General features: G+C 62.4%; 51 protein-coding genes and 1 pseudogene (2 of these 52 only partly in view). 32 read left to right on the top strand and 20 right to left on the bottom strand.

The features are described from left to right. The 3 genes from AC1D1B_RS24495 to AC1D1B_RS24485 all read right to left on the bottom strand — a co-directional run. Window positions 1-1201 carry the 5' portion of a glutamate--cysteine ligase gene (locus tag AC1D1B_RS24495; protein ID WP_477335156.1) on the bottom strand. The gene continues 173 nt to the left of window position 1, outside the view, so the window shows 1201 of its 1374 coding nt (coding positions 1-1201); the start codon lies at window positions 1199-1201; the stop codon falls past the left edge of the window. Window positions 1202-1344: 143 nt separating this feature from the next. Beyond that, entirely contained in the window at window positions 1345-2079 is a 735-nt protein-coding gene (locus tag AC1D1B_RS24490) for a 16S rRNA (uracil(1498)-N(3))-methyltransferase (RefSeq protein ID WP_477335155.1), read from the bottom strand. Window positions 2080-2110: 31 nt separating this feature from the next. Then, entirely contained in the window at window positions 2111-2758 is a 648-nt protein-coding gene (locus tag AC1D1B_RS24485; protein WP_477335153.1) for a hypothetical protein, read from the bottom strand. Between the two features lie 85 nt (window positions 2759-2843). On the opposite strand from AC1D1B_RS24485, the gene AC1D1B_RS24480 reads away from it, so the two are divergent. Next, entirely contained in the window at window positions 2844-3542 is a 699-nt protein-coding gene (locus tag AC1D1B_RS24480) for a type 1 glutamine amidotransferase (RefSeq protein ID WP_477335412.1), read from the top strand. Window positions 3543-3828: 286 nt separating this feature from the next. Then, window positions 3829-3969, top strand: coding sequence for a hypothetical protein (locus AC1D1B_RS24475; RefSeq protein WP_006206855.1), 141 nt, complete (start codon window positions 3829-3831; stop codon window positions 3967-3969). Here AC1D1B_RS24475 and AC1D1B_RS24470 read toward each other — a convergent pair. The 3 genes from AC1D1B_RS24470 to AC1D1B_RS24460 are packed head-to-tail and all read right to left on the bottom strand — an operon-like array spanning window position 3966 to window position 6735. Beyond that, window positions 3966-4733, bottom strand: a complete 768-nt coding sequence (locus AC1D1B_RS24470; protein WP_477335151.1) for a metallophosphoesterase family protein — start codon at window positions 4731-4733, stop codon at window positions 3966-3968. The genes AC1D1B_RS24475 and AC1D1B_RS24470 overlap by 4 nt on opposite strands. A gap of 56 nt (window positions 4734-4789) precedes the next feature. Then, a complete protein-coding gene (locus AC1D1B_RS24465; RefSeq protein WP_477335149.1) occupies window positions 4790-5926 on the bottom strand; it encodes an alpha-hydroxy acid oxidase in 1137 nt (378 codons plus the stop codon). 11 nt (window positions 5927-5937) lie between these two features. Then, window positions 5938-6735 (bottom strand): FCD domain-containing protein, encoded by a 798-nt coding sequence (locus AC1D1B_RS24460; protein WP_477335147.1) that lies wholly within the window; start codon window positions 6733-6735, stop codon window positions 5938-5940. Window positions 6736-6942: 207 nt separating this feature from the next. Between AC1D1B_RS24460 and AC1D1B_RS24455 the strand changes: the two genes are divergently transcribed. The 5 genes from AC1D1B_RS24455 (at window position 6943) to glcF (ending at window position 13436) form a co-directional block, all read left to right on the top strand. Continuing rightward, window positions 6943-8265, top strand: coding sequence for a DUF3422 family protein (locus AC1D1B_RS24455; RefSeq protein ID WP_477335145.1), 1323 nt, complete (start codon window positions 6943-6945; stop codon window positions 8263-8265). 306 nt (window positions 8266-8571) lie between these two features. Further along, entirely contained in the window at window positions 8572-10068 is a 1497-nt protein-coding gene (locus AC1D1B_RS24450) for an FAD-linked oxidase C-terminal domain-containing protein (protein WP_477335143.1), read from the top strand. A 243-nt stretch (window positions 10069-10311) separates the two neighbouring features. Next, the gene (locus tag AC1D1B_RS24445; protein WP_477335141.1) at window positions 10312-10896 is read left to right on the top strand and encodes an ASCH domain-containing protein; all 585 of its coding nucleotides are present in this window, start codon (window positions 10312-10314) and stop codon (window positions 10894-10896) included. Then, a complete protein-coding gene (locus AC1D1B_RS24440; protein WP_477335139.1) occupies window positions 10893-12098 on the top strand; it encodes an FAD-binding protein in 1206 nt (401 codons plus the stop codon). The genes AC1D1B_RS24445 and AC1D1B_RS24440 overlap by 4 nt, the downstream gene beginning before the upstream one ends. Window positions 12099-12110: 12 nt before the next feature. Beyond that, complete coding sequence (glcF, locus tag AC1D1B_RS24435; protein WP_477335137.1) at window positions 12111-13436, top strand: glycolate oxidase subunit GlcF; 1326 nt, start codon at window positions 12111-12113, stop codon at window positions 13434-13436. A gap of 5 nt (window positions 13437-13441) precedes the next feature. Here glcF and AC1D1B_RS24430 read toward each other — a convergent pair whose 3' ends face one another. Next, window positions 13442-14362, bottom strand: a complete 921-nt coding sequence (locus AC1D1B_RS24430) for a bifunctional 5,10-methylenetetrahydrofolate dehydrogenase/5,10-methenyltetrahydrofolate cyclohydrolase (protein ID WP_477335135.1) — start codon at window positions 14360-14362, stop codon at window positions 13442-13444. A gap of 256 nt (window positions 14363-14618) precedes the next feature. Then, a complete protein-coding gene (locus AC1D1B_RS24425) occupies window positions 14619-15362 on the bottom strand; it encodes a L,D-transpeptidase (protein ID WP_477335133.1) in 744 nt (247 codons plus the stop codon). A 211-nt stretch (window positions 15363-15573) separates the two neighbouring features. Here AC1D1B_RS24425 and AC1D1B_RS24420 point away from each other — a divergent pair, with 211 nt between their 5' ends. Continuing rightward, window positions 15574-16212, top strand: a complete 639-nt coding sequence (locus tag AC1D1B_RS24420) for a DNA-3-methyladenine glycosylase I (RefSeq protein WP_477335131.1) — start codon at window positions 15574-15576, stop codon at window positions 16210-16212. A gap of 93 nt (window positions 16213-16305) precedes the next feature. Here AC1D1B_RS24420 and AC1D1B_RS24415 read toward each other — a convergent pair whose 3' ends face one another. Then, window positions 16306-16548, bottom strand: a complete 243-nt coding sequence (locus AC1D1B_RS24415) for a hypothetical protein (RefSeq protein ID WP_112396203.1) — start codon at window positions 16546-16548, stop codon at window positions 16306-16308. Window positions 16549-16798: 250 nt separating this feature from the next. On the opposite strand from AC1D1B_RS24415, the gene hisS reads away from it, so the two are divergent. From hisS to AC1D1B_RS24395, 4 genes are all read left to right on the top strand, one after another. Further along, complete coding sequence (hisS, locus tag AC1D1B_RS24410; protein ID WP_477335129.1) at window positions 16799-18301, top strand: histidine--tRNA ligase; 1503 nt, start codon at window positions 16799-16801, stop codon at window positions 18299-18301. Window positions 18302-18473: 172 nt separating this feature from the next. Continuing rightward, the gene (locus tag AC1D1B_RS24405; protein WP_477335127.1) at window positions 18474-19592 is read left to right on the top strand and encodes an ATP phosphoribosyltransferase regulatory subunit; all 1119 of its coding nucleotides are present in this window, start codon (window positions 18474-18476) and stop codon (window positions 19590-19592) included. Beyond that, entirely contained in the window at window positions 19589-20287 is a 699-nt protein-coding gene (gene hisG, locus AC1D1B_RS24400) for an ATP phosphoribosyltransferase (protein ID WP_477335125.1), read from the top strand. The genes AC1D1B_RS24405 and hisG overlap by 4 nt, the downstream gene beginning before the upstream one ends. 86 nt (window positions 20288-20373) lie before the next feature. Beyond that, complete coding sequence (locus AC1D1B_RS24395; RefSeq protein WP_477335123.1) at window positions 20374-22143, top strand: AMP-binding protein; 1770 nt, start codon at window positions 20374-20376, stop codon at window positions 22141-22143. A 31-nt stretch (window positions 22144-22174) separates the two neighbouring features. On the opposite strand, the gene AC1D1B_RS24390 is transcribed toward AC1D1B_RS24395, so the two are convergent. Next, window positions 22175-25315: an efflux RND transporter permease subunit gene (locus AC1D1B_RS24390; protein ID WP_477335121.1), complete on the bottom strand. Its 3141-nt coding sequence runs from the start codon at window positions 25313-25315 to the stop codon at window positions 22175-22177. Beyond that, the gene (locus tag AC1D1B_RS24385) at window positions 25312-26478 is read right to left on the bottom strand and encodes an efflux RND transporter periplasmic adaptor subunit (protein WP_477335119.1); all 1167 of its coding nucleotides are present in this window, start codon (window positions 26476-26478) and stop codon (window positions 25312-25314) included. The genes AC1D1B_RS24390 and AC1D1B_RS24385 overlap by 4 nt, the downstream gene beginning before the upstream one ends. Window positions 26479-26558: 80 nt before the next feature. On the opposite strand from AC1D1B_RS24385, the gene AC1D1B_RS24380 reads away from it, so the two are divergent. From AC1D1B_RS24380 to AC1D1B_RS24370, 3 genes are all read left to right on the top strand, one after another. Further along, the gene (locus tag AC1D1B_RS24380; RefSeq protein WP_477335117.1) at window positions 26559-26780 is read left to right on the top strand and encodes a cysteine rich repeat-containing protein; all 222 of its coding nucleotides are present in this window, start codon (window positions 26559-26561) and stop codon (window positions 26778-26780) included. Between the two features lie 153 nt (window positions 26781-26933). Continuing rightward, the gene (locus AC1D1B_RS24375) at window positions 26934-28040 is read left to right on the top strand and encodes a calcium:cation antiporter (RefSeq protein ID WP_477335115.1); all 1107 of its coding nucleotides are present in this window, start codon (window positions 26934-26936) and stop codon (window positions 28038-28040) included. A gap of 260 nt (window positions 28041-28300) precedes the next feature. Further along, window positions 28301-29524, top strand: a complete 1224-nt coding sequence (locus tag AC1D1B_RS24370; RefSeq protein ID WP_477335113.1) for a flavin-containing monooxygenase — start codon at window positions 28301-28303, stop codon at window positions 29522-29524. A 164-nt stretch (window positions 29525-29688) separates the two neighbouring features. Here the strand turns inward: AC1D1B_RS24370 and AC1D1B_RS24365 are convergent, their stop codons facing one another. Next, window positions 29689-30597 carry a hydrogen peroxide-inducible genes activator gene (locus tag AC1D1B_RS24365; RefSeq protein WP_477335111.1) on the bottom strand — a complete coding sequence of 303 codons (909 nt, stop codon included), beginning with the start codon at window positions 30595-30597 and terminating at the stop codon, window positions 29689-29691. Window positions 30598-30736: 139 nt separating this feature from the next. Between AC1D1B_RS24365 and katG the strand changes: the two genes are divergently transcribed. Beyond that, window positions 30737-32938 carry a catalase/peroxidase HPI gene (gene katG / locus AC1D1B_RS24360; RefSeq protein WP_477335109.1) on the top strand — a complete coding sequence of 734 codons (2202 nt, stop codon included), beginning with the start codon at window positions 30737-30739 and terminating at the stop codon, window positions 32936-32938. Window positions 32939-33006: 68 nt separating this feature from the next. Here katG and AC1D1B_RS24355 read toward each other — a convergent pair whose 3' ends face one another. Continuing rightward, entirely contained in the window at window positions 33007-33684 is a 678-nt protein-coding gene (locus AC1D1B_RS24355) for an MIP family channel protein (protein WP_112396212.1), read from the bottom strand. Window positions 33685-33997: 313 nt separating this feature from the next. Here AC1D1B_RS24355 and AC1D1B_RS24350 point away from each other — a divergent pair, with 313 nt between their 5' ends. The 3 genes from AC1D1B_RS24350 to AC1D1B_RS24340 all read left to right on the top strand — a co-directional run bounded on the left by AC1D1B_RS24350 (window position 33998) and on the right by AC1D1B_RS24340 (window position 36659). Continuing rightward, window positions 33998-35287 carry an RsmB/NOP family class I SAM-dependent RNA methyltransferase gene (locus tag AC1D1B_RS24350; RefSeq protein WP_477335107.1) on the top strand — a complete coding sequence of 430 codons (1290 nt, stop codon included), beginning with the start codon at window positions 33998-34000 and terminating at the stop codon, window positions 35285-35287. A gap of 141 nt (window positions 35288-35428) precedes the next feature. Continuing rightward, window positions 35429-35887, top strand: a complete 459-nt coding sequence (locus AC1D1B_RS24345) for a PaaI family thioesterase (RefSeq protein ID WP_023686843.1) — start codon at window positions 35429-35431, stop codon at window positions 35885-35887. Window positions 35888-36020: 133 nt separating this feature from the next. Beyond that, a complete protein-coding gene (locus AC1D1B_RS24340) occupies window positions 36021-36659 on the top strand; it encodes a 5'-methylthioadenosine/S-adenosylhomocysteine nucleosidase (protein WP_477335105.1) in 639 nt (212 codons plus the stop codon). 11 nt (window positions 36660-36670) lie between these two features. On the opposite strand, the gene AC1D1B_RS24335 is transcribed toward AC1D1B_RS24340, so the two are convergent. Next, complete coding sequence (locus AC1D1B_RS24335; RefSeq protein ID WP_477335103.1) at window positions 36671-36988, bottom strand: hypothetical protein; 318 nt, start codon at window positions 36986-36988, stop codon at window positions 36671-36673. 84 nt (window positions 36989-37072) lie between these two features. Between AC1D1B_RS24335 and AC1D1B_RS24330 the strand changes: the two genes are divergently transcribed. Continuing rightward, window positions 37073-37555, top strand: coding sequence for a MarR family winged helix-turn-helix transcriptional regulator (locus AC1D1B_RS24330; protein WP_477335101.1), 483 nt, complete (start codon window positions 37073-37075; stop codon window positions 37553-37555). Window positions 37556-37610: 55 nt separating this feature from the next. Then, window positions 37611-39188, top strand: a complete 1578-nt coding sequence (guaA, locus tag AC1D1B_RS24325; protein WP_477335099.1) for a glutamine-hydrolyzing GMP synthase — start codon at window positions 37611-37613, stop codon at window positions 39186-39188. A 763-nt stretch (window positions 39189-39951) separates the two neighbouring features. Here guaA and AC1D1B_RS24320 read toward each other — a convergent pair. Next, on the bottom strand, window positions 39952-40254 hold the full coding sequence (locus AC1D1B_RS24320) for a hypothetical protein (RefSeq protein ID WP_181060113.1): 303 nt from the start codon (window positions 40252-40254) through the stop codon (window positions 39952-39954). A 72-nt stretch (window positions 40255-40326) separates the two neighbouring features. Continuing rightward, a complete protein-coding gene (locus tag AC1D1B_RS24315) occupies window positions 40327-40620 on the bottom strand; it encodes a helix-turn-helix domain-containing protein (protein ID WP_477335097.1) in 294 nt (97 codons plus the stop codon). Between the two features lie 243 nt (window positions 40621-40863). Between AC1D1B_RS24315 and AC1D1B_RS24310 the strand changes: the two genes are divergently transcribed. Next, window positions 40864-41403: a hypothetical protein gene (locus tag AC1D1B_RS24310; protein WP_477335095.1), complete on the top strand. Its 540-nt coding sequence runs from the start codon at window positions 40864-40866 to the stop codon at window positions 41401-41403. Window positions 41404-41596: 193 nt separating this feature from the next. Here the strand turns inward: AC1D1B_RS24310 and AC1D1B_RS24305 are convergent, their stop codons facing one another. Continuing rightward, entirely contained in the window at window positions 41597-41800 is a 204-nt protein-coding gene (locus AC1D1B_RS24305) for a hypothetical protein (protein WP_477335093.1), read from the bottom strand. An 890-nt stretch (window positions 41801-42690) separates the two neighbouring features. Here AC1D1B_RS24305 and AC1D1B_RS24300 point away from each other — a divergent pair. The 6 genes and pseudogenes from AC1D1B_RS24300 to AC1D1B_RS24275 all read left to right on the top strand — a co-directional run bounded on the left by AC1D1B_RS24300 (window position 42691) and on the right by AC1D1B_RS24275 (window position 47877). After that, a complete protein-coding gene (locus tag AC1D1B_RS24300) occupies window positions 42691-42882 on the top strand; it encodes a hypothetical protein (protein WP_477335091.1) in 192 nt (63 codons plus the stop codon). Between the two features lie 769 nt (window positions 42883-43651). Beyond that, window positions 43652-43867: a hypothetical protein gene (locus tag AC1D1B_RS24295; RefSeq protein WP_477335089.1), complete on the top strand. Its 216-nt coding sequence runs from the start codon at window positions 43652-43654 to the stop codon at window positions 43865-43867. A 12-nt stretch (window positions 43868-43879) separates the two neighbouring features. Continuing rightward, the gene (locus tag AC1D1B_RS24290; RefSeq protein WP_477335087.1) at window positions 43880-44155 is read left to right on the top strand and encodes a hypothetical protein; all 276 of its coding nucleotides are present in this window, start codon (window positions 43880-43882) and stop codon (window positions 44153-44155) included. A 179-nt stretch (window positions 44156-44334) separates the two neighbouring features. Next, window positions 44335-45392: pseudogene (locus tag AC1D1B_RS24285) on the top strand (ATP-dependent DNA ligase). Between the two features lie 347 nt (window positions 45393-45739). Further along, entirely contained in the window at window positions 45740-47071 is a 1332-nt protein-coding gene (locus tag AC1D1B_RS24280) for a hypothetical protein (protein ID WP_477335086.1), read from the top strand. A gap of 374 nt (window positions 47072-47445) precedes the next feature. Next, on the top strand, window positions 47446-47877 hold the full coding sequence (locus tag AC1D1B_RS24275) for a hypothetical protein (RefSeq protein ID WP_477335084.1): 432 nt from the start codon (window positions 47446-47448) through the stop codon (window positions 47875-47877). Between the two features lie 151 nt (window positions 47878-48028). On the opposite strand, the gene cysN is transcribed toward AC1D1B_RS24275, so the two are convergent. Further along, window positions 48029-49954, bottom strand: a complete 1926-nt coding sequence (cysN, locus tag AC1D1B_RS24270; RefSeq protein ID WP_477335410.1) for a sulfate adenylyltransferase subunit CysN — start codon at window positions 49952-49954, stop codon at window positions 48029-48031. Window positions 49955-51792: 1838 nt separating this feature from the next. Between cysN and AC1D1B_RS24265 the strand changes: the two genes are divergently transcribed. Beyond that, on the top strand, window positions 51793-52551 hold the full coding sequence (locus AC1D1B_RS24265) for a LuxR C-terminal-related transcriptional regulator (protein WP_477266609.1): 759 nt from the start codon (window positions 51793-51795) through the stop codon (window positions 52549-52551). A gap of 151 nt (window positions 52552-52702) precedes the next feature. On the opposite strand, the gene AC1D1B_RS24260 is transcribed toward AC1D1B_RS24265, so the two are convergent. Then, complete coding sequence (locus AC1D1B_RS24260) at window positions 52703-53785, bottom strand: hypothetical protein (protein ID WP_477335082.1); 1083 nt, start codon at window positions 53783-53785, stop codon at window positions 52703-52705. A gap of 545 nt (window positions 53786-54330) precedes the next feature. On the opposite strand from AC1D1B_RS24260, the gene AC1D1B_RS24255 reads away from it, so the two are divergent. After that, window positions 54331-54918: a sugar transferase gene (locus AC1D1B_RS24255; protein WP_477335408.1), complete on the top strand. Its 588-nt coding sequence runs from the start codon at window positions 54331-54333 to the stop codon at window positions 54916-54918. Window positions 54919-55038: 120 nt separating this feature from the next. Here the strand turns inward: AC1D1B_RS24255 and AC1D1B_RS24250 are convergent, their stop codons facing one another. Further along, window positions 55039-55281, bottom strand: coding sequence for a hypothetical protein (locus AC1D1B_RS24250; protein ID WP_477335080.1), 243 nt, complete (start codon window positions 55279-55281; stop codon window positions 55039-55041). Between the two features lie 410 nt (window positions 55282-55691). Between AC1D1B_RS24250 and AC1D1B_RS24245 the strand changes: the two genes are divergently transcribed. Together AC1D1B_RS24245 and AC1D1B_RS24240 are read left to right on the top strand one after the other, a co-directional pair. Then, window positions 55692-56972 carry an O-antigen ligase family protein gene (locus tag AC1D1B_RS24245; protein ID WP_477335078.1) on the top strand — a complete coding sequence of 427 codons (1281 nt, stop codon included), beginning with the start codon at window positions 55692-55694 and terminating at the stop codon, window positions 56970-56972. Window positions 56973-57015: 43 nt separating this feature from the next. Further along, a protein-coding gene (locus AC1D1B_RS24240) for a hypothetical protein (RefSeq protein ID WP_477335076.1) crosses the window boundary here: on the top strand, window positions 57016-57043 show its beginning. The gene runs 806 nt beyond the window's last position; 28 of the gene's 834 nt are visible here — the first part of the coding sequence; its start codon is at window positions 57016-57018; its stop codon lies beyond the right edge, outside the window.

Genomic DNA, 57043 nt, shown 5'->3' with positions numbered 1-57043 from the left:
CCATGCGCGAAATGACCAGCACGTCGCGGGCGATCTCGCGCAGCGTCGTGTTGCGGAAGGGTGCGGAAATGCCTTGCTCCGGCACCGCGTTACGCATCGCCAGCGTTTCTTCATAGGTCCAGCTCGAGGTCAGCGCCTCGGCGGCATCGAGTGCAGCCTCGTCATAGAGCAGTCCGACCCAGAAGGCCGGCAGCGCGCAGATGCGCCGCCACGGTCCGCCATCGGCGCCGCGCATTTCGAGGAAGCGCTTCAGCCGCACGTCGGGGAACAGCGTCGACAGATGGTTCGCCCAATCGCCCATCGTCGGCAGGCCGTCCGGCACCTCATTGCGGGCAGCGCCGGCCATGAACTGTCGGAAGGTGATGTGCGTCATGTCGTGATAGTGGCCGTCGCGGATGACGAAATACATCGGTACGTCGAGCGCCCATTCGACATAGTCGGCAAAGCCGAACTCGGGCGAGAAACAGAATTCGAGCAGGCCCGAACGCTGGTTGTCGGTGTCGCGCCAGATGTCGCCGCGCCAGCTCTGCAGCCCGTTCGGCCGGCTATCGGTGAAGGGAGAGTTGGCAAACAGCGCTGTCGACAGCGGCTGCAATTTCAGCGACACCTGCATCTTGCGGCGCATGTCGGCCTCGCTCTCGAAGTCGAGGTTCACCTGGATGGTACAGGTGCGGTACATCATGTCGAGACCCTTGGTGCCGACCTTGGGCATGTAGCGGGTCATGATCTCGTAGCGCGATTTCGGCATTTTCGGCGTCTCGGCCAGCGACCATTTCGGGCTGCCGCCGAGGCCAAGGAAGCGGATGCCCATCGGCTCGGCGATCTCGCGCACCTGCGCCAGATGCGCGTTGCCCTCGCGGCAGGTCTGATGGATCGTCTCCAGCGGTGCGCCGGACAGTTCGAACTGGCCGCCCGGCTCCAGCGAGATGGCGCCCTGTCCGGTCGGCTCGACCAGGCCGATGATGCGGCCATCATCGATGATCGGATCCCAGCCGAGCTTGTGCTGCATGCCTTCGAGAATGGCGCGGATGCCGCGCTCGCCGCCATAAGGCACCGGTGCGTTGCCGTCGACATAGAACGGAAACTTCTCGTGCTCGGTGCCGATGCGCCACTTGTCGCGCGGCTTGTTGCCTTCGGCCAGATGCTCGACCAGTTCGTCGAAGTCTTCGATCGGCCGGAAATCGGTAGTATCGCGCGCCATTGGGGCCCCCTCTGCGGCTCTCGGAAGACCGCCGGCGCTAGATGGACGAAATGTCAGTAGACGATCAAGCGAAAAATCCTGAGCCACAGGTCAACAGGAATTGAACGTGACCGCCCCGCCCGTCCCTTGCAATAGGCGAAGTCTCACCAGTCTCCGATCGTTGCCTGCATCACGGCAAACGCAGCCACCGCCGCCGTATCGGCGCGCAGGATGCGTGGTCCGAGCGGAATGGCGGTGACGAAAGGCAGCGCTCGCAGCATCTTGCGCTCCGCCTCGGAAAAGCCGCCCTCAGGCCCGACCAGCAGCGCTAGCTTCTTTTCCTTGACCGCCTGCAGTGCCGGCAGCGGATTGTTGGTAGAGGCGTCCTCGTCGCAGAAGATCAACCGGCGCTCCTTGTCCCAGCCAGAGAGCAGGCGCTCGAATTTCTCGGCTTCGCGCACGTCCGGCACCGCCAGTATGCCGCATTGCTCGGCCGCCTCGACGACATTGGCGCGCAGGCGGTCGATGGAGGGTTTTGCCACTTGCGTGTGCTGGGTGATTACCGGCTGCAGGATGCCGGCGCCCATCTCCACCGCCTTCTGCACGAGATAGTCGAGCCGGCCTTGCTTCAGCGGCGCGAAGCAATAGATCAGATCGGGCAGCGGCGGCTGCGGCCTCTGCGAGGCCAGCACCTTCAGCCGCACCGCCTTCTTCGACTTGGCAGCGATCGCCGCCGACCATTCGCCGTCGCGGCCGTTGAAGACCAGGATCTCGGCGCCTTCGCCGAGCCGTAGCACATGCATGAGATAATGGCTCTGCTGCTGGCCGGCATCGAATTCGATACCTGCTGCGAGATCGCCCGGCACAAACAGCCGCTGCATCTTGTAATTGGCGCGCATCGCCGAGGAATGGGCGAGGCGGTGCCTGGCGTCAAGCCTCGGCGGAAGGATGCCACACCGGTTCAAAGCCCTGCCGCAACACCGAAACGGTCGTGGCCGGTGTGAGCAGGCGCAGTGGCCGCCCGGCAAGGGTGTCGAAGGCCGCCGGCCCGCCATAGCCCGCAAACGACCAGCGCAGCGCCTTTCCGCCGCGCAGCGCATAGGCGGAGCCGCCATCAGCGATCATCGCTCCATCCGGCAATCCAGCAAGCTCTTCCACGGTGACATCAGGTGGCTTGCCGCCCGACGCCAGCCGCTCCTTGTGCAGGCGCTTGTCGACCATTGGTGCGCGCGGCTCTGTGACACCGAAGGCTTTGCCGAAACGGCTGACAAAATCCACGGCTCGCTCACGCCGGCAGTAGAAACAGGGCCGGTGCCCGGCTGCCAGTGCCGTCACCTCGTCGAGGAAGAACAGCTCGGTCCAGCCGGCCTTGCCCTCCGGCCGATTGCGGCCCATCGGCTCGCGCCGCACATTGCGGAGTTTGCAGACGCAGATGATCCAGGCCGGCAAAGCCCAGCGCTTCTTAAGTAGCGTCTTGGTCTCCGGGTCGTGGATGATGCCGCGATTGCCGGTGAACAGGCCGCGTTCCGGCACGGCATGGATGGCGCCGAACGGATCGACCCTGTTCTGCAGTGGCATAGCTCTCTCCCGAATGCACATCTTGGCTGCAATGCAGACGACATGATATCGCTCGTCGCGTCATTTCATGTCAGCAGGGTTTGCGATGCGGGTGCTGGTGGTCCAGAATTACGACAATACCGGCCTCGGTCAGGTCGGTGCGGCGCTTGCCGAAGCCGGCGCCGATCTCGACCTGCGCCGACCCTACAAGGGCGATCCGCTGCCTGACGACGCGACCGGCCACGATGCCATGGTGATGCTGGGCGGCGGTCAGAACGCGCTGGCCGACGATGACTATCCCTATTTTCCTGCGCTGCTCGACCTGACCCGCGATTTCGCCGCGAAGGATCGCTCGGTGCTCGGCATCTGCCTCGGCAGCCAATTGGTTGCCCGCACCTTCGGCGGCGAGAACAAGATCGGCGGCGCCTCGGAATTCGGCTGGCACAAGGTGTCACTGACGCCGGACGCCAGGACCGATCCGGTGCTTGGCGCACTCCCCCAGGATTTCCCCATCTTCGAATGGCACGACGACACCTTCGCACTGCCTGAAAATGCGGTGCGGCTTGCCGGCAGCGAAATTGCCGAGAACCAGGCGTTTCGTATCGGCCGCGCCGTCTACGGCTTCCAGTTCCATTTCGAGGCCGACCGTCCGATGGTGAAGGACTGGAGCACATCCTTCGCGCCGCTCATTGCCGAGCGCCATCCCGACTGGCACGACCGGCTCGATGGCGAAATGGCCCGCAACGGCGCGGACGCCGATGCCGCCGGCCTCGCCATAGCCCGCGCCTGGGTGGCGACGATCTGAGCTCCGGTAGCCGCGCGGAAGCCGGGCCGTTGCATAATTGGCACGCGGCGGGGAATCCGCCGGGGACAACGTCTTTCATCCTTGGTTTGTGGCCGAACGCTATCCTACAAGGCGCGCGCTCTGCATCGGCAATGCAACCGCGATGAACCTTCTGTGTGCTCCGCGCGACACACCGCCGATACAGAATCGATCTACAAGCGCGAAATCGTCGAAACTTTAAGACGAATTCTCCGTTTCAACGCATTGGTAACCGCCTCGTGCCCAGATGCAGGAAGCTCAACAAGAGATGACGTCCGTGAAAGCAGCGCTTCTGTCCTTTGTCATGCTGTCTGCCATCGTGCTGTGCGGTCTCGGCATTTATTCCGCCGATGCAGCCAACAACCATCAAGCCGTCGACGGCTACGGCGTCACCGCCGCGCTCCGCTAAAACGCTTTTCCCTGTACAGTCAGGATACGCTTGTCCGCGCCGTCTACGGCGAGCGCGCTGAGCATGCCTGACTGCCAGGCGAGCGTGTCGACATTGACGCGGTTCGGCATCACCTCGGCCTCCGGCACCGGTGTGTGGCCGTGCACGATCACCTTCGGGTAAAGCCCTGGATGGTTGTGGAAGACGTCGCGTATCCAGACCAGATCCTGCGGGCTCTGGCTCTCCAGCGGCACGTCAGGTCTGATGCCGGCATGGCAGAAGAAGAAATCGCCCGATATCAGTGACAATTGCAGCGACCGCAAGAAGTCGACATGGGCTTGCGGCACAGCATTGATCAGTGCCTGGTGTCCCCGCCGTACCGCCTCGGCCTTGCCGAACCAGCTTGCGTCCCCCGTCAGGTCCACGCCATAGGACTGCGCCGTCTGGACGCCGCCATAGCGCATGAACAGCCCATCCGGGTCGGGTACGTCGAGAAAATCGAGGAAGCCGATATCGTGGTTGCCGGCCAGCATCAAATTGCGCGGATCGCGCTTTTGCGCCGCGATCAGGAAATCGATGACGCCCTTGGAGTCTGGCCCGCGGTCGACATAGTCGCCGAGGTGGACGATGCGCCAGTCGGCGGACGGCTTGTATTCGAGCTCGCTCTCGATCCGGCGGTGCATGGCTGCGAGCAAGTCGTGCCGGCCATGCACGTCGCCGATCGCATAGAGGCGTATGCCGTTGGGCGCGCGCGCGTCGAGGTAATGGATGCCGGTCTCGGTCAAGGCTGGCGTCGTCTCCGTGATCCCAGCGAGGCTAGGACCAATCGGTGAACAAGACCCTATCGCCGCAACTGGTCCTTGCCCATGTCGGTCACCAGACGCTTGCCGCACAGTGCCAGCGTAATGTCCATCTCCTTGCGGATGATCTCCAGCGCCAGGGTAACCCCTTCCTTGCCCATGGCGCCGAGACCGTAGAGGAACGGCCGGCCGATATAGGTGCCCTTGGCGCCGAGGCAGAGCGCCTTCAGCACGTCCTGGCCGGAGCGGATACCGCCATCCATGTGCACTTCGATCTTGTCGCCGACGGCATCGGCGATTTCTTCCAACGCCATGATCGACGACGATGCGCCGTCGAGCTGGCGCCCGCCATGGTTGGAAACGACGATCGCGTCGGCGCCGGTCTTGACAGCCATCAGCGCGTCCTCCTTGTCGAGAATGCCCTTCAGGATCAGCTTGCCGCCCCAGCGCTCCTTGATCCAGGCAACATCTTTCCACGACAGTTGCGGATCGAACTGCTCCGTCGTCCAGGACGACAGCGAAAAGACATCGCCGACACCCTTGGCGTGGCCGATGATGTTGCGGAAGGTGCGGCGCTTGGTGCCGGCCATACCTAGGCACCAGCGCGGCTTGCTGGCCAGGTCGATGATGTTGGCCAGCGTCATCTTGGGGGGCGCCGAAAGCCCGTTGCGGACATCCTTATGCCGTTGGCCGAGGATCTGCAGGTCGAGCGTCAGCACCAGCGCCGAGCACTTTGCCGCCTTCGCCCTGTCGATCAGGTTGAGCACGAAATCCTTGTCGCGCAGCACATAGAGCTGGAACCAGAATGGCTTCTTCGTCACCGAGGCGACATCCTCGATCGAACAGATGCTCATCGTCGACAGCGTGAACGGCACGCCGAATTCCTCCGCCGCCTGCGCCGCCAGCATCTCGCCATCGGCATGCTGCATGCCTGTCAGGCCCGTCGGCGCCAGCGCCACCGGCATCGACACCTTTTGGCCGATCATGGTCGTTTCCAGCGAGCGGTTGCTCATGTCGACCAGCACGCGCTGGCGGAACTTGATCTTCTGGAAGTCTTCCTCGTTGGCCCGGTAGGTGCTCTCGGTCCATGCGCCTGAATCGGCATAGTCGAAGAACATTTTGGGGACACGCCGGCGCGCGAGGTCCTTGAGGTCGGCGATGGTCAGGATGTCGCTCATGGGGTCCCTCGTTAGCCTGTTATCTTCGGGTCGTCGCCGGCGTCGGAGCGTTGCTTCAGCCTGAGCCGCGACACGCGCTGCCAGTCGCCGCTGCGTTCGGCCTCGAGCATCGAACGCTCGACATAGGAGATGTGGTCCATCGCCGCCTGGCGGGCGGAAGCCGGATCGCCGGCCTTGATTGCTTTGTAGATCGCCCGGTGCTGGGCCAGCAGCGCTTCGCGCGCGCCGGGCACGGTGAACACCAAGAGCCGGTTCTGGAAGACGCCTTCCGACAGCAGGCGGTAGCAGGAGCGCAGCGTGTGCAGGAGGATGATGTTGTGCGCGCATTCGCACACCGCATGGTGGAACTCAACGTCGATCTCCGCCTCGTCGTCGAAATCGCCGGTGCGGTGCGCCTCGTCCATGCGCGCCATGATACGGTCGAGCAGCGCAATGTCGTCTGGGGTGGCACGCCGCGCCGCATATTCGGCGGCCACGCCTTCGATCTCTCGGCGGTATTCCAGATAGTCGGTTACTGCCTTGCGGTGCATGGAGATGAGGTCGGTCACCGGCTTTGTGAAGAGCTGGCCGATGACATCGGCGACATGGGTGCCGCCGCCGGCCTTGGTGGTCAACAGCCCGCGCCCCTCCAGCGCCTTTAGGGCGTCGCGCAGGATCGGCCGTGACACGTCGAACTGGCGCGCCAGCTCGCGCTCGCCCGGCAGCCGGTCGCCGGTGCGCAGCACGCCTTCGAGGATCAGGCTTTCGATCTGCTGCACCACCTCGTCGGCGGTGCGCGAATGCTCGATCCTGGAGAAAATATCGCTCAACGGGGGCGCCTGGGAATTGGACCGGTATCGCGCAAGATAAAGCCAGCATCGCCAACTGGTCAAATTATTTATCCAATTCACCTGATCGCATCGACTTGCGGGCCATGGCGGCACGTCGTTTCCGGCTAAACTTGCTGTTTGCGTACCCAGCCGATTGGCAATAGAGGACGCCATTCACACGAAGGGTCGAGAACAGGGGGACCAGCCGTGTCGGACGAGACGTCCAACCTCGAATTCCAGCCGCGCGCCCAGGGCAGCGTTATGGGCTTTCCCGCGCATGAGGGACGGCCCGGCGCGCTTGGCGAGGTCCATGCCCGGCCGCATCCGCTGATCGACAAGCCGCGCGTGCTTGTCCAACTCGCCTTCATGACCGAAGGTGGCTCCGGCGTCGACATGGCCGTGCTCTCGGAACTGTCGCGGCGCCTCGGCATTGCCGCGCCCGACCGCCATGCTCGCCACCACGCCATGAAGTGGGGCAAGGGCACGCTGCGCTGGGAGCGGCATACGGAATTCTCGACCTATCTGTGGGAGGGGCCGCTTGCCGAAAGCAGCAGGGCGCAGGAGGACTCTCCCTTCGGCAATGGCTTTTCGCCACCGGGAACGGTCATTTCCGGCATAAGGCTCGAAATCCGCAAATGGACGCAGGCGAGCGAGAAGCTGATCGCCGGCTTCGACCCGACCAGCCTGTGCTATTCGCTGGTCGAGCGCGGCAACGCGGCAATCATCACCGACTTTCGCCAGGATGGCGACGGCCTGACCCGCATCCTTGTTCTGGATCGCGGCCTGACGCCGGCCCGCACCGGCGCGCTGTCGCAGCGACTGATCGATGTCGAGACTTACCGCACGCTTGCCATGCTCGGCCTGCCGTTGGCGCTGACGTTGTCCGGACGCGCCCGCCGCATCGAGGATCGGCTGGCGCAGACCACGCTGGAAATGAAGGTCACTGAAACCCGCGACAGCCAGACGCTGCTTGCCGACCTGACCGAACTTGCCGCCGAACTAGAGGCCGATGCCGCCTCCAGCCTTTATCGCTTTGGCGCCAGCCGCGCCTATGACGGCATCGTTGTCGAGCGGCTGGAAGCGCTGGAGGAAGAGGCGGTGCCCGGTTACGACACATGGGGTGGCTTCCTGCAGCGCCGCGTAGCACCCGCCATGCGCACCTGCCGTTCGGTCGAGGAGCGCCAGGCCAACCTGTCGCGGAAACTCACCCGCGCCACCACGCTGCTGCGCACCTGGGTCGATGTCGAGGTTGAAAAGCAGAACCGCGATTTGCTGGCCTCGATGAACAACCGCGCCCGGCTGCAACTGCGGCTGCAGCAGACGGTGGAAGGCCTCTCGGTCGCCGCCGTGTCCTACTATGTCGTCGGCCTCATCTCCTATCTCGCCAAGGGCGCCTCGATCTTCGGCCATGCCTTTGCGCCCGAAGTCGTCACCGCCGCCGCGGTGCCGGTCGCCATCCTGCTGGTCTGGTGGGGCGTGCGCCGGGTGCGCCGCCTGCATTCCGAGCCGGCGAAACATCCGGGCGAGTAGCGGTTAATCTCCCCCCTTGAGGGGGAGATGTCGCCGAAGGCGACAGAGGGGGTCGCCTCGCGCGAAGCGCTAGCCTCTTTTGGCGACGGAGACGACATCGGCGCTTCACGCGCAAGGACCCCCTCTGACCGCTTCGCGGCCATCTCCCCCTCAAGGGGGGAGAAAAGTCGGCGCCTCTCTAGCGGCAGATTGCCGCTGCGGAAGCTCGCCGCCATGCCTTCCGCGCGGTCTCGACCAAAGCAGGATTTGCAACAAGCGTCGACCGCTGGTAAAAGATTTTTACCAGTCAAGCAGAGGACGCTGCCGATGTCCGGCCTTGTCATGCCCAAGCCAGACGACGCCACGATGCGAAGGCGCGCAGAGATCGTCGCCGACATGCGCATCATCGTGCCGGGCGAGGGCGTCGTCGACGCCACCAACGAAATGCGCGCCTTCGAGAGCGACGGCCTCACCGCCTACCGGCAATTGCCGCTGGTCGTGGTGCTGCCGGAAACGGTGGCGCAGGTGTCGCGGGTGCTCAAATACTGCAACGACCGCAATATCCGCGTCGTGCCGCGCGGCTCCGGCACCTCGCTCTCCGGCGGCGCGCTGCCGCTCGAGGACGCGGTGCTTCTGGTCATGAGCCGCTTCAACCGCATCCTCGCGATCGACTATCCCGACCGCGTTGTCGTCGCCCAGCCCGGCGTCACCAATCTCGGCATCACCACCGCCGTCGAGCAGGAGGGTTTTTACTACGCCCCGGATCCATCCTCCCAGATCGCCTGCTCGATCGGCGGCAATGTTGCGGAAAATTCCGGCGGCGTGCACTGCCTGAAATACGGCCTGACCGCCAACAATGTGCTGGGCATCGAGATGGTGCTGATGAATGGCGAGGTGGTGCGCCTCGGCGGCAATCATCTCGACAGTGAAGGCTACGACCTGCTCGGCGTCATGACCGGCTCGGAAGGGCTGCTCGGCGTCGTCACCGAGGTCACCGTGCGCATCCTGAAGAAGCCGGAGACGGCACGTGCGCTCTTGATCGGCTTCTCAACCAGCGAGCAGGGCGGCCAATGCGTCGCCGACATCATCGGCGCCGGCATCATTCCAGGCGGCATGGAGATGATGGACCGCCCAGCGATCCATGCCGCGGAGGATTTCGTCCATGCCGGCTACCCCCTCGATGTCGAGGCGCTGCTGATCGTCGAGCTCGACGGGCCGGGCGTCGAGGTCGACCACCTGATCGGTCTCGTCGAAGCGATCGCCTACAAGAACGGCTCCACCACCTGCCGCATCTCGCAGTCCGAACAGGAGCGGCTGAGTTTCTGGGCCGGCCGCAAGGCGGCCTTCCCGGCGGTCGGCCGTATCTCGCCCGACTATTACTGCATGGATGGCACCATCCCGCGCAAGGAACTGCCGCGCGTGCTCGCAGGTATGCGCGAGCTGTCGGAGAAATACGGGCTCGGTGTCGCCAATGTCTTCCACGCCGGTGACGGCAATCTGCATCCGCTGATCCTCTACGACGCCAATGTGCCGGGCGAACTCGACAAGGCCGAAAGCTTCGGCGCCGACATATTGCGGCTCTGCGTCAAGGTTGGCGGCGTGCTTACAGGCGAGCACGGCGTCGGCGTCGAGAAGCGCGACCTGATGCCGGAGATGTTCAACCAGATCGACCTCGACCAGCAAATGCGCGTCAAATGCGCCTTCGACCCCAACCATCTGCTTAACCCCGGCAAAGTGTTCCCGCAGCTGCGCAGATGCGCGGAGCTTGGGCGCATGCATGTGCATCGCGGGCAGGTGGCATTTCCGGATATTCCGAGGTTTTGATGGGAGATACGTTTCATACCTTGGCGATCCTTCGCGCCCCCCTCTGTCCTGCCGGACATCTCCCCCACAGGGGGGGAGATCAGCTATCATCGCGGCTTTCGCCAACCTTCGACATTGCAAGTGAGGCGCGGTCGCAGAAGCCGCCAATCTCCCCCCTCGTGGGGGAGATGTCCGACAGGACAGAGGGGGGCGCGAAAGAACTCGGCAGATCTAATCTAACCTGCCTCCCAGGCGAGGCCTGACGTGCTGTTCAAACAAGCCTCGCTGGACAAGATCTCGCGCAATGAGGTGACGCTCGCTTTCCGCCGCTGGAAGCGGCCGACGGTCAAGGCTGGCGGGCGGGTGAGAACGGCGGCGGGTGTGGTTCTGATTGGCGACATCAGGGTCGTGCAGGCATCCGAACTGACTGGACAGGACGCCCTCTCAGCCGGCTTTGCGACGCTCGACGCTCTTCACGCCATGCTCGGACCCAATGACGGCACCCCGGTCTACCGCATCGAGCTCAACGGCATCGAAGCCGACGCACGCGTTGCCTTGCGCGATGATGCCTTGCTTTCCGACGGGGACTGGCACGCTTTGACCACGCGTTTCGCGCGCTGGGACAAGACGGCGCCCGGCTATTTCCCGTCGATCCTGCGGGCAATCGGCGCGCATCCGGAAGTGCGGGCTGCGACCTTGGCCGCCAATGCCGGCGTCGAAACGCTGAAATTCAAACAGGACGTTCGCAAGCTCAAGGAACTCGGCCTGACCGAGAGCCTCGAGGTCGGCTACCGTCTGTCGCCAAGAGGCGAGGCGGTGCTTGAAAAACTGCGGGAACACAGGCTTTGACCACCTTCACCCCTACCACATCAGACGAAGTCCTCTCCACCGTCCAATGGGCGGCGGCGGAGGAATCGCCGCTGGAAATCCTCGGCCACGGCTCCAAGCGCGGCATCGGCCGGCCGCAGCAGAGCGAGCACACGCTTGATCTGTCGAAACTCACCGGCGTCACGCTCTACGAGCCGGCCGAACTGGTGCTGTCGGCGAAAGCCGGCACGCCGCTGGCCGAGATCGAAAAGCTGCTCGCCGAAAACGGCCAGCAGCTTGCTTTCGAGCCGATGGACTATGGTCCGCTGCTCGGCGGCACGCCGGGAAGAGGCACGATCGGCGGCGTGCTTGCCGCGAACCTGTCCGGCCCGCGCCGGCTGAAGGCGGGCGCCGCGCGAGATCACATCCTCGGCATCAACGCCGTTGCCGGCCGCGGCGAGGCGTTCAAGTCCGGCGGCCGCGTCGTCAAGAATGTCACCGGTTACGACCTGTCGAAGCTGATGGCCAACAGCTGGGGCACGCTCGCCGTGTTCACCGATGTCACATTCAAGGTGCTGCCGGCGGCCGAGACCGAAGTCACGCTTGCCGTGCGTGGCCTGCTCGACGATGCCGCAGCCAGCGCCATGGCACTGGCGCTCGGCTCGAGCGCCGAAGTGTCGAGCGCTGCCCATCTGCCCGAGCGCATCGCCGCGCGTGTCGCTGGCCGCGCGCTCGGCGCCGATGCCGCGACGCTGCTGCGCGTCGAAGGCTTTGGGCCATCGGTCGCCTACCGCATCGCCGCGCTGAAAACCCTGCTGAAAAATGCCGGCCCGCTGCAGGAAATTTCGGGCGAAGCCTCGCATGCGCTCTGGCGCGACATCAGGGATTGCGCGCCCTTCGCCGACGGCAGCGAGAAGCCGGTTTGGCGTGTCTCCATGGCGCCGTCCCAGGCCCACCAGATGGTGCTGACGCTGCGCATGCAGATCGGCGTCAGCGCCTTTTACGACTGGCAGGGTGGGCTGGTCTGGCTGCGCATGGAGGAGGGCGATCCCGAGGCGGGCCTGCTGCGCGGGCTGATCCGAAAGCATGACGGCGGCCACGCGACGCTGGTGCGCGCAGCACCCGCGCATCGCGCCGCCGTGCCAGTGTTCGAGCCGCAGGCGCCGCATCTGGCGGCACTGTCGGCGCGGCTCAAGGCCGAGTTCGACCCCAAGGCCATCCTCAATCCCGGCCGCATGGCCTAGGACACGAAAGCGATGCAGACCAATTTCTCCCTTGCCCAGCTCGCCGATCCCCATGTCGCGGAATCGGAGAAGATCCTGCGCAAATGCGTGCATTGCGGCTTCTGCACCGCCACCTGTCCGACCTATGTCACGCTCGGCAACGAGTTGGACTCGCCGCGTGGGCGCATCTACCTGATCAAGGACATGCTGGAGAACGGCCGGCCCGCCGACAGGGAGATCGTCACCCATATCGACCGCTGCCTGTCCTGCCTTGCCTGCATGACCACCTGCCCGTCGGGCGTCAATTACATGCATCTGGTCGACCATGCCCGCGCCCACATCGAGGAGACTTACAAACGGCCGCTGCTCGATCGGCTGACGCGCGCCATGCTGGCCTTCGTGCTGCCCTATCCCGCGCGCTTTCGCGCCGCGCTGAAGCTGGCGAAACTGGGCAGGCCGTTCATTGGCCTGTTCGAAAAGCTGCCGGCCCTGAAGCCGCTCAGCGCGATGCTGAAGCTGGCGCCGGCATCGATCCCGGCGGCCTCGCCGATGGCGTCTCCCGGCGTCCATGCCGGGCAGGGGACGAAAAGAGGCCGCGTCGCTATCCTCACCGGCTGTGCGCAATCGGTGCTCGATCCCGCCATCAACGAGACGACGATTGCGCTGCTGACGCGGCTTGGCGTCGAGGTCGTGGTGCCGCAGGGCGAAGCCTGCTGCGGCGCGCTGGTCCATCACATGGGTCGCGAGGAGGCAGCCCTTGCCTCGGCGCGGCAGAATGTCGATGCCTGGACGCGCGCCATCGACCAGGGCGGGCTCGACGCCATCGTCATCACCGCGTCGGGCTGCGGCACTACCATCAAGGATTACGGCTTCATGCTGCGCCTCGACCCGGCCTATGCCGACAAGGCTGCAAAGGTCTCGACGCTGGCCAAGGACATCACCGAATATCTCTCAAGCCTCGACCTGCCGGAGCCGGTGCGCAAGCCCGGCACCGTCGTCGCCTATCACTCGGCCTGCTCGATGCAGCACGGCCAGAAGATCACCCGCCAGCCGAAGGAGCTGCTCGCCAAGGCCGGCTTCATCGTGCGCGAGCCGCGCGAGGGCCATCTGTGCTGCGGCTCGGCCGGCACCTACAACATCCTGCAGCCGGAGATTTCCGCAAAGCTTCGAGACCGCAAAGTGAAAAACATCGAGGCGACCGGCGCCGAAATCGTCGCCACCGGCAACATAGGCTGCATCACCCAGATCGCGTCGGCCGCCAAGCTGCCGGTGGTGCACACGATCAAGCTGCTCGACTGGGCCTATGGTGGGCCGAAGCCGGAAGGCATCTCCGAAGGAAAGTTAGTCGCCGCCGAGTAAGGCGCCTACTCCGCCGCCAGCCTGTCCGCCGTCCCATACGTCGCCTGATAGCGCGCGCGCTGGCGGCTGAGCGCGACCATTGTGTTGCGTAAGAGGATCGCCACGGTGATCGGACCGACGCCGCCCGGCACCGGTGTGATCCAGGACGCAACTTCCTTGACGCTCTCGGTGTCGACGTCGCCGACAATGCGGCTTTGCCCGTCCGGCCCGATCTCGGAATTGATACCGATGTCGATGACCGCCGCACCGGGCTTCACCATATCGGCCTTGATCAGCCGTGGCTTGCCGACGGCGACGAACAGCGCGTCGGCGCGGCGCGCATGTGCGGCCACCGAACGCGTCATGTGATGGCACACCGTCACCGTTGCGCCTTCGCTCATCAGAAGGAAGGCGATCGGCTTGCCGACGATTTCGGAATGGCCGACGACGACGACTTCCAGCCCTTTGAGATCGAGGCCGGTTTCCTTCAGCAACTCGACCGAGGCCGCCGCCGTGCAGGGCGCGAGGTCGAGCTGGTTGTAGACGATGTTGCCGATCGACGCCGGATGCATACCTTCGACATCCTTCAGCGGATGCACCGCTGCCTGCAGCGTCTTGATCGGGATGTGGGCCGGCACCGGCCGCTGGATGATGATGCCAGTGACGCGTGGGTCGGCGTTCAGCCCATGGATCGCCGCCTCGAGTTCGCCGGCGGTGATGTCGGCTGGGAACCGCCGCTCCTCGAAGGAGATGCCTGCAAGCGCGGCCTTGGCGCGCTGGTTGCGCACATAGACATCGACCGCATCGGTATCGCCGACGGTGATCGACACCAGCTTGGGCGGAAAACCCTCGGCGGTGGCGATCGCGGCATCCTCGCGCACGGCGGCGATGATGCGCTGGGCGACCGGGCCGCCCCGGAGATAGCGGCTGTCGTCTTGCTGAGACATGGCTGGACCTTTGCAGGGGAGTTTGGCCGCCCCTATAGCAGGGGAAATGTGGCAAGGGCAGCGTGAAAGCGAACCGCCATCCCCCCGGCGCGACGTTCTGGCGCAGCGGCTCGGCCTCGGCCGCAAAGAAAAAGGGCAGCGCGGTTTCCCGTGCTGCCCTTTCCTGACTGGCCGCATCCCCACACGGCCCGTCCCCCGTAAACCCTTGCCGATCCCTGAAGGCCTAGCCTTCTGGACCAGATGATTCGGTAGCCGACTATATCACGACCACGGTCGTTCCAACATTGACCCTCTCGTAAAGGTCAACCACGTCCTCGTTGCGCATGCGGATGCAGCCGGAAGACACCGCGCCGCCGATCGTCCAGGGCTGGTTGGTGCCATGGATGCGGTATTCCGTCGTGCCGAGATAGAGTGCGCGGGCGCCGAGCGGGTTCTCTTCGCCGCCGGCCAGATAGGTCGGGAGGTAGCGGCCCTTGGCGGCCTCGCGCTTGATCATCACCGCCGGCGGGCGCCAGTCCGGCCAGACGCGCTTGTTGGTGATCTTGTGCGTGCCCGACCATTCGAAGCCCGGCTTGCCGGTGCCGACGCCATAGCGCCGCGCCTTGCCGTTCTTCTCGATCAGAAACAGGAAATTCTGCGTCGTATCGATGACGATCGTGCCCGGCTTCTGCGGGCCGTCATAAGCGACTTCCTGCGGCAGATAGAGCGGGTTGATCTGCGGCCGCATCACCATGCGTTTGGCCGGCGCCTGCACGGAAGCGGTGCGCACCCGGTCGGGTTGCGCCGGCTGCGCATAGCGCAGGCGCGGCTGCTGAACCAACTGGCGGCTCTGACGCACGATACCGGGCGCACGGCCAAGCTGCAGCACCCAGGGTGCGGAGAGGTCGGGGCTCACCATCACTGGTGGCCTGTCGGCATAGCGGTCGCCGGCGGTGGACGAGGTGGCGCCGGCGGCCAGAATGGCCACAGCGCCGAGCACGGAACGCAAAAAGATCTTCATCGGAACGCACCTTGATCGTCGAACAGGCGGAGGCGGAACTTGCCCCCGGTTGCGCGATCCTTGGCGCGAAGCCGCAACCGAAACATGAATCGGAATGCGTAAAATGCGGAACTGTCAGTAAACCTTTTGGTGTGGTTACCGCCGCGTTCAGGAATCTGGTAAAGCCGCGGTAAATGCAGCGCAAAGCGCATTAACAAACGGACTTTTGGTGATGGCACAAGAAAACACCGGCCTGCTCACGGGCTCCGACGGGATCACGCGATGCTTCTGGCACGGCAATCTGCCGGACTATCTGCATTATCACGACCATGAATGGGGCCGGCCGGTGGCCGATGACCGCAGGCTGTTCGAAAAGATCTGCCTCGAAGGTTTTCAGTCGGGCCTGTCCTGGCTGACCATCCTGCGCAAGCGCGATAATTTCCGCGAGGCCTTTGCCGGTTTCGACTTCGACAAGGTCGCCGCCTTCACTGACGAGGATGTCGAGCGCCTGCTCGGCAATGCCGGCATCATCCGCCACCGCGGCAAGATCGTCTCGACCATCAACAATGCCAAACGGGCGAGACAGATGGTCGATGAATTCGGCTCGCTGGCGGCCTGGTTCTGGAAGTTCGAGCCCAGCAAGGAGGAGCGGCCCGACATCGTCGACCTCGCCCACCTGCGCGCCAATCCGACGACGGCGGTCTCGACCAGGATCTCGAAGGAACTGAAGAAGCGCGGCTGGAGCTTTGTCGGCCCAACCACGGTCTACGCCTTCATGCAGGCGATGGGCCTGGTCAACGACCACCTCGAAGGGTGTGTTTGCCGCGAGCGAGTGGAGAAGGACAGAAAGGCGTTCAAAAGGCCGAAATGAACCTCTCTTCCTTCTCCCCGTTCACGGGGAGAAGGTGCCCGAAGGGCGGATGAGGGGCGGGGCGAACCTTGGAAGTAGGCACTGCCCGCGCAATCAAGTCCCGCTCGCGCCGGTCAGGAACAGCCCAGCGACAATCGCCGCCAGCGCCGCAAAGGCCGGATAGATCACCAGCAGCCCAGTCATCAGCGCCTCGCGCATGGTCGAGCCTTTGCGCTCGTCGGCAGTGACCTCAAACGGACCGAGGCTGGCCGTTACCGGCGCACGGCTCTCCGCCGGACGCAGCCGGACTTCATGCAAGCCGTCGTCTCTGATATCGAATTTCTGTGCCGCAGTCATGTCCCCAACCCCTTGTTTCGGCGCGCTTATCGGCTCCGATTGTGTCGGCACAATGCCGCGCCGATGGCGGAATTGTTTCCTTTTTGGTGCGCTTTGTTTCGGAGGGTGCCGCCTCTCCCTTCTCCCACCGGGGACAAGGGAGAGCGCAAACCCTTGCCGCTCCCGGCTGCATCGGTTAGGACACGCGCGCCGTGGACAGCGGTAATTTGGCCGATCCACGCAACACCACGAAACACCGAGTACCCATCCCATGGCCGACAAATCGGAAAAGACGAAAGCGCGGCTGCCGCGCGGCTTTGCCGACCGCAGTGCGGAGGACATCCGCGCCGTCGAGAAGATGATGGCGACCATTCGCTCGGTCTACGAACTCTACGGTTTCGAGCCGGCCGACCAGCCCCTGATCGAATACACCGATGCGCTCGGCAAATTCCTGCCCGACCAGGACCGGCCCAACGAAGGCGTGTTCTCGTTCCAGGACGATGATGAGCAGTGGCTGTCGCTGCGCTACGATTTGACCGCGCCGACGGCGCGTTTTGTCGCCGAGAATTTTGAGCGGCTGCCGAAACCCTATCGCAGCTACCGTTCCGGCTGGGTGTTCCGCAACGAAAAGCCCGGCCCCGGCCGCTTCCGCCAGTTCATGCAGTTCGACGCCGACACCATCGGCACGCCGGGCGTGGCGGCGGATGCCGAGATGGCGATGATGATGGCCGATGTGATGGAGGCGCTCGGCATCAAGCGCGGCGACTACGTCATCCGCGTCAACAACCGCAAAGTGCTGGATGGCGTGCTGGAGGCGATTGGCCTTGGCGGCGATGAGAATGCCGGCCGCCGGCTGACAGTGCTGCGCGCCATCGACAAGCTGGACAAGCTCGGGCCGGAAGGCGTGAGATTGCTGCTTGGTCCGGGGCGCTGGGATGGCGGCAAGGAAGGCGAGGGTGACTTTGCCAAGGGTGCCGGACTGAACGAGGTGCAAGCCGAGGCCGTCCTTCTCGCGACAGCGAAGGAACAGGCGCTCCAGGATTCCAATGTCGGTGCGAACGCGATCTATCAGGAAGGCGTTGGCGAACTCTCGACCATTGAAGCCTTGGTCAGGGCGGCAGGGTACGGCGAAGATCGTATCGCCATGGACCGCTCGGTCGTGCGCGGCCTCGAATATTATACCGGCCCGGTCTTCGAGGCCGAGCTTCTGGCAGAGATTCCCAACGACGAAGGCCAGATCGTGCGCTTCGGCTCGGTCGGCGGTGGCGGTCGCTACGATGGCCTGGTCTCGCGCTTTCGCGGCGAGCCGGTGCCGGCGACCGGCTTTTCCATCGGCGTGTCGCGGCTGATGACGGCGCTGAAGAACCTCGGCAAGCTGGACAGCACCGACGTGATCGCGCCGGTCGTCGTGCTGGTGATGGACAAGGACACCGAAAGTCTCGGCCGCTACCAGAAGATGGTGGCTGAGCTGCGCGCCGCGGGCATCCGTTCCGAAATGTATCTCGGCGGCGCCGGCATGAAAGCGCAGCTGAAATATGCCGACCGCCGCGGCAGCCCGGTCGCCATCATCCAGGGCGGCGACGAGCGCGCCAAGGGCGAGCTGCAGATCAAGGACCTGATCGAGGGCGCCCGCATGTCGGCGGAGATTACCGACAACGCCGAATGGCGCGCTGCAAGGCCCGCGCAGGTGACGGTGGCGGAGAGCGAGCTGGTCGCCGAGGTGAAGAAGATTTTGGCGGCGCAGGCGGCTGATCGCGCGAAAGGTGGCGCTTGAACACCCCCCTCTGGCCTGCCGGCCATCTCCCCCTCAAGGGGGGAGATTGGATGTCGCGCATGCTTTCGCCAATCTCCGACGCTGAAGAAGAGGCGCTGCGCTTCAAGCTGCTGATCTCCCCCCTTGAGGGGGAGATGGCCGGCAGGCCAGAGGGGGGTGCCTCGCGCCTCCCATGACCTCCCGCCCCGCCATCGCGTCCGAAATCACCAACCTCTTCGCCACCCGCAACACCCATGCGGTGGAAGTCGCGGTGCTGCAGCCGGCCGATCCGTTCCTCGACATGGCCGGCGAGGATCTGCGCCGCCGCATTTTTCTCACTGAAAGCGAGACCGGCACGACGCTGTGTCTGCGGCCCGAATTCACCATCCCCGTCTGCCTCGACCACATCGCCTCGCAGGCTGGCACGCCGCGCCGCTATTCCTACCTCGGTGAGGTGTTTCGCCAGCGCCGCGAGGGCGGCAATGAGTTTTTCCAGGCCGGCATCGAAGATCTCGGCGACCGCGATACGGCCGAGGCCGACGCCCGCTCGCTGGCCGACGCGCATGCACTGCTCGAGCTGGTGCTGCCGGGCCAGCCCCTGGCGATCACGCTCGGTGACCAGACCATCTTCGAGGCAGTGCTGGCCGCACTCGGCCTGCCGCGCGGCTGGCGCATGCGGCTGGCCCGCGCTTTCGGCTCGGCGCCGATGCTGCAGGCAGCGCTCGCCGATCTCGCCAACCCGCCACGCAACGGCCAGCTTGACGGCGATGTCGCAGCCCTTGTGCTTGACGGCGACCTCGAAGGACTTTCCGCCCACATTGCCGGCGGCATGGAGGAGGCCGGTCTGTCGGCATCGGGCGGGCGCGCGCCATCGGACATTGCGCGGCGGCTGATCGAGAAGGCCGAACTGCGCAGCGTGCGACTGTCGAACGAAGCCTTCGCGGCGCTCAAGGATTTTCTCGCCATCGACGTGCCGCTCGACGGCGCAAGTGCAGCGCTCGAAAGCTTCGCCGCCTCTGCCGGGCTGTCACTGGGCGCGGCACTCGAAAAATTTGCCGCCCGCGCCAAGGCCATCGAGGCGCATGGCCTGCCGGCCAGGACGATCCGCTATGATGCCGCTTTCGGGCGTCCGCTCGACTACTACACCGGCATCGTTTTCGAGATCGCGGCGCAAGGCGGCGAGCGGCCGCTGGCCGGCGGTGGCCGTTACGACCGGCTGCTGACGCTGCTCGGCGCGAAAACGCCGATCCCCGGCGTCGGCTTCTCCGTCTGGCTCGACCGCATCGAAGCGCTGCGGGGAGAGCCCAAATGATTACGCTGGCGATCCCGTCGAAAGGTCGGCTGAAGCAGCAGGCGCTGGAGGTGCTGGCCAAGGCCGGGCTTGCCGTCAGCCTGCCCAGCGACGAGCGCCAGTACCGCGCCCGCATCGACGGCACCGAGGGCATCGAGGTGGCGTTCCTGTCGGCCTCCGAAATCGCCGGCGAGATCGGGCAAGGTTCGGTCGACCTCGGCATCACCGGCGAGGATCTGCTGCGCGAAAACCTTGCCGACTGGGAAGCGCGCGCCGAAATCGTCGCCCGTCTCGGCTTCGGCCATGCCGATGTCGTCGTCGCGGTGCCCAGCATCTGGCTCGATGTCGATACTATGGCCGATCTCGACGATGTCGCCGCCGATTTCCGCCAGCGCCACGGCCGGCGGCTCAGGATCGCCACCAAATACTGGCGGCTGACCCAGCAATTCTTCTCGCAAAAGCACGGCATCCAGGTCTATCGCATCGTCGAAAGCCTCGGCGCCACCGAAGGCGCGCCGGCAGCTGGCCTTGCCGATGTCATCGTCGACATCACCACCACCGGCTCGACCCTGCGCGCCAACCACCTCAAGGTGCTGGCGGATGGGGTTGTGCTGAAATCACAGGCCTGTCTGGTGGCTTCGAAGAAGGCGCGTGCGGCGGCGGATGAGGCGCTGCTGCGCGATATCGCTGCAAAGATGAGCGCGATAGTCGCTTAGCGTCGGCGCAGCCCCCGCTACCATCGACGGGATTTCCACCGTCCCGTCAGGCTGATAGGCTCGCCACATCCCGGGAGGAGACGGCGATGGCGATCAATCTCGACGAACTGAAGAACGCCACCAATCTGCGCGGGCGCGGCGGCAAGGGCGCGACCTTCATCGCCCCGCTCGATGGCCGGGCACATGTCTCCGGCGAGCGCACCCCGCCTTTGCTCGACAAGACGATTCCTCAGCTGTTTTCCGACACGGTCAGCAAATACGCCACGCAGGATGCTGCCGTCTTCGTCGGCCAGGACAAGCGCTTCACCTGGAGCGAACTGTCGGACACCGTCGATACGCTCGCCGCCGGCTTCCTGGCGCTTGGCCTCGAAAAGGGCGACCGCGTCGGCATCTGGTCGCCCAACCGCTGGGAATGGCTGGTAACGCAGTTCGCCACCGCCCGCATCGGCCTGATCCTGGTCAACATCAACCCGGCCTACCGGCTGACCGAGCTCGAATATGCCCTCAACAAGGTGGGCTGCAAGGCGCTGGTGACGGCGGCGAGTTTCAAGACCTCCGACTATCTCGGCATGATCGAGACGCTGGCGCCGGAACTTGCCAAGGCCACCCCCGGCAAGCTCAAGGCGCAGAAATTGCCGACGCTGAAGATCGTCATCCGCATGGGCGACGACAACTCGCCCGGCATGTTCAATTTCGCCGATGTGCTGTCGATGGCTGGCCGCGACGAGCATGACAGCCTCGACCGCATCTCCGAAGGGCTGAAGCCGGGCGAGGCCATCAACATCCAGTTCACGTCAGGCACAACAGGCGCGCCCAAGGGCGCGACGCTGACCCACACCAACATCGTCAACAACGGCAATTTCGTTACTTCGGCGATCAAGCTCACCGTCGACGACCGGCTCTGCATTCCAGTGCCGCTCTACCACTGCTTCGGCATGTCGATGGGCACGATGGGCTGTGTCTCCAAGGGCGCGACCATGGTTTTCCCAGGCGAGGGTTTTGACGCCGGCGCCACGCTGAAAGCGGTGGCGCAGGAAGGCTGCACCGGCCTCTACGGCGTGCCGACCATGTTCGTCGCCATGCTCGACTACGCCGACTTCGCCTCTTTCGATCTCTCCAGCCTGCGCACCGGCATCATGGCGGGATCGCCATGTCCGATCGAGGTGATGAAGAAGGTGGTGTCGCTGATGCATATGGAAGAGGTGACCATCGCCTATGGCATGACCGAGACCAGCCCGGTGTCGTTCCAGAGCAGCGTCGACGACCCGCTGGAAAAGCGTGTCTCCACCGTCGGCCGCATCCACCCGCATGTCGAGGTCAAGGCCATCGACACCGAGGGCGCCACCGTCGCCGTCGGCGCGCCGGGGGAACTGTGCACGCGCGGCTATTCCGTGATGAAGGGCTATTGGGACGACGCGGAGAAAACCCGCGAAGCGATTGACGCCGACGGCTGGATGCACACCGGCGACCTCGCGACGATCGATGCCGAGGGCTATTGCAACATTGTCGGCCGGGTCAAGGACATGGTCATCCGCGGCGGCGAAAACGTCTATCCCAGAGAGGTCGAGGAATTCCTCTACCGCCACCCCAAGGTCAAGGAAGTGCAGGTGTTCGGCATTCCCGACACCAAATATGGCGAGGAGCTGTGCGCCTGGATCGTGCTGAAACCGGGCCAGATCGCCACCGAGCAGGAGATCAAGAACTTCTGCGCCGGCCAGATCGCCCACTACAAAATCCCCCGCTACATCCGCTTCCGCACTGAATTGCCGATGACGGTAACCGGCAAGCCGCAGAAGTTCTTGATGCGCGAGGCGATGGTGGAAGAGCTGGGGCTGGTGGTGCAGAAGACAGCGTGAGGCAGGGCGCGGGCCGACAAGCCCATAATGCCTAGCCGGGAAGTGCAACCCGCTTGCCTTTGCGCGCGGCGCGCCATTCCTCCAGTCGCTGCAGGATGACGAAGAACGCAGGCACGAAGAGAACGGCAAGGCAGGTTGAGGCGATCATGCCCGAGAAGACCGTGATGCCGATCGATTTGCGCGCACTGGCTCCGGCGCCCGTCGCAAACACCAGCGGCGCGACACCGAGGATGAAGGCGAAGGACGTCATCAGGATGGGACGGAAGCGGGCGCGCGCGGCTTCGATCGCCGCTTCGACGATCGGTTTGCCGGCGGCGCGCAGCTCGCGCGCGACCTCGACGATCAGGATGGCATTCTTGGCCGACAGCGCAATCAGCAGGATCAGGCCGATCTGCACATAGAGATTGTTGTCGATGCCAAAACCATTGAGGATCAGCACCGGGCCGACCAGCGATAGCGGCGCGGCGAGCAATATCGAGATCGGCGCCAGCCAACTCTCATACTGGCCTGCCAGCACCAAATAGACCAGGAGCAGCGCCATGCCGAATACCAGGTAGATTTGGGTGCCGACGAGCTTTTCCTGGTAGGAGAGCGCCGTCCAGTCGAAGCCTGTGCCGGGCGGCAACGTGTCGGCGGCGGCGGCCTCCATCAGCTTGATCGCATCGCCGGACGAAAAGCCCTTTGCTTGCACGCCAACGATCGATGAAGAGGGATACAGATTATAGAGGCTGATCAGCGAGGGGCCGACGCTCGGGGTGATGGTCAGGACCGTACCGAGCGGGATCATGTCGCCGTTCTGGTTGCGCACGGTCAGGCGGCCGATGTCATCGGGTGTCAGGCGGAACTGTGAATCGCCCTGCACGTTGATCTGGAACACCCGACCGAACTTGTTGAACTGGCTGACATAGGTCGAGCCGAGATAGCCGGCGAGTGTTTGGAAGACCTGGTCCGTGGTCAGTCCGAGGGTCTGCACCTGCTCGCGGTCGAACTCGACCGTGTATTGCGGGACATTGGATCGGAACATCGCCGAAGCACGCTGGATGCCCGACTGCGTTGCGGCGGTCCTGGTCAGCGCGTCGGCCGCGCCTTGCAGCTTGGCGAGGTCGAAGCTGCCGTCCCGCAGCTCGATCTGCATGGTGAATCCGGCGGCGTTGCCGATGCCCTGGATCGGCGGCGGGGGCAACACCAGCACACTCCCGTCCGCCATGCCCGACAGGCTCTTATTGAGCGTCGCATAGAGCGAGGCAAGATCCTCGCCCTTGCCGCGCACGCTCCAGTCCTTGAGAATGATGTAGGCGACGCCGGCATTGGCTAAGGTCGAATTGTTGTCGAGCGCCGCGAGGCCAGCGATCGTCACCACCTTGTCGACCCCCGGAGTGGCTTTGGCGATGTTCGAAATCTGTTGCAGTGTCTCTTGCGTGCGGCCCAGTGCGGCGCCATCGGGCAGTTGAACCGAAGCCAGCAGGTAGCCCTGATCCTCGATCGGAATGAAGCCGGTGGCGACGCGCGACATGCCGTAGCCCGCCGCGCCGATGATCAGCAGCGCAATCACGCCCATGATTGCGCTGTGACGCACCATGGACCCTATCAGGCGGGCATAGCCGTTCTCCGTGCGCTGGTAGACCGCGTTGAAGCCGCGAAAGAAGGCATTGCGCTGATCCGGCGGCACGGGAGGCCTCAGCCAGGTCGCACATTGCGTGGGCTTCAGCGTCGCCGCATTGATGGCGCTGATCAAGGCAGTTGCTGCGATCACCAGTGCGAATTGCGCATACATCTGCCCTGTCAGGCCGGGCAGGAACGCAGCCGGCAGGAACACCGCCATCAGCACCAGCGTGATGCCGATGATCGGCCCGAACAGCGCATTCATGGCGGCGACCGCCGCATCGTGGCCCGACATGCCGCGCTCCATATTGTGCGCGGCTCCCTCGACCACGACAATGGCGTCGTCGACGACGATGCCGATAGCGAGCACAATGGCAAACAGGGTCGACAGATTGACCGTAAAGCCGAGCGCGAGCATCGCAGCGAATGCGCCGATGATCGTGACAGGCACGGTCGTTGCCGGGACCAGCATCGCCCGCCAGTCCTGCAGGAAGACCAGGATGACGATGAGCACCAGCACCGCAGCTTCGATGAGCGTCTTGTAGACCTCGTGGATCGCCTGGCTGACGAAGATCGTCGTGTTGAAGGGGATCGAGTACGCCAGGCCCTTCGGGAACGCGCCTGACAGTTGCTTCATCCTCGCCTCGACCTTGCCGGCGACATCGAGCGCATTGGCGCCCGGCGACAGGAAAACCGCCAGGCCCGCCGCCGGCTGGCCGTCGAGATTGAAGAACTGCCCATAGGTCTGGGCGCCGAGTTCGACCCGGCCGACGTCGCGCACCCGCGTCATGTCGCCATTGGTGCCGGTCTTGACGATCACGGCGCCGAACTGGTCGGGATCATCAAGGCGGCTGGACACTTCGATCGTGTACTGGAAGGACTGGCCATCGGGTGCCGGCGGCGCGCCGACCTGGCCCGCGGTGACCTGCTCGCTTTGCTGCTGCAGCGCCTGGACGACGTCCTGAGTGGTGAGGCCGCGAGCCTGCATCTTCTGCGGATCGAGCCAGACCCGCATGGAGTACTGGCCGGCGCCGAACACGTTCACGTTGCCCACACCTGGTATCCGGGAGAGCTCGTCCTTCAACTGGATGGTCGCGTAGTTGGCGAGATAGAGACTGTCGTACTGCTTGTCAGGCGAGGTCAGTGTGACGATCTCGAGGATCGAGGTCGATTTCTTCTGAACAGTGACGCCCTGTACCTGCACCGCCTGCGGCAGCGATGCCAGGGCGGTGGAGACACGGTTCTGCACACGCACCTGCGCCTGGTCGAGATCCGTGCCAATGGCAAAGGTGACGGTCAGATTATAGCTGCCATCCGATGCAGCGAACGACTGCATGTAGATCATGCCCTCGACGCCGTTGACCTGCTGCTCGATCGGCAGCGCCACAGTGTCGATCATCGCGCGCGCGCTGGCGCCAGGATAGCGCGTGGTAACCGAAACGGTGGGCGGCACCACGTTGGGATACTGTGCCACCGGCAAGGCAAACAGCGAGATGACGCCGACGACGACCATGAGGATGGCAATTGCGTTTGCCAGGACAGGCCGCTCTATGAAGAATCTGGAGATCATTGTGCGGCCCCGTCAGGGGCGACCGCTTCCAGCGTCTTCACCTGCGGTTCGATCTTCTGGCCGGGCACCGCCGTCTGCAGGCCGGAGACGAGGACGCGGTCTTCCGCTGCGATGCCCTTGGTGATCACGCGCAACGCCCCGACGAGCTGGCCGGTCTCAACCGGGCGCTCCTCGACGACGTCGTCCTTTCCGGCGACGAGAACGTAGCGACCTCTCTGGTCACTGCCGATCGCCCGGTCGGGAACGAGCAGCATGTTTGGCTCTTCGCCCAGCGGCACGCGCACGCGCACGAAATAGCCTGGCAGCAGTGCCCGGTCGTCATTGGGCAGCACAGCCCGGACCGCGAGCGTGCCGGTGGCGGCGGCGACTTCCGGCGCGGCGTAGTCCAGCGTTCCCTTATGGGGATAACCCGTCTCACTCTGCAGGCCGATCTCGACCGGTATTTTCTTGAGGTCCTGGGAAGTCATTCCCCGCTTCGCCATGGCGGCGCGAATACGCTGCACGTCTATCTCAGAGATGTTGAAATTGGCGTAGATGGGGGCAAGCTGGACGATGGTCGCGAGCGTGGTGGCGCTGCCGGCGCCGACGAGCTGCCCTGTCGACACCTGGCGGGAGGTGACGATGCCCGCGAACGGCGCCTTGACCTCGGTGTAGCTCAGATTGAGCTGGGCCTGCTCGACGTCGACCGCGCTCTGCTTTTGCTTTGCGATGTCGACATCCGCGGCGGCGGCGGCCTGGTCGGCGGTCGATTGCGAGATGATCTTCTGCGAGAGCAACTCCTGCTGCCGCTTGAGGTCGGCACCGGACTGCTTGGCGGCGGCATCGGCCGAACCCTGCCCGGCCTGCGCTTGCTCGAGTGCCAGCTGGTAAGTATCGGGCTCGATCAGGAACAGCCTTGTGCCGGCTTTGACCTCGTCACCGTCCTTGTAGTCGATTTCCTGGATGAAGCCCGAGACACGCGCAACCAGCGGCGTCGTGTTCACCGCCGCGGCGCTGCCTGTGGCCTCCAGATAGGGCGTCACAGTCTGCTTGACTGGAAGCGCCACCTCAATCTTGGGGGGAGGTGGTGGTACGTAGGCGTTTTGCTGATTGCATCCGGTCAGCAGCGCAGTAACGGCAAACAAACCCGCCACTGGCGTGGTTCTAAGCGATCCGAAAAGCATTTTGCCCCCTGCAAACTTCCCAGTATATATCGCATCGTGATGAAAGTGAGTTGAACTTAACCAACTTGGAGGGACTTGTCATGCGGATTGCTTTCAGCGTGCTTTTCTTGGCAACTCAACTTGCGGCCAATGCGGCGATGGCGCAGACGGCGACCGAGCGCGAGGCCTGCCAGGCTGACTACAAAAAATTCTGCACGGGTGTGGAAGAGGGTGGTGGCCGCATCATCAAGTGCCTGAACGATCATTTGAGTGAGTTGACGCCGGAATGCCAGAAGGTCGTCAAGGCGAACGCCCCAGGATAGGCCCGTCGCAATCACCGCGGCATCTTCTAATGCCGCGGTGGGGTATTTGTGGAAGTGCAACGCCGGCCCGTGGGGCTTGCCGGCTTCGCAATGATATTGGCTAAGCTGCTCCGTGGACTTTCCGCAACGTCTGCACAAACACACGGGGCTTGAATGACTGGTTTCGGACGATCGGCGATTTCCTACGCAATGCCCCTGGCTGCCCTGCTGTTGGCTGTCGCGGTCAGGGCCAGCGGACTGTCGGTGGACCAGGGGTCGCTAAACGCCAGAATCCTTGTTGGAGCGCTTTCAACTGCGATCATGTTCACCACCATTTTCGTCGTGCTCGACCACGCCGAGGCGGTGGCTCGGCGGGTAGGGGAGCCGTATGGCACGCTGGTGCTGACTTTTGCGGTGACGGCAATCGAAGTGTCGATCATCGTCTCCATGATGCTGCATGGCGAGAACAACCCAACGCTGGCACGGGAATCCGTCTTCTCGACAGTGATGATTGCCTCTACCGGCGTTGTCGGCACATGCCTAACGTTTGGCGGCTGGCGCCATCGCAAGCAGGCAATTGTCCGGCAAGGGACCAGCGCATATCTGGCGGTTCTGGTCGCACTGACCGTCATGACGCTTATCCTGCCGACCTACACGCGAACCACCGATCCCGGCACATTTTCAGCGGCTCAGCTTGGTCTTGTGAGTGTTCTTTCTGTGCTGCTCTACGCAAGTTTTGTGTTCGCGCAGACAGTCCGGCACCGGGACGATTTCATCGAAGGACTGACATATGACGTTTCGGCGCGAACCGCCCCTCACGAAAAAAGCATCTTGTCCAGCGCTCTGCTCCTGGTCATCGGACTGATCGGAATTGTCATGCTCGCCGAGCAGGTCGCCGCAAGTGTTGAAGATGCGCTCGTTGCTTACCAGGTGACCCAGGCTGACAGCATTGTGGGGGCAATGATCGCGGGTCTGGTTTTGATGCCGGAGGCAATTTCGGCGATTCGCGCTTCACTCAACAATGAGCTGCAGCGCGGCCTGAATGTCGCAATGGGTTCGGCTTGCGCCACGATTGGTTTGACAATACCGGCGGTCGCAGCAGCCAGCCTGCTGACGGGGCGAGGGTTAACCCTGGGGCTCCCGGAGGCTGACGCAGTACTTTTGGTTCTAGCGTTTTTCATATGCGGCGTAAGCTTTAGTAACGAAAGGACGACGTTCCTGACCGGAATGGTCCATGTTGTTATATTTTTTACTTACGTATTTCTGATATTCATACCTTGAAGCTTGGTGCGATCTGGCGATCAGATGCAGGGATGAGGCGGCCGCCGGCTGGCAAACCGCTAGAGCTGGCCGACAAGAGAATGCTTCCGCGAAGTAGGGATGGCTTCCATCCTTGAGGCTGTCAGAAACAGGTTCCTTGCAGTACACTGCCCTGGTTCAAGGGCGGCACGAAATGCCTCGCCGCATCGCAAGGGTGAGCGCCCTCGCGTCCGCTCCCCGCACAATGCTATTTTCGAAGTGCATCTTTGTTGGGGAACACGGTGGGGGAACTACTTGATGCCGTTGTCATAGGCGCCGGTTCGGCCGGGCTCGGCGCGAGCTATTTTCTGAAACAACAGGGGCTCAAGCATTGCGTGCTTGAACGAAGCCGCGTCGGCGAGACATGGCGAACACAGCGATGGGATTCCTTCCTGCTGAATTCGCCTAACATACGCTCGATCCTGCCCGGCGATGCCTATGACGGGACGGATCCTTGGGGTGCAATTACACATCACGAATTCGTCGCCTATCTGGAGAGCTACATCGACCGGCACCGATTGCCGGTGAGAACCGGGAGTCCGGTCCAGAAGCTGACAAGAGACAATGGTCACTATCGGGTGACGACGCCGGATGGCACGGTGCGGGCGCGCAACGTGGTGATCGCGACTGGCAATCTGAATTGTCCGGTCCGCCCGCCCTGGTCCGCCGACCTGCCGCGTTCACTTCGCCAGATCGATTCTTCCGCATATCGCAGTGCGGCCGCACTTGACGATGGCGCGGTGCTGGTGGTCGGAAGCGGCCAATCGGGCGGCCAGATCGCCGAAGACCTGGTTCTGGCTGGGCGCTCCGTCTTTCTGGCGACATGCCGCAATGGTCGCTGGGTGCGACACTATCGCGGCGGCAGCATGCTCAACTGGCTGACCTTGAGTGGTCATCTCGATCTCTCGCGCCGGGAACTAATCCTGCCATCCGGCAAATTGCCACCGCGCCCTCTACTCGGCGCGACGCACACCATCAGCCTGCAGTCGCTCAGCGCGCAGGGCATCGTTCTGCTTGGTCGATTCTTAGGGATGGACAATGAGAGCTTCGTCTTCGGCGATGAGCTTGACGACCATATTCGCTTTGCCGACGAGGTCTCCGCAAATGCCAAGCGCCTGGTCGACCAGTATATCGAGCACACCGGCCTTCACGCGCCGCCAGCCGAGGATGACCCGGCCGAAACGGTTGAGCCGCAGCTGCCGAGCCCACCCGTGCGCTCGATCGACCTGGCGGCCAGCAGGATCTCTTCGGTAATCTGGTCTACCGGCTTTACTGGCGATTTCGGATGGATTGGGCTGCCCGGCGCGCTCGATGCGGCCGGTCAGCCCTTGCACGAGGATGGCATCGGCGTCGATCCCGGCATCTATTTCGCCGGCCTCGATTTCGCATCAACGCGGAAATCGGGCACGGTACCCGGCGTCGCCGAGGAGGCCGCCCGTCTGGTTGACCATCTCGCAAAGAGATGACCCGATCTCGGATTGGATAAGAGGCGCCTTGCTCGCGGCGGCAGAGCGCGACAGCGAAGGTTCACTGGTCTTCGATCAGCCCATCAAGGCGGATATTCTCGAACGCGCCTGATTTGAGTTTCTTTTCCCGGGGGTTCCCAAGGCGACATCCGAGACCCAAGCCCTCACATCCCCAGCACCGCAGCATCCAGCCCGCGTATAATCTTGGCCAGCTCGACGCACTCGTCATGCCGCACCTTGTTGCGGCGCCAGGCCAGGCAGATCGTGCGTTGCGGCATCGGCTCCTGGAACGGCACGATCTTCAGGTCCGGCATGGCGCTGGCCGGCCTTGCCGCCATTTCGGGGATGAGCGTGACGCCGAGACCATGCGCCACCATTTGCAAGAGCGTCGTCAGGCTGGTGGCGCCGTAGCTTGCCATCGCCACCGGGCGCACGCTGCCGCACAGGGCGAGCGCTTGTTCGCGCAGGCAGTGGCCTTCCTCCAAAAGCATCAGTCGCTCCAGCGCCGGGCTTTCCGGCGGCACCGGCGGCGAGGCGAAGGCCGGGTCGCCGGATGGCACGGCAAGGAAGAAGCGGTCGGCGAACAGTTCTTCGGTGACCAGGCCCGGCTGGTCGAGCGGCAGCGCGGCGATGAAGGCGTCGAGCCGCCCCGTCGCCGTGTCCTCGACCAGTGATGCGGTGACTGCTTCGCGCAGTTCGAGCTGCAGAGAAGGAAAATGCCGTTTCAGCTCCGGCAATATATGCGGCAACAGATAGGGCGCCACTGTTGGGATGATGCCCAGCCGGAAGCGGCCTTCCATGGCCGGGCGGCCGCGCCTGGCCGTCGTTTCGACCTCGCTGATGTCGCGCAGGATGCGCTCGATGCGCGGCAACAGCGCCTGCGCGTCCTCGGTCATCCGCACCGTCTTGCCGCCGCGTTCGAACAGTCGGCAGCTCAGCCTTTGCTCCATCTCGGCGATCTGCGCGGACAGCGCCGGCTGGCTGACGCCGGCCAGTTTTGCGGCGCGGCCGAAATGCAGCGTTTGCGCCAAAGCCTCGAAATATTGCATCTGCCGGACCGTGAGACCAATCATAAGAAAAACCTATCGCAACAAACAGGAAAGGCAATTTGTTTTTATCGACGAGACGGCCTAGTCTGGAACTGTTCCAGAGTGGCGCGGCTTCGGCCGGCCCGGAAAACCAACACAGAAAATCAGCAATTCGGAGGCTAAGATGGACGCGAACACCGACGACAACAGCGCCGGCAAATGCCCGGTCGCACACGGAACCTCCGGCAGGACCAACCGTGACTGGTGGCCGAACCAGCTCGACATCAGCGTTCTCCACCAGCAGTCGAACCTTTCCGACCCGATGGGCGAGGCGTTCGACTATGCCGAGGAGTTCAAAAGCCTCGACCTCGATGCGGTGATCAAGGACCTGCACAAGGTGATGACGGATTCGCAGGATTGGTGGCCGGCCGATTTCGGCCATTACGGGCCGCTGTTCATCCGCATGGCCTGGCACAGCGCCGGCACCTATCGCATCGGCGATGGCCGCGGTGGCGCCGGTGCCGGCCAGCAGCGTTTCGCGCCGCTGAACAGCTGGCCGGACAATGCCAATCTCGACAAGGCGCGCCGTCTGTTGTGGCCGATCAAGCAGAAATACGGCCGCAAGATTTCCTGGGCCGATTTGTTGATCCTCACCGGCAACGTCGCGCTGGAATCGATGGGCTTCAAGACTTTTGGTTTTGCTGGCGGTCGCGCCGATGTCTGGGAGCCCGAGCAGGACGTCAACTGGGGTTCGGAAACCAAGTGGCTCGACGACAAGCGCTACTCCGGCGACCGTGAACTGCACGGCCATCTCGGCGCCGTGCAAATGGGCCTGATCTACGTCAATCCGGAAGGGCCGAATGGCAAGCCCGATCCGCTGGCATCGGCGCGTGATATCCGTGAGACCTTCGGCCGCATGGCCATGAACGACGAGGAGACCGTGGCGCTGATCGCCGGCGGCCACACCTTCGGCAAGACCCACGGCGCCGGTGATGCGGCACTTGTCGGCGCCGAGCCGGAAGGTGCGGGCATCGAGGCACAGGGCCTCGGCTGGTCGAGCAAGCATGCGTCCGGCATTGCCGGCGACGCCATCACGTCCGGTCTCGAAGTCACATGGACGACGACGCCGACCAAGTGGAGCAACAGCTTCTTCGACAATCTGTTCAACTTCGAATGGGAGCTGACCAAGAGCCCGGCCGGCGCCCATCAGTGGACGCCGAAGGGTGGCTCCGGCGCGGTTACGGTGCCGGACGCGCACAATCCGGGCAAGCGTCATGCGCCGGCGATGCTCACCACCGACCTCGCGCTGCGTGCCGACCCGGCCTATGAGAAGATCTCGCGCCGCTTCCACCAGCATCCCGCTGAGTTCGCCGACGCCTTTGCCCGCGCCTGGTACAAGCTGACTCACCGCGACATGGGTCCGGTGGTGCGCTATCTCGGCCCGTTGGTGCCGAAGGAAGAGCTGATCTGGCAGGATCCCGTTCCGGCCGTCGACCATGAGCTGGTCAGCGACCAGGACATCGCTTCCCTGAAGGCCAAAATCCTGGCATCGGGGCTCACCGTTTCGCAGTTGGTCTCGACCGCCTGGGCCTCGGCCTCGACCTTCCGCAACTCCGACAAGCGCGGCGGCGCCAATGGCGCGCGCATCCGCCTGGCGCCGCAGAAGAACTGGGAGGTCAACCAGCCGGCCGAACTGGCCAAGGTGCTGGCCAAGCTTGAAGCCATCCAAAAGGCGTTCAACGCCGGCGGCAAGAAGGTTTCGCTGGCTGACCTCATCGTGCTCGGCGGCGTCGCCGCGGTCGAGAAGGCGGCGAAGGATGGCGGCAACGCGGTGAAGGTTCCGTTCACGCCAGGCCGCACCGACGCTTCGCAGGCGCAGACCGACGCTCATTCCTTCGCCGCGCTCGAGCCAAAAGTCGATGGTTTCCGCAATTATGTCGGCGGCAAGCTGCCGATGTCGGTCGAAGCGTTGCTGGTCGACCGCGCGCAACTGCTCAACCTGACGGCGCCGGAGATGTCGGTGCTGGTCGCCGGCCTGCGCGTGCTCGGCGCCAATGCCGGCGACTCAAAGCATGGCGTGTTGACCGACAGGCCGGGCACGCTGACGAATGACTTCTTCGTCAACCTGCTGTCGATGAGCGCCGTCTGGGATCCGGCCGCCGGTTCCGAGCCGGGCTCGCATGAGGTCTACGAAGCGCGCGACCGCAAGACCAAGGCGGTCAAATGGAGCGCCACCCGCGCCGATCTGATCTTCGGCTCGCATGCGCAGCTGCGCGCGCTGGCCGAGGTCTACGGGTCGGCGGATGCCGGGCCGAAATTCGTCGGCGATTTCGTCAAGGCCTGGACCAAGGTGATGAACGCCGACCGCTTCGACATCGCCGGCTGATCGCAGCCCTCCCAACAAAAAGGCGCGGGCCGAGGCCCGCGCCTTTTTGTTTATGCAGACTTCGAAAATCAGTCCTTTTCGAAGATGCGCGCCTTGGCAACGACGCCCGCTATCGCGCCGCCGATCAGCGGGGCGACGATGAACAGCCAGAGCTGGCTGAGTGCTGCGCCGCCGGTAAACAGCGCCGGGCCGATCGAACGCGCCGGATTGACCGAGGTGCCGGTCACCGGGATCATGGCGAAGTGCAGCCCCGCGAGCGTCAGGCCGATGACAAGGCCGGCGAACGCCGTCGAGTGCTTTTCCGCGGTGACGCCGAGGATGACGGTGACGAAGGTGAAGGTGCCGATCAGCTCCCACAGGAAGGCCGAGCTCATCCCCCATTTCGCCACGTCCCATCCATTGGCGCCGAAGCCGGTGGTGTGTCCGCCGGTCTGGCCGGAGACGATGATCCACAGCGCCAGCGAGGCCAGGATGGCGCCGATGATCTGCGCGATCCAATAGGGGATGACATCCTTGGCCGGCAGCCGGCCGGCAAGGAAGACGCCGAGCGTGACGGCCGGATTGAGATGCGCGCCGGAAATCGGGCCGACCGCATAGGCCGCCGCGATCAGGCCGATGCCGAACGCCAGACCGATGGCCTCCTGGCCGAGCGGCAGGTCGGCGAGAAAGCCGCCCGTCGCCACCGACGCCGTGCCGATGAACACCAACAGAAATGTCCCTAGAACTTCCGCGAGATACGTTTTCATTGCCCTCTCCTCGTATCGATCCGCGGGTCCGCGTTTTCTGCGCCGCGAATCATGGCGCAAAGAGTATTCCCAACGCAAAAGCTTGGAAAGCAGAGCAGTTGCGCCACAGGTCATGCTTGCGGTGGCCAGTTACCAACATTAGAGACCTTGCATCTATTTGGGATTTGTTGCCGCTGGTGGGCGGACATTTGCCGGTCGGAGAAATTCGCACCTGCGATCGGGGCGGTCTCGTTGCCGCGAATGCAAGCGGGGTTCAATCTCGGCGTGAAAGGCTCTAAGAGCAGGCCGGGAAGCTCGATAGATGGAATGACGAATGCGACTGGGCGGACGGCTGGCGGCAGCTATTGAAGTGCTGGAAGACATTGGCCGGCGCCACCGGCCGGTGGCCGATGCGCTGAAGGATTGGGGCCTGTCGCATCGCTTTGCCGGCGGTGGCGACCGCGCGGCGATCGGCAACATTGTCTACGACGCGCTGCGCCACAAGCGTTCTGCCGGCTGGCTGCTGGGTGAAGACACGCCACGCGCCATCGGCTTCGGCGCGCTGCTCATCGAATGGGGCCAGACGGCGCAATCGCTCAACGATGCGCTCGACGGTGACAAGTTCGCGCCGCCGCTGCTCAGCGCCGCCGAGTTGCAGGTGCTGGCCGAGCGCTGGCCTGGAGACGCACCGGATGCGGTGCGGGCGGACGTGCCCGACTGGTGCGCGCCGCTGTTCGAACGAGCCTTTGACGCAGACTGGGTCGAGGAGGGCGCAGCCCTGGCCACCCGCCCGCCGCTCGACATCAGGGTCAACACGCTGCAGGCCGACCGCGCCAAGGTGTTGGTGGAACTCTCTGACACCGGCGCCAAACCGGCCGCTATTGCGCCGCAAGGCATTCGCATCCCGCCGATCGATGGCGACGGCAGGCATCCGAACGTGCAGGCCGAGCCCGCCTTCCAGAAAGGCTGGTTCGAGGTTCAGGACGAGGGCTCGCAGATCGTCGCCGCACTCGCCGGGGCGGAAGCCGGCATGCAGGTGCTCGATTTCTGCGCCGGCGCCGGCGGCAAGACGCTGGCGCTGTCGGCGGCGATGGCCAACAAAGGCCAGGTCTTCGCTCACGACGCCGAGAAGGCACGGCTGGCGCCGATCTTCGACCGCATCCGCCGTTCGGAGAACCGTAACGTGCAGGTGGTTACAAAGCCGGCCGAACTCGCGCCGCTCGCGGGCCATATGGATATCGTGCTCGTCGACGCACCCTGCACCGGCAGCGGCACCTGGCGGCGCCGTCCCGACGCCAAATGGCGGCTGACGCAAAGACAGCTCGATGCCCGCAAGGGCGAACAGTCGGCGATCCTCGATGCCGCAAAAGCTTATGTCAAACCCGGCGGCCTCTTGGTCTACATCACCTGTTCGGTGTTCGACGAGGAGAATGGCGAGCAGATCGCCGCCTTCAGCGAGCGTCACAAAGGCTTTGTCCCAGTCGATCACCGCGCACTCTGGGACGTCCATTTCCTCGGCCATGCGGCCGCCGCTCGGATAGGCAACGCTGGCGACATCTCGCTGTCGCCAGCGTTGAGCGGCACCGACGGGTTTTACTTCTGTGCGCTGCGCCGGGCGGCCTGAGCCTTACCGCAAATCGGCAGTCTTCAGCCGGCTCTCATCCCTTGATGGCAGGCGGCGGCGTTTGTTGCAGTGCAGCAAAAGCATTTGCGCGGCGTTCAAGCCTCTGCAATAAGCTTTTGCAGATCAATCAGGGCGACAGCCATGGCAGCAAAGATCGTACCGGCTCCCGACTATGAGGATCGCGTCAGGGCGTCCTTCGCCCGCCAGCAGGCGATGGCGACCATCGGCGCCGAACTGACGTTGGTGACGCCGGGCATCATCGAGATCGAGATGCCCTATTCGGCCGCTCTGACCCAGCAGCATGGTTTCCTGCATGCCGGTGTGATTTCGACCGCGTTGGACTCGGCCTGCGGCTATGCCGCGTTCTCGCTGATGCCGGAAAATTCCGGCGTGCTGACCATCGAGTTCAAGGTCAACCTTTTGGCGCCGGGCCGGGGCGAGCGCTTCCTGTTTCGCGGCTCGGTGACCAAGCCCGGCCGCACCATCATTGTCGCCGACGGTCAGGCCTATGCCTTTGCCGCCGATGGCGAGGCAAAGCTGATCGCCACCATGACCGGGACGATGATGACCGTGGTTGGGCGGGATGGCATTGCGGGGTGAGGAGCGGTCCGCGAAGCGGGCGAAAAGCCCCTAAATGGGCTTTTCGAGCGACGAACGCCCGGAGCCATAGCGAAGGGCCGGGAGGCGGTGGGCGCGCCTCGCTTTTTCTTCCGCAGCCAAGGGAATCGGATTCATGACCGGTAAAGTTACGCGCATTGGCGGCAAGGACGTCCTTTTCGTCATGGCGGCGCAGGCCGAGTACGGGCCGCATTTGCAAAAACTGTTCACCCCGCTGATGACGGGCGTCGGTCCAGTCGAGGCAGGCGTTCGCCTCGGCGCCGAACTGTCCTGGTTGAAGTCGCGGAAGACGCTGCCGGATCTCGTCGTCTCGCTCGGCTCCGCCGGCAGCCGCACGCTCGAGCAGACGGAAATCTACCAGGCGGTCTCGGTCAGCTATCGCGACATCGACGCCTCGCCGTTGGGCTTCGAGAAGGGGGCTACGCCGTTTCTCGACCTGCCGGTGACCGTGCCGCTGCCGTTGCGGATTCTTGATATCAAGCAAGCCAGCCTGTCGACCGGCGGCGCCATCATCACGGGCGGCGCCTATGACGCTATCGCCGCCGACATGGTCGACATGGAGACCTTCGCCTGCCTGCGCGCCTGCCAGCTGTTCGATATCTCGCTGATCGGCCTGCGCGGCATTTCCGATGGCGCGGCCGATCTCAGGCATGTCGGCGACTGGACCGAATATCTCCATGTCATCGACGAGAAACTGGCCGATGCGGTCGGGCGGCTCGAACAGGCGCTGAGCAACGGCCTGCTCGACGCCTGAACGCAACCGGATCAGGCTGTCAGGCTCGCGGGATCGCCGAAATCGATGCGCGAAATGCGCCCGCGCACGGCGCCGGTTGCATCGACATAGTCGATCGCGCCGGCCGTGTGGTCGAGTTTCCAGGCGCCGGCGGGGCCATCGGTCCATTCGACCTTGTAGCCATCGTCCAGCAGGTCCCATCGACCATGGAAGCGGGTGCCGTCCGGCAGCAGCATGTGTGCCCTGTCAGCGGTTTCGTAGTGGATGAAGGCGCTTTTGCCGCCCATGTCGATGACATGCGTTGTGCCGATCATGATAATGGCCAGCGTGTCCTTGTTCAGAATTGTCATTCGTCCCTGTCCGAGGTCTGAGTTCGAAAGCACTCGACGTGATGAAAGTCGTCAAGTATCTTGACTATATGAGGTGTGAATAAATTGGTCAAGGAGCTTGACGAAAAAACCGAAGCGCTGCCCGATCACATCGGTTGGCGCCTGTGGCAGGCAAGCCGCGCCTGGCAGGCCGAGTTCGCCGCCGCTATGCGCGACGTCGGCCATGGCTGGTTCACCGAGGCGCGCGCCGGGTTGCTCGGGCATATCTCCCGCGACGGTATTCGCCAGTCCGCGCTGATCGACCGCTCGGCGATTTCCAAGCAGGCGGTCCAGCAATTGCTCGACGGGCTGGAGGCGGAAGGCGTGGTGCAGCGCCTGCCCGATCCGCTGGACGGGCGCGGCAAGCTTGTCGGCTACACAAGCAAGGGCCTGGAGGCCTTGCGCGACGGCGACCGCATCAAGCTGCAGATCGAACGGCGCTATGTCGAGCGTATCGGCCAGCAGCGCTTCGCAGCACTGATGGACGCTTTGCGGACCCTTGATGCGGGAGCCCCGGATGCCGCCGACAAAGACACCGAAGTTCAGTAACAGTGCGGCCTTGCAACCCATTGCGCCGACTCGTTTCTTTCTCTAAAGGCTCGCCATGACGACAGCCAATCATCCCGACACCGTCCTGGCCGACACCGTTCTCATCATCGATTTCGGCAGCCAGTTTACGCAGCTCATCGCCCGCCGCATCCGCGAGGCCGGCGTGTTTTCCGAGATCGTGCCGTTCCAATCGGCCGAAGCTGCCTTCAAGCGCATCCAGCCCAAAGCCGTGATCCTGTCGGGCGGTCCCGCCTCGACATCAGACATTGGCAGCCCGCGCGCACCGCAGATCGTCTTCGACGCCGGCGTGCCGGTCCTCGGCATCTGCTACGGCCAGATGGCGCTCTGCGTGCAGATGGGCGGCGTTGCCGAAAGCTCCAACCATCGCGAATTCGGCCGCGCTTTCGTCGAGATCGAAAAGGACAGCCCGCTGTTCGAGGGCCTGTGGGCGCCCGGCCAGCGCCACCAGGTGTGGATGAGCCATGGCGACCGCGTTATCTCGCTGCCCAAGGGGTTCGAAGTCTTCGGCAAGTCGGAAGGCTCGCCCTTCGCCATCTTCGGCAACGTTGCGCGCAAGATGTACGGCATCATGTTCCATCCCGAAGTGGTGCACACGCCGGATGGCGCCAGGCTGCTCCGAAACTTCGTCCACAACATCGCCGGCATCGAAGGCGACTGGACGATGCGCGCCTATCGCGAGCATGCGGTCGAAACCATCCGCAAACAGGTCGGCAAGGGCAAGGTCATCTGTGCGCTGTCGGGCGGTGTGGATTCTTCGGTCGCCGCACTTCTGATCCACGAAGCGGTCGGCGACCAGCTGACCTGCATCCTTGTCGACCATGGCCTGATGCGCAAGGACGAGGCGGCGGGCGTGGTGGCGATGTTCCGCCAGCATTACAATCTGCCGCTGATCCTGGTCGACGCGTCGGAAAAATTCATCTCGGCACTGGAAGGCGAGTCGGACCCCGAGAAGAAGCGCAAGACCATCGGCCGGCTGTTCATCGAAGTGTTCGAGGAAGAGGCCAAGAAGCTCGGCGGCGCCGATTTCCTGGCCCAGGGCACACTCTACCCCGATGTCATCGAAAGCGTCTCCTTCACCGGCGGCCCGTCGGTGACCATCAAGTCGCACCACAATGTCGGCGGCCTGCCCGCGCGCATGAACATGCAGCTGGTCGAGCCGTTGCGCGAACTGTTCAAGGATGAGGTGAGGGCGCTGGGCAAGGAGCTCGGCCTGCCTGAAAGTTTTATTGGCCGCCATCCCTTCCCGGGTCCCGGCCTCGCCATCCGCTGCCCCGGCGGCATCACGCGCGACAAACTCGAAATCCTGCGCGAGGCCGACGCCATCTACCTCGACGAAATCCGCAAGGCCGGCCTCTACGACGCCATCTGGCAGGCCTTCGCCGTGCTGCTGCCGGTGCAGACCGTCGGCGTGATGGGCGACGGCCGCACCTACGAATTCGTCTGCGCACTACGCGCCGTCACCTCCGTCGACGGCATGACCGCCGACTTCTACCACTACGACATGGCCTTCCTCGGCGCCGCCGCCACCCGCATCATCAACGAGGTCAAAGGCATCAACCGCGTCGTCTACGATGTGACATCAAAGCCGCCGGGCACGATCGAGTGGGAGTGAGGGTTAAGCGTATTCTGGCGTACTCCGGCGTAGTTTTTCGCAGAAAAAACAACAATTTGCGGCTCACCTCATTCACCATCGAATCTACATCATCAACTGAAGCCATTGACGGTCTAAGTCACTGATTTTTTTGGCTTCGGGCAAATTGGACCTTCGCCGGGAGCAAAGGGCTGCAGCTCAATTCGACGGTACTTTTGACGGTACTTTTCATACGTGGCTCAACGTCCGAGAAAAGTACCGTCACGGATTTTTCGGGCCTGACGGTACTTTTTTCAGGTCAACATTTTGAAATATATAAAGAAAGGCGCCCGCGGATGACGTTTCCGCGCTGACGGTACTTTTGCATGTTCCGGCATCGGCCAAGGCCATTTGTGGACGCGGGCGAAGCTCGTGACACGGTAGTTGAGCTAATTGTCCCTTCAGATGCGGCCTCTGCCGGTCGAGCCGTCCCGAGCCTAGGTCTCGGCGATTGGTCGGCGGCGTCGGGTCCGCCGAGGGCCACACATTCCTGGAACGTCATTATCCAGTTTTGGGGCTGGATTTTCATATGTGCCGCATGTCAGCCGTTGCGATCAGCTTGCCGTTGCGCGGAAACAGACCATGGGCGACTAGTGAGAAGGCCGCCGCAGCGCTCGGGCCTCTCATCAACGGGAATACGCGTATTTGACAGGCGTACGTGTGTCGCTGGTGGCGTGCCTTCTGCTTTTCGACGTTATGGCGAAGGATCACCCAAATCGATAGCCGGAACGTGCTGGGCCGATAGTCATTCCACCTTGTCACGCAGGGGCGTCGTGCGTTTCGACCGGCGGAACTTCCTTACCAAATGGACCGTCTCAGCGTCGACCGTGACGCGGCCGAGCGCCTGTACCGTGACCCGGCCTAGATCGTCGTCAACGTGCACGACCTCACCCTCGAATCTCATCTTGTCCCCTGGCTTGGCCTCGGCGTCGATGATCGAATAGGGGAAATTGGCGGTGGGGATATGGAGCGCCACGCGCTCCTCGATGCGTTTGCCCACAATGGCAACGATTGCCACCTTGTCGCCGATGTTGATTTCCCGAGCCATGGATAGGATTCTGGCGCGGTCCAACGGTTCGTCAAGGGGTTGCTAATATACGGCTTTCAAGTGGCTTTATCCTTATGCTTTTCTCTGCCGGCGGCGCCACATTCTATTGTCGGCGGCGAGACCGCTATCACCTTCAGGGCGGGCTAGTGATGGAGTGCCTTCCAAGGTGAAGATAATTCCGGCGCCCTCAAACGCATGGCGCATGGCCGCGATGTTGTGGGGACGCGGTTCCCTATAGCCGTTCTCGAAATCGCTGATCGTCATTTCGCTAAGATTGGCCTTTGCGGCAAGGCGCACTCGCGACCAATTCAGTAGGGCGCGTGCTGCTCTTGATTGATCTGCTGAGAGTAGGTTTCGGCTGTCCATAAGATTTGAACATTCGATATGGCTAATATGTTCCCTCGACTATCTGCGATGATCGGAGGCACAGCCTTGCCTATAAGTCGCGACTTATGCAATATCCGCCACGTCGACGAGGGCGCGTCATGCTGGCAAGGACGGTTCATTCCTGCGATATCCACGCCATAGCCCGCATGGGTCAAGCTTCACGACAGCGCCGACAATCGGTCGAGCGGCCGCAAGCCGGAGCACTGCTATTGCAAGCCGACGGTGCGCGCGATCGGGCATGGCGAGCAGCAACTGGCCGTTGTGCATGCTGCGATCCTGCAGGCTGTCTCGGCGGTGCTCCTGACAGGCGAGGTGGAACTCAACGCCAATCTCTTCCTGGCCATGGATGAGATAGGCCTAGGCAGGCTCAGGGCAGCCGCCAAGGCGCTGCCGGGCTTCAACAGCCGACGTGATGGCCGGCGCACTGCTGGCGCTTCTCACCGGCCCCGCAATCGCGAGGCGCGCGGCATGTTAGCCCGAACACCTTTCACCGAGATCGAGGGCGTCGGCACCTATCGCTTGCCGAACCAATGGCAGGCGCATCGGTTAAGGCGCCTTCGCGGTGATGGCCGGCAGACCGCTGTCCTAGCCGTAGGATGCGGAATGACCGTTCGGCAATTCAGCAAGCTGCCTGCCGGGCTCCAGGCTGAAGTGCACAAGGCCTACCTTGCGCTGATGTCGCCGAGCAATCTCGCGCCTCTGGCAGATCCCGCGCCGGCCGACACCCGAGCAATTCCCCGCGGCCACCTGTTGATGGATTAGAAGCTCGCCATCGGGCGCTGGCTGCTCCACAACAAAGACCACGTTGCCGCGTGGTCATTTTGGGCCATGGGTGGAGAAGCACGAAGGCCTATCGCGGTCCATGGCGTTGCAGTGCATGGCGCTGGCCACAGGCGAGCGCCAGGACGCGGGAGAGGCTTCGTCGGCGCAGGAAACCCCCGGCCGCTTGGCAGGCCTATTGCGCCCTCTGTCTCTTGGCTTGTGCGGCAATAGCGCAGAGGAAAGCCAATGCGGCAGCGTCGCATGCCGTCCGCGACGGTCCTTTGGCGAAAAGCACGGCGTCCGCAATTGGGATCGTAAGGCCGTACTTTTGGGCGAAAGAGGTGATTTCGTACGGCTGATCGACAGATGAATGGCGGATGTCGAATTCGAAATCCATTGTCTAGTTCCTCCCAGTTCGCGACCCTTCCCCTCCTTGGCTCGATGCAAGAATTAAACTACCGACGCATCGCGCGAGTCCAGCAATTGGAAATTGTGTAAAACGATACACTTTCCAGTCGCGCCAACATTGGCTTGCCAGCGCCTTCGAGATCAGGAATATAATCCTCCCGTTGCGGCGACCCTGCAACGGAGATCGCCATGCCCCACACCCTCGCCAATACCCTGACCGCAAATCCATCTATGTCAACTGCGGGCATCCGATGTGTTGCCGGTCGACCAAGCTCGATGTCCAGGCATTGATTGACCGGCTCGGCCCGGATCATGGTTCCATGCATTGGGATCTGGTCGAGCTGGTCGAGCTGTTCGGCTGTTCGGCTGCTCGGCTTGCAAGGCCGCCGGCCGCCACCGCCGGCCCGTGTTTTTCACCTGCATTCCCGATTATGAGGCCTCAACAGGGCTCGCAATCGCGATTGGAAGCCAAGTCCTCATGCAGGAGTTGCGCGAATAGGGTCACTCCGGAACGTAAGTGATCGACAAAGGTTTGTGCTTACGGCAGGCGCAGTCCCTCACTTTCGCTTGCCGCAGGTCTGGCTCAAAGGCTAGATCGACCCGCCGCTGCCGTGAATGGGGCGGCGGGTTTCTGTGGAACCGATGGATTATGCCCGGTGAGACAACAGTGAAACCCGCGCCGGCCACTGCGGTATACGGGACCCGCTTGGGGAAAGTTAGCGCCCTCTGAACGAGCCGCAACGATTGGTTAAGAACGTACATTGAATCCTGATTGAAGCCACCTCTGGGCGCATTAGATCTCCAAGGGTCACCGGCGACGTATGGGCATCGGTGCTTGGGAGTGCGTTGAGCTTCCGCCCGTGATGGGAGGTTGGCATCATGACCCAGCCAAGTATAACGGCTTCCGACTGCGATGCCCTGCGCGGCGCCTTCGTAAAATCCGTCATCGAAAAGAACATCCCAGAGGACCGATGGCGTGATGAGGCTGCACTTTTGATCCGCGACTATACAGATAGCGATGACGTCGATCCCTACTTGCTGGAATGGATCATTCGGACTGGCACTATCTAGCCGTAGGCGGCTGCGCCGGTCCGGTCAAATTCCGCTGGATGAATTCGGCTGGCTTAACGGTGACCTTCTCGATCGATTTCAACAGCGGCTCAAGGACGTCACGCAGCGCGCGGTAGTGCTCGCTGTGGTAATCTAGAAGCGGACCGACGATGCTCTTGTGCATTGCCCCCGTTGCCGCAAGGAGGGGGATCGCCGTGGTGCCAAGATCCGCGAAAGCGGTCGCTGAGGTTGAGTGCGCGGACCCTGCCGCCAAGACGGCCAGATTGAAATCGCTTTCGCACGGCTAAGATACTACCGCGGGACGTTTCGTTCAACGAGGAACTCGACTGCTCGATGCTTGTCACAGCACTGGCTGGGAATCGGAACGGGCGCAGACTGCTAGGCGACGGAACCCGCTGATGGCAACATGCGTTGCCCTTCCATGGTCGATTACCTCAGATCGGTTATCCAGGAACTCCTCCCGTCGTGGCTTAGCAGAAAGACGGTGGACGTGGAGATGCGCCCTGCGCAGCAGCAGCCGCCAATGCGTGACCTTATCGGCCCCGCTCCTCCCGTGCGCTATCGCGGTACGGTTCGGTCCGAACCCTGCGATTACAGGTTCCACGAGTCGCACCTGTAGCGCTCCCATCGTCCATGCGGCGGCACTGCGATAAGCGCCCTCGAAAGGCCGCAGGTTGCGCCCATCGCAACTGACCTTTTTGGCGGGAACCAAACTGAACAGCCGTGATTTATTAGTCGAAGGGACCGCAACCGGATAGGAAGCGGAACAATGGGTGAGATTGTTGATTTCGAACTTGGAAGTGCAAGGTTGCGCCTCAAACGAGCCGAGAAAACGTTGACGCGCGCGAAGGAAGAAATGGACAGGGAAAATGGCGCCGCAGTCAACCTCGCCGTGTGTTGCAGAATCCGGGCAGCTCAACAGCGCGTGACGGACGCCAGGGAGCGCCAGAGTCACATTCGTCCGCCGGATGAGACCTCCAAATGAGGATTAGCCGCCATGACAATGTTGTTTGAGCCACTTGATACGAACGGTCACAAGCGCAGCGTGCTTTACCATGCCGCCCGGTTGGAGATGCTCCACGATCGAGTCGTGAAGCGCATGGATCGGGTTGATCACTTGGCAGATGAAGTTGAGCGTGCGGCCGCCGTGTTGGTTGATGCTACCCACGCCTCCGCCGTCGACCCGTTCCGTGACGCGGTTTTCAGTAAACCCTCGGCGGGTTTCTTCAGACTGCAGTCGACGACAATGCGGGCGCCGGAACCTGACCGTTAGCTTTGTCTTATGTGCTCAATGAGCACACGCGGAATCAACTTCCTTGACCGATGGATGGCGGATCATCTGCCAAACGCTATGACTGATGATCCGATCGCGGTCAGCGACCTTCGGCGCCGACCGAACCAAACTTCGCGCGCGGCGTTTAAGTCAAACTCTCTGTCGGCCATGGGACTGTCATGCAAAAGGGTGAACCCACCACCGTTCGCGCCAAGCGAAATGCGTCGAGCGGGACGAAGCCGTCGTTTGAAGTTCCCTTGCGCACCGCTCCAATGGAAGCACGGGCAGCCGAAACCTTGCCGGACGATGCAGGCCAATGGCTGTACGAACCCAAATGGGATGGCTTTCGGTGCCTCGTCTTCAAGGCCGATGATGCAGTGGACTTACGGGCAAAATCCGGCAAGCCGCTCGGCCCATATTTCTCGGAAATCGTCTCGATGTTGCGTGACCTCAAGGCAAGAGAATTCGTGGTCGATGGCGAGATCGTCATCGATTTGGGAGGGTCGCTTTCTTTTGACGCGTTGCAGATGCGGCTGCATCCGGCGGCAAGCAGAATAAAAAACTGTCGCTCGAAACGCCTGCCAAGCTGATACTGTTCGACATGCTGGGCGGCTCCGACGCCAACTTGGTCGACCAACCGTTGCGCGCCCGGCGCGCGGCATTGGAAATGTTCGTCAAGTCGGCCGGGCGCGGCGATCTTGAGCTCTCTCCCTCCACCAAGGATTTGGCGACTGCGACCAAATGGCTCGAAGAATCCGGACACGGGGCCACCGACGGAGTCGTGGCCAAGCTTGTAGATGATGTGTACAGACCCGGCGAGCGCGCCATCGTCAAAGTCAAACGCCTGTGCACGGCGGACTGCGTTGTCGGCGGGTTCCGCTATTTGACGAAGTCGCACGAGGTCGGCTCGTTGTTGCTCGGTCTCTACAACGACGACGGGCAACTCGACTATGTCGGGTTTACATCGACGATTGCCCAAGACGACAGGTCAAAGCTCACGCGTGAGCTCGAAGCGCTGCGGTCTCCCCCCGGCTTTACCGGCAAAGCGCCCGGCGGGCCAAGTCGGTGGAGCTCGGAAAGAAGCGGGCAGTGGGAGCCGTTGCGACCCAAACTGGTAGCGGAAGTGCGCTTCGACCATGTCACAGGAGATCGCTTCCGGCACGGCACCAAATTCCTGCGATGGCGCCCCGACAAGAATCCCAGGCGATGCACGTTCGAGCAGATTCTGAAAACATGAAGGCGTCTCGTCGGAAGCTTGTTTCCCGGTCGTCGCGCGTCCTCGCGATGAACTCACGAGCCAGCGCAACATATCATGGTTGGCGGAACAGCATTGGACCGTCGACGGGGTCGCCTTCGCGAACGGTGTAATTCATCGCCATGACGGTACTTTATGCCAGCACCAGCAAAGCCTATTGCGGGATCAACGTCTTTATCCTGCGGGGCGCAATAAGCGGACGCCGGTGTCCGGTATTTTGTCATATTTCGTGATTTGCGCGATATCGTCGACGGGGCTCTGATGTGTGCAGGCCTTTCTGGCTTCAGGCACGTGGCGAAAAGGGCGAGGGGTGTGAAAGGTGGCCAAGCATGGCCAATACGAACACCATTGTCTTGAGCGGCGACTATGGCTACCGCCAATATAAAGTTTCCGGTCTGCCCGCCGACACCATAATCGATGCCACCAGCGCCTCGTGGATCGTCGCCAATCAGGGAAGCCCCACCAACCTCTATCCCTTCGCGGTCGTCAACCCCGGCGACAACCTCCTGGCTTTGGGTGGCACGATCAACGGCACGGTCTCCCAAACCGGCGACTGGGAGAACATCTACGTCAACTCCGCCGCAGTCCGTATAAATTCAGCCCACAGCTTTACGATCGACGACTGGACAATCACCCAGCCTTGGGATGGCATCCGTGTCGGCGGCACCGGCACCTTCCTCATCGAAGACTCCTATGTCGGCAACTCACGAGACGACGCGGTCGAGGACGACGACGTCATCGGCGGCACCATCCGGGATTCCCTGTTCGACCACGTGTTTTCCGGAGTGAGCCTTGGCGACGGTGACGTGGATGGGTCTGACAACACGGTCATCATGGATGGCATGCTTCTGGGCATGGGAGAGTACCTTCGCAAAGGCGAGATGACCCACGGCTCGCCGTTCAAAACAGGCGCTAGCGATATCGTACCCAGCCTGCACTTTATCGACTGCGTGGTGGCGATCACCGACGTTCACCACAACGGCTTGGAGCGGTTGCAGCGGGCCTGGGACAAGACGGTCGAGGCGCACGGCAATTACTATCTCAACCTCTCTGACACGCCGCTGCCGGCGGATTATCCAATGCCGCCCGCCGGCTGGACGGTCCTTCAAGGCCAGGCGGCCCGCGATTACTGGGCCAACGCCAAGGCGGTCTGGCACGCAACCCATGACGGGACCGACCCGTCACCTCCGCCACCGCCGACCGACCCGACCCACGGAACGACCGGGAACGATACGTTTGTCGGCACTGGCGCGGCCGATACCTATGATGCCCTGGCTGGCAACGATACACTGCGGGGCCTGGGTGGCAATGACGTGCTGACCGGTGGCAGGGGCGAGGACACCTTCGTGTTTGATACGGCCTATGGCCCCGGCAATGTCGACACACTCACCGACTTCCACGCGGCGGATGACTCGCTCTATCTCGACAACGCCGTCTTCACCAAGCTCGGCGCCGGTTCCTTGTCCAGCCCGACGCGGGTGAACTCGTCGTATTTCGAGTTGCGAGAACACGCCGCCCACAGCAACGACTACCTGCTCTACAACCGGGCCACGGGCGTTCTGTCCTATGATCCCGACGGCTCGAAATCGATCCCGCAGGTGGAAATCGCCCACCTAGAGCCCGGGGCGGCCCTGACCTATCACGACGTGTTCGTCGTTTGATCGCTCACGCGATCGCACATGGCACAACGAAGCGCGAGCGCGCCTCACTGGTGTTCCTGTTGCCACTGACAGCGATCAGAAATGGCCGCGGATAGCGCGCATCTAGTTACCAGGTCGCAGGGGTGCATAAGTAGTTCGGACCGTGAGTATCGAGGCAGGCGCTGATGATGACGCCAGCGCTGAAAAGAACTCGCCCTTTTTGCGGTGGGACGTGGGTCTGTTCAAGCGTCGGCAGCGGCGGAGCAATGCGCAGTATTAGTCAAAATTTGGCAATCGCGATTGTCTGTCGAGAATCCGCTTACCCGGCCTTGTCAGCGCGTCGTGGCGCGATAATTTTTTGTTGAGAAGGGGACTTCGATCAAAAGGAGCCGACCATGAAACACCAAACCTTAAGCCAACTGCAGACAATCGCAGAAGTGGAACCCTTGTCGACATACCCGATCATGACCCGGCAACAGCGCATCGAGCGCTGGGCAAAGTTGCTGGACGAACATCCCGAGCGATGCTTGGGAGCGCTGACTGGCACTGAGCATCTGAAGCGGCAAGCCCGCGACGCAGCACGCAGTGAGGGCTCGCCAATCACAGTGGCCTTCGAGGATCCGGTGCTGCGTGCGGTCGGCCTGAAGGATGACACCTATGGGGAAGCAAAACGCTTCTTCGAACTGTCTGACGGGGAATTGCACGACATCGTCTGCAGTTGCCATGTCGGGACCACGATAAGAGGGCAATGGGCTGCCGCTAGAGTCCGCCGGGTAATCGCTGAGAACAGGTTTCTCAAATGGCTCAGGGAGAGAATGTGGCACTGAGGCCGCTAGAACGGCGACAAGGATTGCATCAGAAAGAGCCCATGACCCCGGCTTCTCCCGCGGTCGACCCACAGCCGGTGTGGAACACACGCATCACCTCACGCCGGCCGCGAGCGCCAGCCGCTCGGAGATTTCGAGCATCAGACTGTCGTCAGACGCCGCCGCCGCTGTCATATTGGTCTTCGGCAATGTCGCGCTCGTTCAGCCAGTGCTCCAGCGCGTCTACCATCTCTTCGGCCGATTTGCCGAGTGTCTTCAGATGGATTTCCGGTTTTTCCGGGGCTTCATACGGTGAATCGACGCCGGTGAAATTCTTGATCTCGCCATTCAGCGCCCGCGCATAGAGGCCCTTGGGGTCGCGCCGGGCGCATTCCTCGAACGGCGTATCGACAAACACTTCAACGAACTCGCCGTCGGCCATCAACTCGCGCGCCATGCGTCGTTCGGCGCTGAACGGCGAGATGAAGGAGACAATGACGATCAGCCCGGCATCGGCCATCAGCTTGGCCACTTCGGCGACGCGGCGGATGTTTTCAACGCGGTCGGCATCGGTGAAGCCCAGATCGCGGTTGAGGCCGTGACGGACGTTGTCGCCGTCCAGGATATAGGTATGGCGGCCGGTGGCGAACAGCATCTTTTCGAACAGGTTGGCGATGGTCGACTTGCCGGAGCCCGACAGCCCGGTGAACCAGAACACGGCGGGGCGCTGGTTCTTCATGTCGGCGCGCACGCGTTTGCCGACATCGAGCGACTGCCAGTGGATGTTTTCGGCGCGACGCAGCGTATGCAGGATCATGCCGGCGCCGACCGTGGCGTTGGAGATGCGGTCGATCAGGATGAAGGCGCCGGTGGTGCGGTTGTCGGCGAAGGTGTCGAAGGCGATCGGCGCCCGGGTCGAGATGTTGCAGATGCCGACTTCGTTCATGTCGAGCGACTTGGCCGCTTCATGGGCAAAGTTGTTGACGTTGATGCGGTATTTCAGGTCGGTGACGGTTGCGCTGGTCTGGTCGGTCTCGGTGCGCAGAATGTAGGAGCGGCCCGGCAGCAGCGCCGCCTCGTCGAACCAGACGATGTTGGCGGCGAACTGGTCGGCGACCTGCGGCCGTGCGGCCGGCGAAACCAGCATGTTGCCTCTGGAGACCTCGACCTCGTCATCGAGCACAAGGGTGATGGCCTGGCCGGCAACCGCCTGGGCGAGATCGCCGCCTTGCGCGACGATGCGCTTGACCCGCGAGGCCTTGCCGGACTTGGCGACCACGACCTCGTCGCCCTGCGCGACCTGGCCGGACGCGATGGTGCCGGCAAAGCCGCGGAAGTCGAGATTGGGCCGGTTGACATACTGCACCGGAAACCGGAACGGCAGTTCGACCGCGGCCTCGTCGACCGAGACGGTTTCGAGATGCTCGATCAGCGAGGGGCCTGAATACCACGCCGTCTTGTCGGAGCGGCTGGTGACATTGTCGCCGTAGCGGGCCGACATCGGGATCGGGGCGATCGTCTGGAAGCCGAGATCGCGCGAGAATTGCCCGTAGTCTTCAACGATACGGTCGAAAACCGTCTGATCGAAATCGACAAGATCGATCTTGTTGACGGCCAGCACGACATGGCGGATGCCGAGCAGTGAGGCGATGATCGAATGGCGCCTGGTCTGGCGCAGCACACCCTGCCGCGCATCGATCAGCACGATCGCCAGGTCGGCGGTCGAAGCGCCGGTCGCCATATTGCGGGTGTATTGTTCGTGGCCAGGTGTGTCGGCGACGATGAACTTGCGCTTGGGCGTGGCAAAGAAGCGATAGGCGACGTCGATGGTGATGCCCTGCTCGCGCTCGGCCTCGAGGCCGTCGACCAGCAACGCGAAGTCGATGTCGTCGCCGGTGGTGCCGTGCTTGCGGGAATCGCCTTCGAGCGCGGCCAACTGGTCCTCGAAAATCTGCCTGGTGTCGGAAAGCAGGCGCCCGATCAGCGTCGATTTGCCGTCATCGACCGCACCGCAGGTCAGGAAGCGCAGCAGCGACTTCTTCTCTTGCGCCGCCAGATAGTCGCGGACGCCATCGGTGGGGGCGAGGCTCTTTGCCATCTGGCGCACGGCTAAAAATATCCCTCTCGCTTCTCGTCGAGGCGCAATTTTATGCGCTCGTCATCTCTGGGGATTAGCCATCGCGTTCCACCACCAGCAGTACCTCGGTGAATAGCGCTTACTGCGGTGGAACAAGGACAGGTTAAGGATCGACGTCCGGCGGCTCTCATCCACGGCAATCCGGCGCGCGATGCAATCCGAAAGGCGGCCCTGCAATATACCAGGCGATCCGATCTGGTCCCTGATGGACATGGTCATCTCCAAGCCTATCACTGGCTCTTCATAACCCTCCTGCTCGCCGCTGTCTTCTCGCGATCTGCGCTTCCGGGGGATCAGGCAAGAAGATTGGGAGCACGTCCGTGAAATGGTTCAATCAATGGGTCAGGTCCGCCTAACTGGGATTGCAAGGCTTCTGATCACGAAGGCCCTGTGGTGGGGCGCCATCCCATGCCAATCACGCTGAGACTATCGTTGCTGCCAGCCCTGATGTGAAGCCCGTCCGCCGTGGGGCCAAATGCGACCCGTTATGGGTCAGTACGCCTGGCACCACAATTGCGTTGATAGGTGTGTGGGATGGGCGAGGGCCCGTCGTCTCGCAAATGGGGCGGCGGGCCTTTAGTCAACGAGGACTTCGATGGAGCGGCCCGGCCCCCATTGTTGGGATGGGGCGAGGACACCGGGCCTAGCCGACGGGCAGTTTGTGAGAAACGGCGCCGGGGGCTGGGGGATTATATGCGATCATGCTAGATATGTGCAAAGCATACGAACGAGGTACGAGAGCAACATTTCGGGGGTAAACCGGAGACCGATACACCGGTGGCGCCGACGTCGTGAGTATATTCGAGAAGCCGCACTAGCGCCGACTAAAACGGAGTGGGAGTAGGGGGAACGGCGGCGGCGTAGGAATGGCCTCGCTTTCCGTTTTCACGGCGCGCTGAATGCCTCATCGCTTCTTGTGCTCCTTCGTGACGTTTTGCTGATCTGTTACATCGGTGCGTCAGAAGCAAAATCCGTTCGCCAACCGCCTTTGGTGTTCGCCAGAGCTGGCACTTGTCTGACCTTGCGCGATGTCGGTGTTCGTAGGCTGATTGCCATCGGCATCATTCAAGGTGAGGGCCTGATCCGTGCCTTGCACACGGCGACTCGTCTCATCGTGAAACGCCTTCAGATTGCCGTTGGCAGACGGCGCGACAAGTCTCGCTGGTGGTCGAAGCAGAGCTTGTCAACCTGCAGACCATTCTTGAGGTCTCTCAAAATCGGCCACTCTCCCTGAAGGCCGGGTGGCGGTCTCCCGGCCAGCATAGATTACGGAGCGTTTTTCTGGTCCTGCGCGCATATCTCCTTTTGACCTACGACGAATTAGGTTCGAGCAGCATGGGATGCGCCTAAGGGAGTGTGGACCGGCAGCGGGGTCAGTCCGATTTTCTAAAATCGCGGCCCGATTCCTGCGAATCGCAAGTTTGCACCTCTCAGGTCGAGACAATTCCGCATACACACTTTTTGGTGTGGCATCCGGCCTGTGCAATTCCAGGCTGTTGGAGGGTTGGAGGGCTTAACATATTAGCTAGCTAAGATATAATTACAAATTGTTAACCAGGATTAATGCGTCTTTTCCACAGCATCGTAGTATGCCTTCCAGGTTGGGTTACCTCTAAAGGGCAGGGAAGCATACGTCCGTGCGTTGGGCGGCGTATGTCCTACTCCTTAAATCCATTCCTAAGACCTAAGCAGCCTGACACACGATAAACGAGCGTATCAGTTCACGCTGACAAGCTTTTGCGAGGGCTAAACCAAAAGGAGAAAGGCAAAGTCAGCGGCGGAGAGGAGTAGGTAAGTCGATGGCACACCCCCAAACTTCCGATTTTTCGAATGACGCGATAAGACCGTTACACAACGGGCAAATGCCGGGCGCAAATGGCCTTGGCAAGTCCGATCTCGAAGACGGACATCGAGGCGAAGGTCTTGTCATGATTGTCGACAAGCGAGCACTTGAGCGTGAATGCCTTGCTCGTGGCCTTGTCGAACACAATCCCACTTTGCGCGTTAGCGCGGTAGGATCGCTCGACGAAATCCAGCACATTGCCGGGGAAACGGAGCCGTCTGCGGTCCTCGTCATCCTTGGTTCCAGAAAGGTCTCCGACCAGAGTGTTCGGGCGGAACTTGCGCATTTCATTGCTGAGATTGGCGCCGTACCCGTAATCGTCGTGGTGGATTCCGACGAGCCGGCGGAGGTTCTCGCCGCACTCGAATGCGGCGCCCGTGGCTACATTCCCACAAGCGTGACGGTGAAGGTCGCTGCCGAGGCCATTGGTCTCGCTCGCGCCGGAGGAATCTTTGTACCCGCCAGCTGCGTGCTGGCGCTCCGAGAGATCATCCACTCATCCGCAAACGGTGCCCGTCCGCTCGCTGGTATGTTCACCATACGCGAGGCAGCGGTCGTGGAGGCGCTCAAGAAAGGCAAAGCGAACAAGATAATTGCCTACGAACTCAACCTCTGTGAGAGCACCGTCAAGGTCCACATCCGTAATATCATGAAAAAACTGAAGGCAACGAACCGCACGGAGGTAGCGTACAAACTTAGACAGATGTTGCTTTGAAGGCTGCCTCGATCAGTCCTGCCTGGACGGCTCTGGCAATACAACTGCTGGATGCGTAAACGGCGGGACTGCTGGTCCGCCGTTCTGATCTAACCGAAGGTCGATCGTCTCGTCCGAGCTTTTTCGCGAGACAGGCACTCTCGGCTGGTATTTAGGCACTTTCCCGGCCAACCGTGGCGGACCCTGCCTTCACCAGAAATCCAACGTTGTCCCCTCCGAGCTCCGCGCCCCGATATGCGGCTTCGGCGGCCTTCAGCCCGCCCGTCAGTCTGCGGACCATTGGAGCCGGTCCGAGCAGGTCGAGCGGCAGGCCCAACTGACCGCGGGTGGGTCGCTTCGGTGGCCAGATCCTGAGGCCGAAATAGCTGGCGGCCGAGCGATCGATCCCGCCGCTGAATTGCACCAGCAGCGCTTGGCTCGAGTTCTGAGCAATACGGCCGAGGCTGTTGATGTCCATTGGTGGTTTGTCGGACGGCCTCATCGCGACCACGATCACATCCCATGCATCGTCGGTCAGGAGCACGGGATGGGAAAAAACACTTACTCTCGCCCCACCCTCGCGTAACGTATGCTCAAGGGATGGTGCACAGGGCGTGTCGCTGACGATGGCGATCCTCGCGGCACGTTGATCGACACCGGCATCGTCGAGCAAGATGCAGCACAACCGTGCAAATTCCGGCAGCAAGTCTATAGCTGGGTGGCTGAGATTGGGAGCCGCAACCTTGATGCCGGCCTCGTCACAGGCGTCGAAGTCCACAACACCCTGCCGAAGCTCCCATGGTTCAGCCATCAGCGAAACAACCACATGCGAGGGCAAGAGTTCGATGAGCGATCTCGAAATCGGCCCGACCTGGAGACCGTAGGTAACGATGTCGACGTCCTGCCATTTTCGGCTGTCGATGCGGTTCGTCACGTCAACGCGTTCGGCGACCTTGGCGTGTTTGGCAAATGCCAACGTCGCGTCTGCAGTTGCCGCGAAGCTCGGATGTCTGGAGGAGATGCGGGTGAGCGCAACGACATGGCTGGCATTGGCGAGCGCAGCCACTGTGGCAGTCACCGCTTGGTATCCTGTCGTAGCGCCAACGACCACGGTGAGGCCAGAAAGATCGAGATCAAGCGAGGCTATTTGCTTGCGCACGATAGCAAGTACTCCGGCAATGTCGATTTCCGCAACATCACCAGCAAACGACTTTGCGGGAAAATCACGTGACGAAGGCATCAAGCTGGGCACCACGTTGCGCGCTCCCCAATATCAAATAGGCCGGCGATATCCTTTGAGCGATCAACAGCCTGCCGGGTCTCGCCTCAAGTGCGATGCATGTGCACTTCCTGCCTGACGGACGCCCCAGCGGCCCTGCGCATTTAGCAAACGTGGTTCCTTTATATCCTATCCTTGCCAGAGCGTGACGGCCTGAACTTGGTTGGCGCTTTGACCTTATGGTCGTCGAACGAATTAGAATGCAGGCTCCGCAATACAGCCGAACCTGCCGATCTGCTACTGTAGCAAACGGATGCAGGTGATACGCCGTTTGATCAGAAGGCTTACCGACGCTACGCCGACGACGCGCCTATCAGGCAAAGGGGTAACGAGCGCAGGTATGGCGCTACCTCCTTTGCTTCTCTTGCCGACAATGACGAGCCGCAGTGAAGTGGGCCAACATCAGCAGCATTTCTTGGTAAAAACCCGTGACAATCAGCGCATTCGACATAAAGCGCCGCAGGCCCGGCATCCGCATCGGACAAAGCATCCATCCACTTGGAGGCCGGCCCAAGAGGATGATGGACATGACTGTCGCACTGATCGCGCTTGTTCTCGCTGCTCCGGTGATGCTGGCGGTTGCCCTTTTGATATTGGTGACCGACGGGGGACCGGCGATATTCTCACACACCCGAGTAGGGTTCAACGGCAAGCGCTTCGCCTGCTACAAGTTCAGGACCATGGTGGCCAACTCGGAGCGGGTTCTGGCCGACTATCTCGCGAGCAATCCCGAAGCCGCCAAGGAGTGGGAGCAGAATTGGAAATTCAAGAACGACCCGCGCATCACATTCCTGGGGCATATTCTCAGGAAGTCGAGCCTGGATGAGCTGCCGCAACTCATTAACGTGCTGCGCGGCGAAATGAGTTGCGTCGGCCCTCGTCCGGTCGTTCCGGACGAATTGAAACGTTACGACTCCTGTGCGATCGACTATTTAAAAACCCGGCCGGGGCTAACCGGCCTGTGGCAGGTGACAGGCAGAGACGCAATGGATTATCCCAGCCGTGTCGCTATCGACAGCCGCTATGTGCGGGAATGGTCCCTATGGGCCGATGTCGTTATTCTCGTCCGGACTGTTTTCGCCGTGATGAAATTCGACCGCGCGTCTTGATGAGCGCATCGCAAATTTCCTGCCTCATGCTGTCGTCGTCCCAAAACCGCAGCGTGCTTTCGCGACCGCAATAGCGAACAGGTGCGGCGCCGGGCGCGGCGAAACGGCAGCCGCGGACCGTCACCGCTCACGTGACATGCCTCGGCGCCAGATGACGCCAAGGAAGAGGCCGAGCAAATAGGTGCACTGCAGAACGACAACGAGAAGCAGGATTGAAAGCAGGCGGTGCCAATCACTGCCGATTCCACCTGCGACGGCACCGCCCACGACAGTCACCGCGGTCATGATGATGAGCGCAGCTGCTCGAAAACGCAGTCCCAGCAAAATGCCGATCACACCGACGGCGACAAGGCCCCAAAGCACGGCGATCTCCTATGGGTGGAAGACTCAGTGCGCCATATCCAAGTCTCCCACATCTGCGAATCGGCACCAACATTCAATCCGGCTGCACAGTCTCGCCGACGCTCAATCAAGTGGCGGAAATCGCTGCAACTCCTCTGCTTTGCACAAAAGGCGTAGAGCACCCTGTCCAAATGCCCCCTTTTCGCTCATTTCCTTGTCCACCCGCCGAGCCTACGCTGCTTGTAAATAGGTATGCGGAGATTCACCCGCCATGCGGCAGCATGCAACGAAATGTAATCCGCGCAGGGAACGCTGAGCCTGTGTTTATCGGTGCTGCTACTCAGGACAACAAGGCGCTGGACGTTGCGCGTCGGGGCAGGGCTGTGTCGGCGCGAAGTTCCGCACAATGCTTTCAGTGTGACATCTGATCTATGCTGCAGGCATCCGTTCTTTTGCTGATCGTGTCAATCTGGTTTCCTGGCGCAACGCGGATTGCCGGAACGGATGGCTCGCTTTCCTTCTTGCTGGCTCTGCTCTGCGCCCTCTTAAGCATCGTTGCCTATGCCGAAACGGCAAGACGACTCCATCGGGTCGAAGCGACCTTGGCGACTGCGGTGCTGACGATATCTGCTTTCATCATCATTCTGTCCCTGCTGTCGATGCTCTACGCAGACAATCCGCTCAGGACGATGCGCGCGGTTTTCGCACAAGTGTTTGGTTTCGCGATTATTCCAGCAGTCGCAGCGATCTCCACGAGACCAAAGGGTCTCGTGGCAGTCGACAGGGTTGTGATGACGATAGTCATCATGAGCGTTGTAACATCCTGTCTTGTCGCAATCGGACTGGGCGATGCCAGATTCGCCGATCGGGCCGAAGGCTATTTCAAGCACTCGAACCAACTCGGGATCGCCTTGTCGGCCGGTCTGCCGCTTATCGCCGCGAAGATGGTCTCATCTCGCAAGCATCGAGTTCTTCTCTTGGGCTGCCTCGTTGCGGTGCTCTTGGGTTTGGTGAAATCGGGTTCAAAGACAAACTTCGTTCTCGGTGTGGCGGGACTCGGTGCATTCTTCGGGTTATACAGTATATATCTGATCAGAAGAAAGAAGAGTCCGATAAAAATAATCGTCGGATCTTTTGCCGCTCCGATATTGCTCCAATTGAGCCTGATGGCATTGCAGTCCCTGAACCCACGGGCTTACAACCTGCTGGCCCTTCAACTTTCCGGAGGCGAGGCGCATTCGGTGGTATCGCGGCAGCGCCTGTGGTCCATATCGATAGATCTCGGCCTGTCGCATCCGTTCATGGGCGTGGGGGCAGGGCAGCCGGTGGGCGATATCGCTCCCCATAGCCACAATTTGTTCATCGACTTCTTCAGAACACTGGGAGTGCCTGGACTCGCGTTGGTGTCGATCATGGTTCTCGTTGTCTTGGCATATCTGGTCAGCGCCGTCCTCTGCACATTGCTCGGCAATGACAGGGGGGGCGACCAGGCGACGGAAGTGAATGTGATGGTGCTCGGAGCGTCGGTTTCCCTGTGGAACTACATCGTCGCAAACCAGATGAGCGATTCCTTCGGTCCGTCAACGGCGGCTTTCTTCTGGCTGCCGTTGGCTTTGCTCATCTTCTACCGCGGCATGCAACGATCACTGCAGACCGGTCTTGAGCGTCCACAGTTGTACCCGGTGACCGGGTCCCAGCTGTTTCAACATTGAGCTTTTCAATCTCCCGAAAAATCAACTTTACCACCTGAATCCAATGACTACGCACACAGGTCGTGACCTGG

This window comes from Mesorhizobium sp. P2_C5_2, assembly GCF_056404535.1.
This window is presented reverse-complemented; position numbering and strand designations above follow the sequence as displayed.

Coding starts and splice junctions, on each gene's coding strand:
- AC1D1B_RS24255 (WP_477335408.1), top strand. CDS start 54,331: ATGGACATGACTGTCGCACTGATCGCGCTTGTTCTCGCTGCTCCGGTG.
- AC1D1B_RS24390 (WP_477335121.1), bottom strand. CDS start 25,315: ATGATCTCCAGATTCTTCATAGAGCGGCCTGTCCTGGCAAACGCAATT.
- AC1D1B_RS24320 (WP_181060113.1), bottom strand. CDS start 40,254: ATGGCTCGGGAAATCAACATCGGCGACAAGGTGGCAATCGTTGCCATT.
- AC1D1B_RS24245 (WP_477335078.1), top strand. CDS start 55,692: ATGCTGCAGGCATCCGTTCTTTTGCTGATCGTGTCAATCTGGTTTCCT.
- AC1D1B_RS24465 (WP_477335149.1), bottom strand. CDS start 5,926: ATGAGCGACATCCTGACCATCGCCGACCTCAAGGACCTCGCGCGCCGG.
- AC1D1B_RS24415 (WP_112396203.1), bottom strand. CDS start 16,548: ATGACTGCGGCACAGAAATTCGATATCAGAGACGACGGCTTGCATGAA.
- AC1D1B_RS24405 (WP_477335127.1), top strand. CDS start 18,474: ATGACCTCCCGCCCCGCCATCGCGTCCGAAATCACCAACCTCTTCGCC.
- cysN (WP_477335410.1), bottom strand. CDS start 49,954: ATGGCAAAGAGCCTCGCCCCCACCGATGGCGTCCGCGACTATCTGGCG.
- AC1D1B_RS24450 (WP_477335143.1), top strand. CDS start 8,572: ATGTCCGGCCTTGTCATGCCCAAGCCAGACGACGCCACGATGCGAAGG.
- AC1D1B_RS24315 (WP_477335097.1), bottom strand. CDS start 40,620: ATGGACAGCCGAAACCTACTCTCAGCAGATCAATCAAGAGCAGCACGC.
- AC1D1B_RS24395 (WP_477335123.1), top strand. CDS start 20,374: ATGGCGATCAATCTCGACGAACTGAAGAACGCCACCAATCTGCGCGGG.
- AC1D1B_RS24375 (WP_477335115.1), top strand. CDS start 26,934: ATGACTGGTTTCGGACGATCGGCGATTTCCTACGCAATGCCCCTGGCT.
- AC1D1B_RS24340 (WP_477335105.1), top strand. CDS start 36,021: ATGACCGGTAAAGTTACGCGCATTGGCGGCAAGGACGTCCTTTTCGTC.
- AC1D1B_RS24350 (WP_477335107.1), top strand. CDS start 33,998: ATGCGACTGGGCGGACGGCTGGCGGCAGCTATTGAAGTGCTGGAAGAC.
- glcF (WP_477335137.1), top strand. CDS start 12,111: ATGCAGACCAATTTCTCCCTTGCCCAGCTCGCCGATCCCCATGTCGCG.
- AC1D1B_RS24305 (WP_477335093.1), bottom strand. CDS start 41,800: ATGGATTTCGAATTCGACATCCGCCATTCATCTGTCGATCAGCCGTAC.
- AC1D1B_RS24420 (WP_477335131.1), top strand. CDS start 15,574: ATGGCACAAGAAAACACCGGCCTGCTCACGGGCTCCGACGGGATCACG.
- AC1D1B_RS24265 (WP_477266609.1), top strand. CDS start 51,793: ATGGCACACCCCCAAACTTCCGATTTTTCGAATGACGCGATAAGACCG.
- hisS (WP_477335129.1), top strand. CDS start 16,799: ATGGCCGACAAATCGGAAAAGACGAAAGCGCGGCTGCCGCGCGGCTTT.
- katG (WP_477335109.1), top strand. CDS start 30,737: ATGGACGCGAACACCGACGACAACAGCGCCGGCAAATGCCCGGTCGCA.
- guaA (WP_477335099.1), top strand. CDS start 37,611: ATGACGACAGCCAATCATCCCGACACCGTCCTGGCCGACACCGTTCTC.
- AC1D1B_RS24365 (WP_477335111.1), bottom strand. CDS start 30,597: ATGATTGGTCTCACGGTCCGGCAGATGCAATATTTCGAGGCTTTGGCG.
- AC1D1B_RS24345 (WP_023686843.1), top strand. CDS start 35,429: ATGGCAGCAAAGATCGTACCGGCTCCCGACTATGAGGATCGCGTCAGG.
- AC1D1B_RS24280 (WP_477335086.1), top strand. CDS start 45,740: ATGGCCAATACGAACACCATTGTCTTGAGCGGCGACTATGGCTACCGC.
- AC1D1B_RS24425 (WP_477335133.1), bottom strand. CDS start 15,362: ATGAAGATCTTTTTGCGTTCCGTGCTCGGCGCTGTGGCCATTCTGGCC.
- AC1D1B_RS24485 (WP_477335153.1), bottom strand. CDS start 2,758: ATGCCACTGCAGAACAGGGTCGATCCGTTCGGCGCCATCCATGCCGTG.
- AC1D1B_RS24290 (WP_477335087.1), top strand. CDS start 43,880: ATGACAATGTTGTTTGAGCCACTTGATACGAACGGTCACAAGCGCAGC.
- AC1D1B_RS24300 (WP_477335091.1), top strand. CDS start 42,691: ATGACCCAGCCAAGTATAACGGCTTCCGACTGCGATGCCCTGCGCGGC.
- hisG (WP_477335125.1), top strand. CDS start 19,589: ATGATTACGCTGGCGATCCCGTCGAAAGGTCGGCTGAAGCAGCAGGCG.
- AC1D1B_RS24380 (WP_477335117.1), top strand. CDS start 26,559: ATGCGGATTGCTTTCAGCGTGCTTTTCTTGGCAACTCAACTTGCGGCC.
- AC1D1B_RS24475 (WP_006206855.1), top strand. CDS start 3,829: ATGACGTCCGTGAAAGCAGCGCTTCTGTCCTTTGTCATGCTGTCTGCC.
- AC1D1B_RS24480 (WP_477335412.1), top strand. CDS start 2,844: ATGCGGGTGCTGGTGGTCCAGAATTACGACAATACCGGCCTCGGTCAG.
- AC1D1B_RS24275 (WP_477335084.1), top strand. CDS start 47,446: ATGAAACACCAAACCTTAAGCCAACTGCAGACAATCGCAGAAGTGGAA.
- AC1D1B_RS24385 (WP_477335119.1), bottom strand. CDS start 26,478: ATGCTTTTCGGATCGCTTAGAACCACGCCAGTGGCGGGTTTGTTTGCC.
- AC1D1B_RS24430 (WP_477335135.1), bottom strand. CDS start 14,362: ATGTCTCAGCAAGACGACAGCCGCTATCTCCGGGGCGGCCCGGTCGCC.
- AC1D1B_RS24490 (WP_477335155.1), bottom strand. CDS start 2,079: ATGCGCGCCAATTACAAGATGCAGCGGCTGTTTGTGCCGGGCGATCTC.
- AC1D1B_RS24335 (WP_477335103.1), bottom strand. CDS start 36,988: ATGACAATTCTGAACAAGGACACGCTGGCCATTATCATGATCGGCACA.
- AC1D1B_RS24355 (WP_112396212.1), bottom strand. CDS start 33,684: ATGAAAACGTATCTCGCGGAAGTTCTAGGGACATTTCTGTTGGTGTTC.
- AC1D1B_RS24295 (WP_477335089.1), top strand. CDS start 43,652: ATGGGTGAGATTGTTGATTTCGAACTTGGAAGTGCAAGGTTGCGCCTC.